This window comes from Campylobacter sp. DY7 (genome assembly GCF_057802535.1).
This window is the reverse complement of record NZ_JBYJAU010000010.1, coordinates 1-57,671: the sequence shown is the minus strand read 5'-3', so window position 1 is coordinate 57,671 and position 57,671 is coordinate 1. Positions and strand designations below refer to the sequence as shown.

The window sequence follows — 57,671 nt, the reverse complement described above, 5'->3', positions numbered from 1 at the left end:
TTAATACATTTCCAAATTCATGCTTTGGGCAAAATAATGCAGTAATCGCACTTAGTGGGGTTGCAAGCCGTTATGTTGGCTATATTGTTTGTATTATGCTTATGATTTGTGGTGTTTTTCCTATTGTTGCGGAGTTTGCTTTAAGAATACCTGAGCCAGTAATTGGTGGTGCGATTTTAGTAATGTTTGGAACAATTGCAGCAACAGGAATTAAGATAATTTCAAGAGAAGAATTAAATAAGCGTTCTGTAATGATACTTTCAATCTCACTTGCTCTAGGTTTAGGAGTTAGCACTCAGCCACTTATTTTAGAGCATTTGCCTGATTTTTTAAAAAATCTTTTTGGCTCAGCCGTTGCAACTGCTGGATTTAGTGCGATTTTGCTTGAAATCTTACTACCAAAAGAAGAAAAATAAACTTTTTATAGGAATTAAAATAATTTTAATTCCTATTTCAAATTCTTTTTTATTTTATAAAAAGCTAAATTTATTTTTTAGTGCAAAAGCCTAATAATTTTGTTTTAGAAGTCTTATCAAGGCATTTGAAAAGTCTTTTATGGATAATTTCATTTCCATCATCTCGTCCGTTCCACATATTTTCTCCTTTTAAAAAATTAGTTTAAAATTTTTTAAATTAAGATTTGTGTAAAATTCATAATAAATTTATTTAATGTGTAACTTGGTAACAAAAAAATAGGAAAAAATTTTATATTGTTATTTTATCAATTAATAATTTTTATTATAATTTAATAAATATTATCAAAGGAATTAAATCATGGGAAAAAATCTCTCTTTAAAATCACAATTATTTATAGGTTTTGCAAGTATTCTTGCATTTATTTTGGTTATATTTTTTAACGGCTTTATAAAAATACAAAGCGTTGAAAATGATTTAAATACCATTAGCGATGTAAATGCTCTAAAACAGCGTTATGCAGTTGATTTTAGGGGTAGTGTGCATGATAGAGCTATTGCTATTAGAGATGTTGTTTTGTTAAATTCTAAAGATGAAATAAACAATACCATTTCTTTAATCAATAAACTTGAAAATAATTATGAAATCGCAGCTAATAATATGGATAAAATCTTTTTAAACCCTAGTTTAGTAGATGAAAAAGATAAAGAAATATTAGCAAAAATTAAAAATGTAGAAACAAAAACTCTTCCTTTAATTAAAGAAATCATTAATCTAAAAGATAAAAAGTCTTTCAATGAAGCTAATGAATTGCTACTTAACAAAGCAAGATTTAGTTTCGTTGAATGGCTAAATGTGATTAATGAATTTATAGATTATCAAGAAGCTAAAAATCAAGTTTTAACGAAACAAGCAAGAGGAACAATCTCAGGCTTTTTAAGTAATAGTATGATTATTACGATTATTGCCTTTGTTGTTGCTATTCTTTTAGCGCTTTATATAAGCAAATTAATCATTAGCTCATTAGGTGGAGAGCCAAAAGATGCAGTAAAAATTGTAAATAGCATAGCTCATGGAAATCTGAATACTAAAATAGATACGGATTATAAAGATAGTATGCTTTATTCTTTAAAAGAAATGCAAAATAGATTAAAAGAAATCGTAAGTGAAGTAATAGAATCTTCAAGAGAGCTTGAAACAAGTGCAAAAGAAGTTACAAACGCATCAAATAACGCAAACAAACTTGCAAACGAACAGCAAGTAAAATCAAAAGCATCGCTTGAAAGCATTAGCGTAGCAAGAGTTGATATGCAAGAAGTTTTAAACATAGCTAATCAAACTAAGGATAATTCTTTAAAATCAGTTGAATTATCAAAAACCGGAATTGCTTCAATGAGAACAACTATTAATGAAATAGAAAAAATCACTCAAACTGTTAATTATTCTTCAGAGCAAATCAGAATGCTTGATAAACATACAACAGAAATTAGCAATAGTGCAGAATTAATCAAAGAAATAACAGAGCAAACAAACTTATTAGCATTAAATGCAGCAATTGAAGCAGCAAGAGCAGGTGAGCATGGGCGTGGATTTGCTGTGGTTGCTGATGAGATTAGAAAACTAGCAGAAAAGACTGATATTGCTACGAATGAAATCTCAAATATGATTTCAATTATTCAAAACGAAACTCATGCAACGGTTGAAGCGATACTTGAAGCAGTTCCACAAGTAGAAAACGGAATGAGATTAGCTAATGAAGCAAACAATGTGTTAGAGCAAATTAATATTCAAGCAAATGATTCATTGCAAAAAGCAAATGAAGTAAGTAATGCTGCAAAAAATCAAGCAGATAAGCTAAATAATTTAAATAATGATATGTTAAGTATTACAAATAGTGCAGAAAATACACATAAATCAATGCAAGATAATACAAAAGCAGCAAGCCATTTAAAAGATATAGCAAATATGCTTACAAATCATATAAATTATTTTAAAATCTAAAAAGATAGTGAAAGAATTAATTTCTTTCACTAAAAGTAAAAATTGTAATTCCTAATTCAAATTCTTTGATAATTTAAATAAAATTATTGATAATTATTATATGTTTGGACTTAACCAAACTTAATTTGCTTAAAACTAAAAAACTCTAATCAATCTAACTAAGCTATTTAAACCACTCCGAGCAAGATTTTAAAATTTAAAAACAATGTTAATGAAGATTTAGTTTGTTTTTATCTGAAAGTAAAAACAAGTTTTTTTGGTTTTATAAGTTTTAAATATTGTTTCAAATTCTTTGAAAGTTAAGCAAAAATTACTTATAGTCATCACACACTCGGAGCTTAATCGCTCAAACCGAAAATCTAAAAAACTCTAGCCAACCCAACTAAACTATTTAAACCACTCCGAGCAAGAGTTTAAAATTGAAAAATAAGAGAATTTGAAATAGGAATTAGCTTTTTAAATTTGTAAAATTTATAAAAGCTAATTCGTAATTATTATTTGCTCTTTTGAGCGTTGTGTTTAGCTTGTTTTAAAAACTCTAAAAAGTCTTTTATTTCTTCGTAATTTTCAAACTTACTTTCTTTATTAACAAGCATTCTTGTTAGGCTTTCGTTTTTTAAATAATCATCGTTCATTTCATCGGCTTTTTGAATTAAAGCATTGATTAATATTTCCTTATTCATTTCAAATCCTAATAAATCGCACTAATTCTATCAACCTCATCCCAGCTAAGGCCTTTATCTTTATAAGTTAGCATTCTATTTACATATCTTGCCAAAATATCGGTTTCTACATTTACTAAATCTCCTACTTTATAGCTAGAAAATAAAGTATCTTTTAAAGTTATATCAATAATTGTAAGTCTTATTGAATCATCTAAAACTTCATTAATTGTAAGGCTTACTCCATCTATTGCAATGCTGCCTTTATTGCAAACTAAAGGCATAAATTTTTTATCAATACTTATATAAAAATCAACTCCACTATTTAGCTTATTAATCTTTATAATTTTTCCAAGAGTATCAATATGTCCTGTTAATAAATGCCCATCAATTCTATCTCCAAGTTGCATAGCTAATTCGGTATGAACTTTAGAGCCAACTACAAATGGCTTAATTACGCTTTGGGTTTCACTGCTTAAGTTTAGGCTAAAACCATCATCGTGGATTTTAATCACACTAAGGCATGCTCCATTAGTTGCAACGCTATCTCCTATATTTGGTTTTAATTTTGAAACTATTCTTAATTCATTATTTGAATATTTTTTTACAACTGCTAATTCTCTTATTAAACCATTAAACATTTTTATCCTTTACAATAAGCTTAGTGTATTATAAAAAAAAGGATTAATGATGTATGATATTATAATTATTGGTGCTGGTCATGCAGGTGTTGAAGCTGCACATGCTAGTGCAAAAATGGGTAAAAAAACCTTACTTCTTACAATTTTAAATGATAGAATCGGAGCAACTTCGTGTAACCCTGCAATAGGCGGACTTGCAAAAGGGCATTTAGTAAAAGAAATAGCAGCACTTGGCGGAATTATGCCAAAAATCACAGATTTAAGTGCGATTAATTATAAGACTTTAAACGAGAGTAAAGGTGCAGCAGTTCGTGGAACTAGAGCTCAGATTGATATGGATGAATACAATAAAAATGCTAAAAATATATTACTTAATATGCCTAATTTAGACATTTCTCAAGAAATGGTTACGGAATTATTAGTAGAAAATAGCGAAGCTTATGGAGTAAAAACAGAATTAGATAAAGAATATAAAGCAAAAAAAATCATTCTTTGCTCAGGAACATTCTTAAATGGTTTAATACATGTTGGTTTAAGCAAAATAAAAAGTGGTCGTGTAGGAGAGTTAAGCTCAACTCATTTAGGAGATAATCTAGCTGCTTTAGGGCTTAATCGTGGAAGGCTAAAAACCGGAACATGTCCAAGAATTTTAGCAAGTAGTATTGATTTTAGTGTTTTAGAAATTCAAGAAAGTGATTTAAATACTAAAGGTTTTAGCCTAGATTACAAGACTCATACATTGCCACAACTACCTTGCTATATAGCTCATACAAATACAACTACTCATGATATTATTCGCTCAAATTTTGACAAAGCTCCTATGTTTACAGGTCAGATTAAAGGAATAGGCCCTAGATATTGTCCTAGCATTGAGGATAAAATCAATCGTTTTGCGGATAAAGAAAGCCATCATTTATTCATCGAGCCACAAACAAAAGAAGCCACAGAATACTATATAAACGGCTTTTCAACTTCGCTTCCTTTTGAAGTTCAGCATGATATGATTCGCTCAGTTAAAGGCTTTGAGAATGCAAAAATCACAAGACATGGCTATGCGATTGAGTATGATTATTTTGACCCACTTGATTTATTTCATACATTAGAAAGTAAAATTATTAAAAACTTCTATCTAGCAGGTCAAGTAAATGGAACAACAGGTTATGAAGAAGCAGCAGCTCAAGGTCTTATGGCTGCAATAAACGCAAGTTTAGCGATTGATAAAAAAGATGGTTTTGTATTAAGAAGAGATGAGGGCTATATCGGAGTTTTAATTGATGATTTAGTTACTAAAGGAACTAAAGAGCCTTATAGAATGTTTACAAGTAGGGCTGAGTTTAGATTATTACTTCGTGAAAGTAATGCGATTACAAGACTTAATAAATACGCTTATGAGTGTGGTTTAAGAGATGAAGAAAGCTTTAAATACTATGAAAGCAAAATAAATGATATGAAAAAAGGCTTGGAGTTTTTATGTGATAGCAAGGTTGTGCCTTCAAATGTATTTAATGAATTATTAGCAAGTATTGATGAAGAGCCGATTTCTCAGCCTACAACTCTTCAAAAAATCATAGCTCGTAGCACAATTACAAAAGAAAAAATGCTGGTTTTAGCTCCTAGTTTATCTCGTTTAGATGATTTTGTTTTAGATGAGATTTTGCTTGATGCTAAATATTATCATTATGTAAGATTGCAAGATGAAAATATTCAAAATCAAGAAAATTTATTAAAAATAAAAATCCCAAGTGATTTTGTTTATCGTGGAATTAGCGGACTTAGTAATGAAGTAGTTGAGAAATTAGAAAAAAATAAGCCAGCAAACTTATTTGATGCAAGTAGAATTAGCGGAATTACTCCAGCAGCTATTGATATTCTTCAGATTTATATCAAATTAAAGGCTAAAAATTGATAAAACATCTAGCTAAGTTTAAAAAGATTTATTCGTTTGCGGTTTTATCTCTTGTAATGATTGTTTTTTCTTTTTATATAACCATTAAAGAATCTACAATTATTACAAGGCTTGATAATTTAACTCATGATATGTTTTTTAGAATTAACGCCTACTTAAACAATAATGTAAAAGGCGATGATAGAGTTAAAATAGTTGATATTGATGAAAAAAGTTTATCTGCACTAGGTCAGTGGCCTTGGGATAGAGATTTATTAGCTTGTTTAGTTTATAAATTAAATGAAGCTAGCGTTGTTGGATTTGATATTTATTTCGCTGAATATGATAAGCGTGGTGAGATTACTAAGAAAATGAGCGATGAGAGCTTTTCATCTTTAAATATTCCAAAATATGATTTTTGTCCTAGAACTCAAGATACCGATAAAGCTTTTGCGACTGCTTTAGCTAATTCTAATAGCGTGTTAGCTTATGCAATTAATTTAGGTGCATACAAAAACGAAAGCAATGTATATAGAAGTATTTATACAAACCATATTACAGGTAAAAAATTAGCTCCATTAAGCAATCAAAGCATAGCAGAATACAATATTGATTATTCATTGCTCGAGCATGGTAAAAATATTACAGCAAGCATAGAAGAATTAAGCGATAATTCTTATGCTAATGGCTTTGTTAATTCATATACACATTTAGATAATGTAATTCGTAGTGCTTTTATGATGATTTATTATGATGATGGAGAATTTAAACAGCTTTTACCAAGTCTTAGTCTTGCAATGTATGCTAAATATGTAGGAGTTGATGATATTAAAGCTGTTGGAGATGGATTTAATATAAGATTAATCCTTGATGAAAAAGATACATTTTTGGTAAATCCACATGCGCTTTTAGGACTTTATTTTAAAGGAAAATCTCCGCATTATGATTATATTAGTGCAATTGATGTTCTTGATGGTACGATTGATCCTAGATATTTTAAAGATAAGATTGTCTTAATTGGAACTAGCGTTGTTGGGCTTAATGATATTAGAAGTAATTCTTTAGATGAAAACTTGCCAGGTGTTGAAATACACGCTAATGCTATTGATAATTTATTAAATGATGAGTATTTAATAACTCCTAGCTATTCGGCTGAAATATTGTTCGCTTCATTAATAATTATAATTTTATTAAGTGTAAGTTTTTCGTATTTTAAAAGCATAATAATGCAAGTGCTATTTCACTTAATCTTATTAGCAGTTATTATTTTAGGACATTATTATTTTATGGTTAGCGAAAAGTATGTTTTAAATACTTTTGAGCTTATTTTGGTGTTGGCTATTATGGGACTTTGTGGAATTCTTATTAACTTCTTCTTAGAAAGTAGGCAAAAAGAATTTATTAAAGCAAAACTTGAGAAAAAAGTTTCAAAAAGCGTTGCAGAGCAGTTAATTAATACAGATAGCAATGTTTTTAGCACTAGCAAAAGAGAAATTTCGGTATTTTTTAGCGATATTAGGGATTTTACAACCATTAGTGAGAATATGGATGCGGCTGATTTAGTTAAGTTTTTAAATACCTATATGACCCCTATGAGTGATATTATATTTAAATATCAAGGAACGGTTGATAAGTATATCGGAGATGCTGTTATGGCTTATTTTAACGCTCCAAACGATTTAGAAAATCACGCTGATTGTGCCTTGCAAGCTGCAATTGAGCAAATAAAAGCTTTAAAAAGCTTAAATGAAGAATGGCAAAAGCAAAATCTTCCTTATATAAACATAGGTATAGGAATAAATACAGGTGAGTGTATTGTAGGCGAAATGGGTAGCCTTGCAAGAAGCGATTATACTTGTATTGGCGATGGCGTAAATACTGCAAGTAGGGTTGAGAGCTCATGTAAAAACTATAAAGCAAATATTTTAATCTCTCATAATACCTTAGCAGCATTAAAAGACCCTAGTATTTATGAGCTTGAGCTTGTAGATGAGCTAAAACTAAAAGGAAAAGATGAAGCAACCAAGCTTTATAAATGTACAGGTTTTAAAGGCGATAATTTAACGCTTTGGAAGAGTTAAAATTAAATAAGAATTTGAAATTACTAAAAAGGAGAAGAAATGAAAGTAATCGTAGAAGCAAAAGCAAAAATAATGGCAGAAAATGAAAATCAAGCAAAAATTAATCAAGATTTTTTTAATAAAAACAATTTATTTTGTATTAATTTTATGAGCTCACCTGGAAGTGGCAAGACTACTTTGCTTGAGTATATCATTAAAAATAATTTATTAAAACTATGCGTTATAGAAGGCGATTTAGAGACTAACAAAGACGCTGATAGAATTATAAATGCAGGTGCAAAGGCTTATCAGATTAGCACAGGTCAAAGCTGTCATTTGGATGCAAAAATGATTGATAATGCTCTTAAAAATCTTGATATTAGTGGAAGTGAATTTTGTGTAATAGAAAACATAGGCAATCTTGTATGCCCAGCTTCATACAAATTAGGAGAGCATTTAAATGTAGTATTATTATCATCTCCTGAAGGAAGCGATAAGGTTGCAAAATATCCTGTAATGTTTAAAAGAGCCGATGTAATCGTGCTAACCAAAATGGATATAGCAAAACATTTTAATTTTAATTTAGAAGAAATTAGTGAAGAAGCAAAAAAGTTAAATCCAAATGTAAAAATATTTTGTGTAAGTGCAGCAACAGGCGAAGGTGTTGCTGAGCTTTGTGAATACTTTAAAAATCAAAGGGCTTAATATGTGTTTATCAATTCCATCAAAAGTAATTAGTATAGATGAAAATAATTTCGCACAGGTTGATACTTTAGGTATTAAGCGTGGGGTTAGTCTTGATTTAATCCCTGAAGAAGTAAAAGTAGGTGATTTTGTATTAATTCATGTTGGATTTGCTATGCAAAAAATAGATGAAGCTGCTGCTAAAGAAAGCTTAGAACTATATAAGCAAATCGCTGATGAGATAGGTAGTGAAGAGATTGAAAGCAGGTTTTTATGAATTACATAAAAGAATATAAAGACATAAACACTATAAAAGCTTTAAAAAAACTAATTGATAATGTAAAACTTGATAGAGTTTATAATGTAATGGAGATTTGCGGTGGGCATACTCATTCGCTTATTAAATATGCCTTACCTTCTTTAGTGCCTAATATTAACTTTATTCATGGACCTGGCTGTCCTGTATGTGTAATGCCAAAAAGTAGGCTTGATGAAGCCGTATTTTTAGCTAGTTTAGATGGAGTTATATTTTGCACGCTTGCTGATATGATAAAAGTTCCTGCAAGCAATACTAGCCTTGAAAAATTAAGAGCAAATGGAGCAGATATAAGAGCGCTTTATAGCCCACTAGAAGTGTTAAAAATTGCAAGTGAAAATAAAGATAAAAAGATTATATTTTTTGCAATAGGATTTGAAACTACAACTCCTATGAGTGCTGTTTTGATTGAAAAAGTGCTTGAAATGGGGCTAAAAAATGTATTTTTTCATATAAATCATGTAAGAGTTCCTGAGCCAATTGAAGCATTACTTCAAGATAAAGATTGTAATATTGATGGCTTTTTAGCACCATCTCATGTAAGCGTTATAATAGGCAAAAATGCTTATTTAGATATGGCAAAAACATATAAAAAACCTTTTGCTATAAGTGGTTTTGAGCCAGTTGATTTAATGCACTCATTATTAAATCTAAGCTTGCAGTTTAAAAACAAAAGCTATGAAGTATATAACGAATATTCAAGATTAGTAAGTAATGAAGGAAATCTTAAGGCTAAGGCACTTATAGATAAATATTTTTGCAAGGCTGATTTTGAATTTCGTGGCTTAGATGTGATAAAAAATGGTGGATTAGAATTAAAAAGCGAATATGATTTTTTAAATGCTAAAAAAGTCTTTAATATTTGCACTAATACTAAGCCTGAAAATAAAGCCTGTTTATGCCCTAAGATTTTAAAAGGTCTTGCAAAGCCAACTGATTGTAAGGTTTTTGCTAATTTATGCACTCCAAATAATCCAATCGGAAGCTGTATGGTAAGTAGCGAAGGCGCTTGCGCTGCGTATTATAAATATAATAAAAAATAAGGAGAAAAAATGGAGCTTTTACATAAAGATTTTAAAAGTAAATTAGATATTTTAAAAGAGCATTTTAGCTCTTGTTTTGATAAAGATGGAAGATTTGATTTAGAGAGATTAAAAGATGAAATAATGGCGAATGGGGGGGGGGATTTTACTAATGAAAGTTATAATTTAAACTTTTTAGGCAAAAAACACGCAAAATATTTAGCAAATCTAAAAATCTCAAGCTATCTTAAACAAAACGGCATTTTTAACGAAGATTTAAAACAAAACCTACTCATAAAAGGCGATAATTTAGAAGTCTTAAAACACCTGCAAAGTAGTTATTCAGAAAACAATATTTTATCTATTAGTAACATAAGGATATAATTTTTTGTTACTAAATTTATTAAATAGCAAGGAGAAGTCATGTGCAGAGATAGAAGTCAAGGATGGTATTATGCTAAAATTTCTGGTCATAGTAATGAAGAATTGGTAGCATACACTATTCTTAATAATGTTCATTTTAGAAATAATTTACTGCAAAGATTGGGCATATATACACATATTGTAAATATAGGAGTTGATTTTGCGGGTTCATCTGAAAAAAATATAGAGAGTATTTTGGGATATAAAACTAAGTCAAAAACTGATTTGAAATTATATCTAAACTCTTCTGTAGGTAATAAAAATATAAATATTTCTATTAAAAAGAGTTATGGAGGGCAGGTTTATTTAATCACCCCTGATAATTTTATTAATGGTATGGAAAATAAAATTGGTATAATTAATGATAACATCAAGTTAGCAATCAGTTTATATTGGGGCGGTTATAGTGGTATTAATAGTATAATAGATGAATATGGTGTAAATAAAAATTATGAGCTTAGGAAATCTAGATTGCAAGGTGATACATTAAAAAAATTTAATATAAAGCTTTATAATGATTTGCTTTCATGGTTTAAAGAAAATATATATGCAATAACAAAATTTGTATTTTCTACTGGTTTAGGTAAAGACGAAAATCAGTGGGCTGAGTATATTTGGTATATAAATTTTGTTGATAAAAATAAATATGTTGATAAAATATTTAACATCGAAGATATATGTAAAAAATCAGAAGAACACAAAGAGCTTATATCTTATAGCATAAGAAAAGGTAGTACAATTAATCTGCCTTTTGGTTTTGTTCAATGGCATCAAAACTCAATTCAGTTTCACCATAGTTATTATAAGATTGAAAAGCTTTTTCAACCTCATAAGCTAGAGCAATAGATAGTAATGGTGGAACTGCATTTCCTATTTGAAGTCGTTTTGTCCCATCTGACCCATAAAATTTATAATCGTCTGGGAAGCTTTGTAACCTTGCACCTTCTCTAATACTTAAAGCTCTTGAATCTCTAGGGTGGATGCATCTTGATGATGATGGACATGCAAAATTTCTAGTAATTGTAGTTGAAGGTTTATTCCACCATAATTTAGCATATGTGTTATTGTACCCACTTTTAGGCTTTAAATGTTCTGGTAATGAATTTTTATCTTCCCCATCCTTAAGCATTTGCATAATTTCTATAAGTTTTTTATTATTTAACGGGCTTTTATGCTCTGTTAAAACATTTGTAGTTCTAACAAAATTTAAAAATTCATTATCTGCTTTTTTAATAAATTTTAATCCAGTTTCGCCACTTTTAATCTGTTCTAAATCTCCAATTGCTTCCGCTAAGGTTACAATTTTTTTCTTATTGTCTTTCCCGTGTGTTTCGGTTGGAAAATTGAAGTTTATGTTATTTTTTACTCCTACCAAGATAACCCTTTCTCTATTTTGTGGAACTCCAAAATTTACTGCATTTAAAATTTTATAAGAAAGCTTATACCCTAATTCTTGAAAAGTTGTTTTAATATTATTAAATACATTGCCCTTGTCCATGCTTAAAACTCCACAAACATTTTCAAACATAAACAGTTTAGGTTTTAATATGTTAATAACTCTTGCATACTCTAAAAATAATTTAGCTCTATCATCATTTTGTCTTTTTCCTAATGTTGAATAGCTTTGACAAGGAGGACCACCTATAATTACATCAACATTGCAATCAAAATAATTTTTAAATACATCTTCGTTTAAATTTTTAATATCCGCTTGTAGTATGTTTATTTTTGGATGATTTAACTTATATGCTTTAACCATATCTAATTCTATATCGCTAGCTAACAGTATTTTAAATTTGTTATTCTTTGCAAAACCATAACTTAACCCACCAATACCAGAAAATAATTCTACTACCGTTATTTGTTGCATTTTTAATCCTATGATAAATAATATTGTGATATTATAAATTATAAAACTAAAAAAATAGTAAATTTATACTATAAATTATAAATTAATTAGTACAGGTGTCCTATTGAGTGCTAGAAATAAATTAAATGAAATAAAAAAAGTATACAACATTAGCAATGATTTGGAATTGTCAAAGTTTTTAAAAACTAAAAAACATAACATTGATAGTTGGATTAAACGTAATAAAATTCCAAATTCGTGGTTAAATTATATAGAACTTCTTTTACAAAAAAGAGAAAATGCAGTTAATATGACAAATTCTATAGAGATTGATGAAATTGTTTTATTATTAAAAACATATGGTACCCCTAAAATATTACAGGAACTCAGAAATAAATTGTTGGCTATTAAAAACATAGATGATAAAACTATTTAATATATAGATTTAGTCTTGATATGGGCAAAATTTCGTTTGTTTTTATGATTTTTTGGATATTTTCGTGCAAGATTTTAACAAATCAAAAGTGCTTTTATCAAACGGGGTTGAGCTTTTTAAAAATGATAAGTTTAATCCTTTTAGCTTTAATGATGATTTGGCTAAACAGATGATAAATTCTTGTTTAGATGAGCATTTTAAATTAGAGTGAGAGTTTTTAGGTAAAAAAATAAAAATAAAACCTTTAAGCTTGTTTTTCATAGATGATATAAGTTCTTATCATGGAGAGAATGCAAGGCTTAAAGAGTATTTTGAAAAGGCACTAAAAAGCAAAATAGAAGATGAGTTAAAAACTAGCGAAGGTTTTTATAAAGAGTATTTGCAAAAATCTTTAGATGATATTAGTCTTACTCATGGCGGGTATTTTTCTAAAGATAATAGCGATAAAGATGAAAAAATAGAGCAGGAAATAAACGAAATTTTACACGATAAAATGAGCCTACTTAGCCTTAGCAATACTAGAAGATTTATATTTTCAAAATGGACGCTTAAAGAAGGTTGGGATAATCCAAATGTCTTTAATATTTGTAAGCTAAGAAGTAGTGGAAGTGAGATAAGTAAGCTTCAAGAAGTTGGTCGTGGGTTAAGGCTTCCTGTTGATGAATATGGCGATAGGATAGATGGTAGTGAGTTTTATTTGAATTATTTTGTAGATGCTAGTGAGAGCGATTTTGTAGCAAGGCTTATAAACGAGATTGAGCAAAGTGAAGAAAGTATTAATATAAAAGAAGGTGATATTTTAGATGAGAAAATATATGAGATTATTTTAGGTGAGTATGATTTAAATGAAGATTTAATTTATGATGAGCTTTTAGAATGTGGGGCGATAAATAAAAGAAGTGTAATTTTAGATACAAACATAATAAAAGCAAAATACCCAAAAGCCTTTAATAAAGTAAGTCTAAAAAAAGGCAAGGTTAAAAATAAAGAAGAAAAAGAGAAAAAAGTAAAAATTAGAAAAGATTTATATAAAAATATCAAGCTTTTATGGGAAGAAATAAACAAAAAGGTATTTTTAAAATACGATGCTCATGAAGATGTATTTTTGGCTAATTTTAAAGAGTTTTTAAAAAGTTTTCAAGAGAATTTAAAGGATAACAAAAGCTATATAAAAACAACAAGCATAAATGTAAAAAATGAAAAAGTGATAGCTAAAACAAGCCTAAAAGATGGAATAGCTATAAAAACTCTAAATTATGGAGAGTTTTTACTAAGCCTTAGCACTAGACTTGGACTAAATGCAAATACTTTACATAAAGCATTTTATGAGCTTTTAAAAGATGGTGCTTTTAATGTGAATGAATATTTAAATGAAATTAGTCTAAATACAATTTGCAAGGATTTTAATTTATATCTTTTAAATAAATCTAATAAAATTTTTCAAGTATCTTACGAAGAGTTTTTAAGCATTATCCATCCAACAAAAATTACAAATATAAGTGGCGAAGTATTAGATGAAATAAATGCTAGCGATATAGGTGTTTTTGGTGAAGATGAGCTATCAAATGATGAGTTTTTATATGAGCAAGTCTTTTATGATAGCGAGATTTAAAAGAGCAATATAAAAGCAAATTTAAAAGAAGTTTGTGTTTATATAAAAATACCAAAAAACTCTCTTAAAATTCCAGTAGCAGGGGGCTTTAGTTACTCTCCTGATTTTGCTTATGTGGTAAAAGATGATAATGATAAAGTGCATTATTTTGTACTTGAGAGCAAGGGTGTTGATAGTAAATTAAGCCTAAGAGAAGAAGAACAAGAAAAAATAAATCATGCTGAAAGTCTTTTTAAAGGGCTTAAGATTAATTTTAAAACCCAACTTAAAAAAGATGAGTTAGAAAAGATTATTAAAGATATAATAAATAAAAATTAGTATTAAAGTATTAAGTATTTTAATACTAAACCTTTTTAAATTCCTATTTCAAATTCTAGTTTTTGAATTATAGTCTTTAACATTAATTTAACGCAATATTAATAAAATTGATGATTAATTTAAATTTAAAGGAGATTTATGAAACTATCTTACAAAATCACACTTTTTGCTTTTATTTCATTATTAATAATTAGTTTAAGTGCTATTTTTGTAGCAAACAATGGTATGAATGAGTTAGATGATATAGCTCAAGAAACTCTTGATAAAATGAGTACAGATGATGCAAAAAAGACAGCCGTAAGTGTTACAAGCCTAATAACTTCAATGTCAAAGAAAATTCATGAAAATAATGCAAAAGATTATGATAAAAATATGCTTGAATTTTTAAGCGAATTAGATTTAAAAAATCGCTCAGTTAATTTATTTGTAATCAACTCTAAGGGTGATTATGTAATGCACTATTTAAAGAGTAGAATAGGTGAGAATGCTTATAATAAAAAAGATTCAAATGGTAAGCTTTATATTCAAGAAATAATCCAAACAGCAACAAATGGTGGTGGTTTTGTAACAACTCACATGAAGGCTGATAAGACTAGACCTGAAAGAGATGTTGTTTATTATGTAGAAAAAGATAAATTTAATGATTATGTTTATATAAGTGTAATTTACCTAATAGAGGCAAAACAAGAAATGGCTGAAGTTAGTAAGAAAGTATTAGAGAAAAAAGATGATGTAATTTTATCTTACGCTATATTTTCAGTAGTTTTATGTGTGGTTATGCTTCTTTTATGGTTATTTTTCATTAGAACTTGGGTTAGTAAGCCATTAGGTGAATTAACAAATAAAGCTATTGATTTAAGCAAAGGTGAGGGTGATTTAACAAAACTTTTAGAAGTAAAAGGTAATGATGAAATAGCGCAAGCTAGCAAAGCAATTAATGATTTTATCAATAAGATTAGAAACCTAATAAATGAAGTTAAACAAATCTCTTATGAAAATAAAACAATAGCAGCAGAGTTAAGCAGTGTTAGTATGCAAACAGGCAAAAGAAGTGAAGAAAGCTTTGTTATTGTAAATAATGTTGTAGAAGAAGGAAATGCTACAAAAGATAGCTTAAGCGAAGGTATAGCAAGTGCTAATTCAAGTAAAGATGAGTTAAGGGATAGTGCAAGTAGTATTAATGGTGTAATTTCATCTATTAGTGCATTGACAAATGAAATTGATAAGAGTGCTAGTGTTGAGAGTGTATTATCGTCTAAAATGGAGCAATTAAGCCGTGATGCTGATAATGTTAAATCTATTTTAGAAATAATTAACGATGTAGCAGATCAAACAAACTTATTAGCATTAAATGCTGCTATTGAAGCAGCTCGTGCAGGAGAGCATGGACGTGGCTTTGCAGTAGTTGCTGATGAAGTAAGAAGCCTTGCTGAAAGAACTCAAAAGAGTTTAAGTGAAATTAATGCAACAATTAGCGTTATAGTTCAAGGCATTAAAGATGCAAGCGAGCAAATGAGCGATAACTCTAAGCAAATTAGCAATTTAACAAATGTTGCAAATAGCAGTGAAGAGCAAATTAAAGTAATGCAATCAAGCTTAGGCGAAGCTATTGTTAGTAGTGATAAGACAGTCGATAATTATATAGGTGCAAGCAAGCAGATTGAAGAAATATTAAACGAAGTTTCACAAATTGCAAAAATCACTAATGAAAATGCAAGAAGTGTTGAAGAGATTGCAAAAGCTGCAGCAACTCTAACTAATATTAGCGAAGACTTAGACAAAAAACTAGGCGAATTTAAATCTTAAATAACTTGCTAAGGAAACTTAGCAAGTTTATACTTTATTTTTTAAAATATTTTATTTAGTATTATAAAAAGATTAAAAAATATTAAAATTGTTTAATTATTTTCTAAATTTTGCATTTATGAAAGTAGTGAAAATGCTATGATTAGCTATATATCAGATAGTAATTTCACATTGCAATTACAATTGAACTGATTTATTATTTATATTTTAATTTTCATGTGATGTATTTATGTAATATCAATTGTTAAAAATAAAACAAAAAAAAAGAATTTGAATTAGGAATTACAAATGATATTCAAGAGATTTTGAAATCTTTTGAATGTTTATACTTGTTTCGTTATCATCGTTTAAAATTACATTTATTACTGATTTATTTATTAAATCAAAGCTTGTTTTATAAAAATATAAAAAATCATTTTGATAAGGTAGATTGAATAAATCCTTAGAAATACTCTCAAAATCCCTACTGATATTATCAACCAAAATTGAGTTTAATTTAGTTTTACTAGCGATAATTAATATATCTTTATTATCTTTAACTCCTAAATAACTTACAATAAAGTCTTTTATATAATAAGACCTTAGCATTATCTCTTCTTTAGAATTATAAAATTCATTTTTGTCTTTTACACAAGCTGATAAAAATATAAAAATTATTAATAATATGGCTTTTTTCATAACTTCTTCTTTGTTTAATTTATAATTTTATAATTTTTAATAAAAAAGGTTAATCAATGAAAAAAGCATTCGCATTCACAGGCCCATCAAATTCGGGCAAAACTACATTAATTTGTAAAATTTCAGAATATTTACAAAATCAAGGCTTAAAAGTAGCAATAATTAAGCATGACCCAAAAGATAAAGCCGTATTTGATACTAATGGTAAAGATAGTTTTAAATTTTATCAAACAGGTGCAGAAGTTGCAGTGCTAAGTCCAAATAAAACTACTATGTTTTATCATCATTCACTTGAAATTGAGCAAATTATTAAGCAATTTAGTGCTGATATTGTTTTGGTTGAAGGTCTTAAGATTTTACCACTACCTAGACTTTGCGTATTTTGTAAAGAAATTGATGAGAGTTATTTAGAATATTCTTTAGCATTAGCAAGTTATTCTAATAAAGACTACGGATTAACTCAATTTAATTTAGATGATATTGCTAGTATTAGCGATTTTGTTCTAAAGAATGCCAAGGAGATTTAATGCAAGAAGTAATTCAAGCTATAAAAGCAAGTGTTTTAAAAATTAAACAAAGTTTTGATAATCCAGAATATGGTTATACAGAGCTTAATAATGCTAGTGGAGATTTACAGCTTAAACAAGATGTTTTAAGTGATATGATAATTACAAATGAGCTTAGTAAAGTTGGCTCTATAAAAGCAATTATTAGTGAAGAAAAAGAAAATCCACATTTTTTATATGATGATGCAAGATATATTGTTGCATACGATCCACTTGATGGTTCTTCACTTTTTGATGTTAATTTTGCTGTTGGAAGTATTTTTGCAATTTATGAAAATACCGCTGAACCTGCTAATTTAAAAGCAGCTGTTTATTCAATTTATGGACCTAGAACTCAGCTTGTAATTTGTATAAATGAACCAAAATTATATGAATATGATGGAAAAGAGTTTAAATATCTAAAAGATTTAAAACTAGAAGAAAAAGGCAAATTAAACGCAACAGGTGGCACTCAAAAAGACTGGAGCAAAGAGCATAAAACTATGATTGATAAGATATTTGCTGATGGATATCGCTTAAGATATAGTGGTGCTATGGTTAGTGATTTACACCAAATTTTAATTAAAGGTGGTGGCTTATTTTCATATCCAAACACAAGCGAAGCAACCCTAAATGATGGTAAATTAGGAAAACTTAGAGCTTTATTTGAAGTATTTCCTTTCGCTTATATTTATGAAAAAGCTGGTGGATTTTCAAGCGATGGTATAAAAGGCTCAAAAGGATATGAAAGTTTATTAAATCTAAAATTTAGCACAATTCATGCAAGTACACCTTGTTATTTAGGCTCAATGTATGAAAAGGGTTATTTGAATGAATATTTATGAGAGTAATTTGCATGCTGCAAAAATTGCCTTGCAAGATTGCCAACAAAAAACACAAAATAAATTATCTTGTATAGATTGTGAAAAACTTTGCGAATGCGAAATAAGAGATACTTTTGTAAAAGCAACTTATGAAAATATGTCGCAAGGTGCTTCACAAGACTTTAACTTTTAAGGATTTAGATGAAAACATATATTACAACTCCTATTTATTATGTAAATGATAAAGCTCATATAGGACACGCATATACTACTATAATTGCAGATACGCTTGCAAGATTTGCAAGACTTCGTGGAGATGAAACATTTTTTTTAACAGGCACAGATGAACACGGACAAAAAATAGAAGAAAGTGCTATTAAAAATAACGAAAGTCCTAAGGCTTATGCTGATAAAGTTAGTAAAAGCTTTAAAGATTTATGGGCTGAACTTGAAATTAGCAATGATTATTTTATAAGAACAACAGATGAAAAGCACAAAGCAATTGTCCGCAAAATATTTTTAAAAATGTATAAAAAAGGCGATATTTATAAAGATGAATATGAAGGGCATTATTGTGTATCTTGCGAGACTTTTCATACTAAAACTCAGCTTTTAGATGAAGATAAATGCCCTGATTGTAAAAAGCCTACAAGGATATTAAAAGAAGAGAGCTATTTTTTTAGATTAAGTAAATATCAAGATAGATTATTAAAATGGTATGAAGAAAATCCAACTTGTATTATGCCAGCAAGTAAAAAAAATGAAGTAATAGCCTTTGTTAAACAAGGTTTAAGAGATTTATCAGTTACTAGAACTAGCTTTTCATGGGGGATAAAAATACCTGATGAATTAAATGACGATAAGCATATAATTTATGTATGGCTTGATGCACTTAGTAATTATTTAAGTGCTTTAGGATACTTAGATGATGATGCGAAAATGTCTTTTTGGCCTGCAAATGTTCAATTAGTTGGAAAAGATATTTTAAAATTCCATGCTATTTATTGGCCTTGCTTTTTGATGAGCCTTGATTTGCCACTGCCTAAGATGATAGGAGCACATGGTTGGTGGACTGTTGAAGGCGAGAAAATGAGTAAGAGTATAGGTAATGTTATAAATCCACAAGATATTAAAAATGAATTTGGAAATGAGCCTTTAAGATACTTTTTACTATCTCAAATGCCTTTTGGAAATGATGGAGATTTTAGCAAAGCTGCAATGGTTAATAAAATAAATGGCGAATTAGTAAATGAATTAGGCAATTTATTAAGTAGAAGCGTCTCAATGGCTAAAAAATACTTTGATTTAAGCGTGGAATTTAAATCAGGATTTAGCGAAGAATTAAATGAAGCAAACGAGCATTTTAAAGCAAGTATAAATGCAATTAATGAGCTTAGAATGAATGAATATATAAATGAAGTTTTAAAAGCTTTAAGTGTTGCAAATGCTATGGTTTCAAAATATGAGCCTTGGAATATGATGAAAAATAACGAAAGCGAAAAAACTCAAAGCTTATTGGTATTAATTTTTAATATTTTAAAAAATGCTAGTATTTTATTAAGCCCTGTTATGCCAAAAGCAAGTTTAAAAATTGCAAATGCTTTAGGAATTAGCATTGATACTAAGGCATATAATGATATGTTTGTTTTACAGAATAGCTTTAAAGTAAGCGAGTGCGAACATTTATTTTCTAGAGTTGAATTAAAGGTTGAAAATATGCAAGAGATTAAAGAAGTTAAAGAAGAAATAAAAGAGCCAAAAATAAAAATTGATGATTTTGCAAAAATTAAAATGCAAGTAGCAACTGTTTTAGAATGTGAAAATGTTGAAGGTAGTGAAAAATTATTAAAATTTCAGCTTGATTTAGGCACTGAAAAACGCCAAGTTTTAAGTGGAATTGCTAAATATTATAAACCTGAGCAATTAGTTGGAAAACAAATTATTTTACTTGCTAATTTAGAAAGTAGAAAAATCTTTAAACATTTAAGCGAAGGAATGATTTTAAGCGCTAAAAATTCAGATGAGAGCTTAGTATTGCTTAGTCCATTAAGTCCTTGCGAAAATGGTGCAATCATAGGATAAGCCTTGCAAATAAGCAATTTTTCGGAATTAATTAATGCAAAAATTATAAATAAGTCTAATAATTTAAGGCTTAGTAGTTTTTGCACGAACTTAAGTAGTGTTACTATGGCTAGTGCTTTTTTTACAAATAGTGAAGAAGAAGCAAAAGAAGCTATAAATAAAGGTGCTTATGCAATAATTAGCACAGATAAGCTTAAGGTTGTTGATGAAGAAGTTGCTTATTTATTAGTTGATGATTTTTATCATTCTATGCTTAGAATAATTGCTTTTTCTTCTATGAATAAAAGAGCTATTTTATTTGATGAATTAGGCATAGAATGTTTAAAAAGGCTTAATGTTTCGGTATTAAGCAATGATTTATTTAAAGATTTTGAATTAATACTAAAACAAGATTTGCTTTTTAGCAGTGATTTGGATTATTTAAAAGAGCTGAGTTTGAGTGTAAGTAAGCAAGAATATTCTTATAATATTATCAAGCGATCAAGCTTTTTTTATCAAGATTTAATCTTGAATGATGAATATTATTATAATGTTTTTATACCTGTTATTTTTACAGAGCAATTAGCAAAAATTCATTCAATTAAAGAGCTAGAAATTAATTATTCAAATCTTAAGTTATTAGATTTTATTTTTTTAAATGAAAATAATGAAATAGTTAAGATGAGTGAGGGCTCTAAGGTTGTATTTTTTGAGCAAAATATAGAAGTTATAAAAGAGATTAAAAAACATATTAATTTAGTAGAAGTAAGCAAGGTTACAAACAATACTTATATGCTTAGTAAGATTAGCAAAACTGATTTTTTAAAAGAGCTTAATACAAGTGATGAAGGGTTATTTTGATGATTTATATTGTTTCAGCGATTTTTTCGTTTTTAATGCTTTATTATTTGGCTTTGGTTTTACAGCTAAATAGTTATAAATTTAAAAGAGTTATTTTTAATTTTGCCAAAAAGCGTTGGCATTTTTATTATCTAATAGCTCCTTTTTTACTCTATGTAATCACTTGTGATATTAATCATTATTTAGCATTAGCTTTGATGTTTGTTTATTTAATAGCACTTGTTTTACTAGCTAAAAATATTGATAAGCCTTTGGTATTTACTGCTAGAATTAAAAGGCTTTTTGCATTTAATTTATTAGGTGTTTTGATTTTTAGCCCACTTCATTTTTATTATAAGCTTGACCCACATACGCTTGATATTTTAGTTTTTGCGTTTATTTGTTCTTATATATGCGAATATTTTGTAAATAAGGGCTTTTATAACAAAGCTTATGAAAAGATTACAAAATTAAATAATTGCAAAGTTGTCTTAATAACTGCAAGTTATGGAAAAACCAGCATAAAGCATTTTTTAGCTCAAATTACACAAAATCATTTTAAAATCCACTATGCAAAAGGCAGTATTAACACTACTTTAGGGCTTATAAAAGATATTAATGAAAATCTTGAGCCTGATACAGAGTTATTAATCATTGAAGCAGGTGCAAGAAAACAAGGCGACATATTAGAAATTACTAAATTAGTTCGCCCTCATTATGTAATAATAGGGCAAATCGGCACAGCACATTTAGAATATTTTAAAAATATAGAAAACACAAGAGCTACAAAAAAAGAAGCCTTGCAAAGCGAAAGGCTTGAGCTAGCAATTACTCATAGTAGTGTAAATGAAGCTACTTCTTATGATGATGGATTAAGCGATATTAATGCAAGTCTTAATGGGCTTAGTTTTAAATATAAAGATGAAGATTATTTTGCTAATTTATTAGGTAGTTTTAATGCTAGCAATTTAGCAGCTTGTATTAGTTTAGCTAAAGCTTTAGGTTTAAGCTATGAGCAGATTAAAGAAGAAGTAAAAAATATAAAGCCAACAGCTCATAGGCTAGAAATTATCTCAAAAGAGCCAAAGTTTATAATTGACGATGGCTTTAATGGAAACTATGATGGAATGAGCGATAGTTATAAAATAATAAAAGATTATAAAGCTGGAAAAAGAGTTTTGGTAAGTCCAGGAATTATTGAAGCTAGCGATGAGCTTAATATAAAGCTTTGCGAAGTAATTAATGAATGTTTTGATTTAGCGATAATTACAAGTGAAAGCAATGCTTTAATTTATGATGAAAATCTAAAGATTGATAAAATAATCTTAAAAGATAAAGCAGAATTAATAAATACTTTAGCAAACAATACCAAAGAAAAAGATTTAATAATTTTTTCAAACGATGCACCAAATTATATTTGATAAATTGCTTTAAATATTTAAAGCAATTTCCTAATTCAAATTCCTTTGAAAAATAAAGGAATTTGAATTAGGAATTAAAAAATTTATTAAATTTTAAAAATTTTAAGAATTATTTAAGCAAAAAAAGATACTATTACGCTTTTAATCACGGAGGATTTATAGCTCAGTTGGTTAGAGCAACCGGCTCATAACCGGTTGGTCCTAGGTTCGAGTCCTAGTAAATCCACCACCTCCTTTAAATTTAATAGAATTAAATCTTTCTATGGCTTAGGTTTTTCTTTAGGAGAAAATCATGTTAGAAAATAAATCAAAAGTATTATTACCTATATGTTATATAGAAGCCTTAGAAAGATTTGCCTTTTTAGGCTTTTTAGGAATCTTCGTATTTTACTTAATGGATGTTTTTTCTTTTAGCAAAGGTGAGGCTAGTGCTATTAGTGCTAGTTTGGGTGCTGCTATTTATGCTTTTGGAATGTTTGGAGCGTATTTAAGCGATTTTTGTTTAGGTGCTAAAAGATGTGTTTTATATGGAATTGTTTTCATTGCTTTAGGTTATTTGGTTTTAAGTTTTGATTTTTTAATTTTAGCTTTGATTTTTATTCTTCTTGGCAGTGTTTTAATTAAATCAAATATAACAAGTTTATTATCGAAAACATATCCTAATGATAGCGAATATGTATTTAGTATTTTTTATATCTTTGTAAATATCGGCTGTTTTTTAGGTCAAATGAGCGCAGGTTTGCTTATAATTCACTCTTATAAATTGGCTTTTTTAACAGCATTTTTAAGTGTGTTTTGTGCTATTTTAGTCTTTATCTTCAACGCAAAAAATATATCAAATGAGCCTATAAAATATGACTTTTTTAAAAATAATATAAAAATGATTTTATTTTTTATAGCTTTTGTGGTGTTTTTAAGCTTTTTTGATCTTTTAGCAATTAGTAAAATAATAAGCATTGTTTCGGTTTTGCTCTTGATATTTTTTTATTTTTTTATTTATAAAAAAGTTGAAAATAAAGGTGAGTTTAAAAAATTTGCATTCTACTTATTAGCAGCTGTGTTTTTTTATATGCTTATTTTTCAAGGTTTTAATACTTTAAATATATTGATTAAAAATAAAGTTCAGTTTTATGTGAATGATTATTTAGTTCCTGCTAGTTGGTATTTAGCTTTTATGTTTTTAGTAAGTATTGTAACAAGCACGATTTTAAGTAAAATTAGCAAAAATAATAATATTAACGAAGCTTTAATTATCGCAATATCTTTATTTGTAGCTGCAAGTTCATTTATTTTTCTTGGTCAATTAAGTAAGAACGATAGCATAAATCCAGCCTTTATTTTATTTGCTTATTTAATGTTAGGCGTTTCTCAAACTTGTGTTGGGATTTTTGGTCTTAGTGTTGTTTCAAAGGTATCTTCGGTTGAGTTTAAAACTAGCACTATGGGGATTTGGTTTTTATGTTCTGCTGCTGCTCAAGGAATTGAAGGTATAATTGTAAAATATATTGATTTTATTAGCTATGAAGTTTATCTTAGCATACAAGGTTTTTTTGTATTATTTTTATCATTAATTATTTTTGTTTTACATAAATATTTAAAAATCTAGTTTTTAGTGTTTGGAATTTGAATTAGGAATTTGAAAATTTAAAAAAATGCTTTTTGCTTTAAAAATATTTGCTATTATTCTTTTGAGTATAAAGGAGAAATGATGGTATTTTTAATCCCACTTATTATTTTTATTGGTGTTCTTTTTGGAATTGATTATATCTATTTTCAAGATGATGATAATAATGTAAAACAAGAAAAAACTATTAAAAAACAAGTAGATGTAGACGAATATATCAAAAAGTACACAAAATGATAAAACAAGCTTTAATCGATACTTTTGCAGTTGCAGTTGCATACATTGTAATAGGTGTTGCTTTTGGCATACTTGCGTATTCAAATTCTTTTACATTTTTTGAAGTATTTGTTGCTGCTGTTTTTGTTTTTTCTGGTTCATTACAATTTTTATTATTATCATTACTTAGTGCGAGTGCTAGTTTATTAGAGATTTTAATAGCTGCAAGTTTGCTAAATCTTAGACATTTTTTCTATATTTTAGGAGCTTTAAAATATTTTAGAGATTTAGGATTTATAAAATATTATGCAATGTTTGCTCTAACTGATGAAAGCTTTGCATTGCTTAGTGCAAAAGATTATGATAAAAAAACTGCGGTTTTAATTCTAACTTTTAATCATTTATATTGGATTTTTGGCTGTATTTTAGGATATTTTATAGCTAGCTATTCTAAAGCTGATTATAGTGCTTTAGGCTTTTCTTTAAACGCTTTATTTATTGTATTAGCTTATGAACTTTATATAAAACATAAAGAAAATAAAGTATTTTTTATAGCATTATTTTTAGGGCTTGTTGGTTTATTTTTTATAGATAAGCAATATATGATGCTAAGCTGTATTTTTTCAGGAATATTTATATTGATTTTAGGAAAGAAATTATGTCTTATACGATGATTGCTTTGCTAATTGCTGGTTTTAGTGCTGTTGTTTTAAAGGCTTTAGCTTATATATTTTTTGGGACAAAAAAACCAAATGAGCTTTTAATGTATCTTGAAAAACATATGCCACTTTTAATTATGGTTATTTTAGTTTGCTTTTTATATAAAGGCTTAGATTATAAAAACCCACCTTACGCAAGTGATTATATAATCGCTGGTCTTGTAGCTTTGATTACTCACATAATTTTTAAAAAAGGTTTTATTAGCATAATCGCTGCTACTGGTGTGTTTTACATTTTACATGAAATTATTTTTAAGGTTTGATTTTGAGATTTAGTATTTTATTAGCTAGTTTATTATTTTTAAGTGCATGTGGTGGAGGCGGTGCAAACTCACCTACACCTGTTGTAAAGACTTATTCAAGTTATCAAAACACTGCGGAATTTGATTTAGGAAAAAGCTTATATGATAGTAAGTATTTAAACTTCGTTGCAGGCAAAAACGCTTCTATTTATACTACAAGCGTTGGATTTAGTTCTAATTGGAATCAAGGATTTTTAGGCACAGGAATAATTTTAGCGATTTTAGATTCAGGAACAGAAGATTTAAGTAAATTAGCTTTTAACTATCATTATGATTACAATAATCACGCAACACTATATTGGAACGATTTAGAATATAGATCTAATAATGCTAATTTTACTCAAAAAACTTATAAAAGCTCTATTTTAATCAATGAAAAAACAAAAGAAAAAGCAAACCATGGAACTTTAGTAATGAATACAGCAAATCATTTAGCTAAAGATATAAAGTTTGCTAATGTGCCTTTACCTTTAATTGATGCAGATGGAAATAATTTAAGCTCAGGAGATAATGTAAATCTTGCTGCAACTATTGATTATTTATCAAATAGTGGAGTAAAGTTTTTTAATCGCTCATTTGCTAGAACAGGATTAATTGATACTAGTGAAGATAATGTAGGAGATTTTTATACAGCGATTATGCAAAATAACGCTCTAGTAGTTAGTGCAGCTGGAAATGCTCCAACTACTGGAGATTTTTCAAACCATGCACTTCCTTTAAATAGCCCACTTAGAAAAGGCTGGATAATAGCACTTGGTTATTATGATAAAAAACCATCAGGATATAAAGATACTTATTATATTATGGATAATGGTGTAAAAAAGTATGTATATGCTGCAGGAAATACTTGTAAAAAATATGGCTGGGATGATTGTATAGCAGCACCTTTTTCAATAAATGGCAATGCGGGAACTAGCTTTAGCACCCCAGCTATTTTAACCCTTGGAGCTTTAATTTATGAAAAATATCCTTGGATGAGCAATGATAATATTAAAGAAAGTATATTTACTACAGCTTATAAGGTTTATGGAACAAATGAAGATGATGTAAAAGCTCATTTTGGAGAAGGCATTATAAATCCTGCAAAAGCAATGAATGGAGTTGCAAGTTTAAGGCATGATTTTTATGCTAATGTAGATAGAGATAATTTATATGTATTTTCAAATAATATTAGTGGCTCAGCAAATTTTATTAAAGATGGAATTGGAGCTCTTGCTTTAAGTGGAGCAAATACATTTACAGGTGATATAAATATCAAAAAAGGCACTTTATGGCTTAGTAATACAAATAAAGCAAATGTTATAAATAATGCAATTTTAAGAATGAGTAATGCAAGTGCTGCAAATCTTACGAATTATGGAACCTTAGTTAATGAAGGGCTTAATGTAAATAATTTAACTCTTTTTAATACAAGTAAGGTTTATACAAATATAGGTGAAAGATTTAATGTAGTTAATAAAGCTAAGCTTGATGGGGATTTAAACATAGTTGGCGTTAAATATAATTACACTTTAAATAAGGAAAGAGAAGATTTATTAACAGCAGGAAGTATTGAAGGGCAATTTAAAAATATAGTTTCAAACTCAGTATTTTTAAAAATCAAAGAGCCAAAATATGAAAGCACTAAGCTTAGTATAAAGGTTGATAAAATTGAAGATTTAAGCAAACTACCAGAACTAAACGCTTATGCAAAGAAAAATTATACAAGTTTATTTACTAATTTTGATAGATTACTTTATGAAACAAAAAAGCCTGATTTAGCATTAGATTTAGCAAACTATAAAGAGCCTAATTTAAATGGTAATTTAAGCGAAAATGAGTTTTTAAAATATAATTTAGTAGCAAGTGCGATAATTAATACAACAAAAGATGAATTAATACCTACTACGAAATTATTATTTGCAGAAGATATTTATACAAATTCATTATTAAATATTGCAAGGATTAAAAACGCAAGCAAAAATTTAAATGATACTTCAAGCATAAGCTATAATTACAATAAAATCAGTGATTTAAAAGAAAGTTCGTATGATTTTAAAATAGCTCATAATATTGATAATTTAGGTCTTGCTTTTATATATAATGATGCAAATATTTATAATGATAATTTTAAAAATAATGCTAAAACTTTAGGATTTTTAGCTAGTTATAACCTAAATTTAAATGATTATTATTTAAAGAATTTGATTTCGTATTTTGATATTAAAAATAATGTAAATAGATTTAATTTAAGTTCAAGTTTTAAAAATAAAGCTCTTGTTCTTTCAAGTGAATTAGGATTAAATAATCAAATTAGCCCTTATTTAAGACTTAATTACTTAAAGTATTATCAAAAAGCCTTTAGTGAAAATAGCGATTTATTAGCCTTAAAATTTGAAAAATTCAAAAAAGATTTTTATTATGCTAATTTGGGATTAAATGTGAATTTTGATTTTCAAAATATTAAAATAAAGCCTTTCATTGATTTAGAATATAATTTTAATAAAGATTTTTATTTTTTAGCAAAATATGATTTTTCTAATAATTTAGAAATCTCAAATGGCTTTTATAAAAGATTTTTGCTTAATTCAGGAATTAGTTTTGATTATCGTTTAAATAATAAAATAAATTTTAATTTTCATTATTATAATACTTTCGCAAAAAAGCATTATACAAATAAATTTTATTTAGGATTTTTATATGAATTTTAAGAGCAAGTTATCATTAGCCACTATTTTGGTTTTATTTAGCGCCTGTGGTGGCGGTGGTGCAGTTGTAGTTCCGATTTCAAATTCCACTCCAAAAACAACACCTATAAGTAGCCCAAATCAAGTTACTCCAAAGCCTATTAATCCAGTTCCAATTAATCCTGATTTAAATAATCCAAATAAGCCAGAACCTAGTGTTCCGAGTCCAGTTGAGCCAATTTCAAATAAGCTAGAGCCTAGTATTCCAAATCTAGTTGAGCCAAATCTTCCTAATACAAACGAGCCAAATCTAGTGCTAAATCTTGTTAATACAAATATAAGCAAGGCAGAAATTAAAGAAATATATACAAATTTACCTAGCATTAAAATAGAAAATAAAGTTGAATTAAGCACAAAACTAACAAGCGAAAATAAAGAAGCCGTAGAAGTATTTAGCAAGCTTTATGATAGTTCTTTAAAGACTTTTAGTGTAGCGAATAATGTTTCTAATTATGAAAGCTCAAATGATAAAGCAAATATAAATGATGTTAATTCAAGAGCAGAAGTAAAGCAATCAAGCTATGGATTTAGTCCTAATTGGAATCAAGGTTTTTTAGGTAATGGAATAATTATAGGTATAAATGATTCAGGGACAAATGATTTAACAAATGTATTATTTAATGAGTATTATGATTATATAAACAGCACAAACGATAAATGGAATAGCTTAGAAAATAGATTAAATAATGATAATTTTAAAAGCAAAGCATATTCAAGTTCATTTTTAAAAGATAGTAATAATAATCCTATTTTACATGGCAAAAATGTAATGGATACTGCAAGTCTTATTGCAAATAAAATAAAATTTGCAAATATAGTAAGTCCTATTAGTGAAGATGAAAGGGGCGATAAGATAAATCTAGCTGCTACGATTGATGCTTTATCAAATAGTGGAGTTAGATTTTTTAATCAATCTTATGAATATCACGAATTAAATAATTCAAGTCCTAATACAGGTGTGTTTTATACAGCAATTATGAAGAATAATGCCTTAGTATTTAATGCAGCAGGAAATGTTATTGATAATATTGATAAGCCTTTTACAACCCACGCATTACCTATTGATAGCCCTTTAAGAAAAGGTTGGGTGATTGTATTAGGTTATAAAACAGAAAAAGCAAGAGTAGATGAATATGGAAAGCATTTTTATATAACAGATAATGATGGGCTTGTTAAAGAAGTTTATCATTACGGAAATACTTGCAAAAAATATGGTTGGGATGATTGTATTTCAGCTCCTTTTGTAATAAACGGACATCAAGGCACAAGTTATAGCGCTCCAGCAACTGCTAGTGTGGCTGCTTTAATTTATGAAAAATATCCTTGGATGAGTAATGATAATATTAAAGAAAGTTTATTTACAACTGCATTTAAGGTTACTAGTTCAACTAGCACAGAAGATGAAATAAAGGCTCGTTTTGGTGTTGGTGTTTTAAATCCTGCTCGTGCTATGAATGGAGTAGCTGAGTTTAGAAAAGACTTTTATGCTAATGTTGATTTAGATAATTTATATGTATTTTCAAATAATATTAAAGGTAGTTATGGTCTTATTAAAGATGGCATAGGAACTTTAGTTTTAAGTGGAGATAATACCTTTACAGGCGCAAGTGAGATTAAAAACGGAACTTTATGGCTAGCAGGTAAGAAAAATCAAGCACATTTTACAAATACAAACGGTATATTAAGATTAAGCAATACAATAGTAAGTGGCATTACTAATAATAGTGTTTTAGTAAATGAAGGTGTTACTTTAGGAAGTCTTACATTAGGTGCAAATAGTAAGATTTATTCAAATTTAGGTGAGAGTTTTAGGGTTTTAGGAAATGCTAAGTTAGATGGAGAATTTAATTTAGTAGGAGTAAAATCAGGTGTTAATATTGCTCAAGGTCAAAATGTTGATATATTAACAGCAAAAAGCATTGAAAATAAGTTTAAATCAGTTCAATCATTAGTAACTTTTCTAGAAATTAACGAGCCAATTTATGCTGATGATAAAGTAAGCGTAATGGTTAAAAGAATTGATTTAGATAAGGCAAATGATTTAAACGATTTTGCTAAGAAAAATTATCAATTATTATTCACTCAACTTGATAATTATTTAGATTACGAGAGCAAAAAACAAGATAAAACAAGCAATGATTTAGCGTATAATAAAATTAATCTTGATGGAGCTTTAAGTGAAGCTGAGTATAACTTAAAAAGAGCTGATTTGTTTTATGCTAATGTTTTAAATACTACAAAAGATAAATTAGAAGAAAATACTAATAAGCTTTTTGCAACTGATTTTTATAAAAACAGCCTTATGAATATTGCAAGAGTTAAAAATATTCATGCAAGTGCTTTAAAAAATAATTTTAATATTGAGCAAAGTTTCGGACATAATAGTATTGATGATTTAAAAGCAAATTCAAGCAAAACTTTAATAAGCAATGCCTTAATTAAAGATGATTTAAAACTTGCTTTTGGATTTGTTTATGATAGTGTTAATATGTATAATGATAATTTTAAAAATGACGCTAAAACAATAGGTTTAAAGGCTAATTTAACTTATGATTTTAATAATCTAGTAATATCAAATAATTTAAGTTATTTAAATACTTTAAATAAAACCCAAAGATTTGATAATTTTGCAAGGTTTTATGATAATTCTTTAGCATATTCATTAAAATTATCTTATAAATTACATAGCGATGGCTTTGTTTCAAATCTGTTTGAGCCTTATATTGCTATAAATGGGATTTATAGTAGGCAAAATAGCTTTAATGAGCGTGGAAATGAATTTAGCGTAGGGCTTGATAGTTTTAATAAATTTTATTCTTATGCTAATCTTGGTTTTAATTTAAATACTTATTTTGATAATTTATCATTATCAGTAGGAACTGATATAGAATATAATTTTTATAAAGATTATTCACTAAAGGGAAGAAATTTAAATTATTTAAATAAAATTGAAATAAGTGATGGTTTTTATAAAAATCTCGTAAGTAATGCTAATATAGGCATAGAATATTTATTTAATAATCAATTAAAAATGATTATGAACTATAAGTTAAGTTATATGTATAATAATAATTCAACAAATAAAGGAAAACATTTTGATTTTTCAACAGATTTTGACAAAGCTAAAAATTTGAAGAATTATACAAATGAATTTATGTTTGGAATTAATTATATTTTTTAAAGGAGATACATGAAAGTTTTTAAATTTGGCGATAATATAGATACAGATTTAATCATTGCTGCAAGATATTTAAATACTAGTGATGAAAAAGTTTTAGCAAGTTATGTTATGGAAGATGCTAGACCAGGATTTTTTAAAGAAATTGGCGAGAATGATTGTATAGTTGCGGGAGAAAACTTTGGCTGTGGTTCTAGTCGTGAGCATGCTCCAATAGCTATAAAAGCTGCAAATATTAAATGCGTAATTGCAAAAACTTATGCAAGAATTTTTTATAGAAACGCATATAATACAGGGCTTTTAATACTTGAATGCAATGATACTGATAAAATTGCAGAAAATGATGAATTAGACATAGATATAACAAATGGTGTTATTAAAAATATTACAAAAAACGAAAGCTATAAAATAAATCCAATTCCGGAATTTATGCAAGAATTACTTGCAGCTGGTGGGCTTATTGAGTACGCTAGTAAGGTGGCAAAATGAGTAAAATTTGTGTGATTAAAGGTGATGGAATAGGGCCTGAGATAATTGATGAAGCGATAAAAGTACTTAAAGTTGTTCGCCCTGATTTAGAATATAAAGAATGCTTAATGGGTGGAGCAGCAATTGATAGCGTTGGAGTTCCACTGCCGCAAGAGACAATCGATACAGCATTAAATTCTGATGCCGTATTATTTGGAGCAATTGGTGGGGCTAAGTGGGATAATTTAGAACGCCATTTAAGACCTGAGAGTGGATTGCTTGCACTTAGAAAAGCTTTAGGAGTTTTTGCAAATCTTCGCCCAGCTTTTGTTTATGAAGGACTTGAAGAGCTTAGCACAATTAGAGCTGAGGTTGTAAAAGGCGTTGATTTACTTGTAGTAAGAGAGCTAACGGGTGGAATTTATTTTGGACAACCAAGAGAAAAGTCATATGATAAAGCTTATAATACTATGGTTTATAGCCGTGATGAGATTATTAGAATTGCAAAAATAGGTTTTGAAAGTGCAATGAAACGCCGCAAAAAACTATGTATGGTAGATAAAGCAAATGTTCTTGAGACTTCAGCTTTATGGAGAGAAGTTTGCGATGAGTTAGCCCCAGTTTATCCAGAAGTTGAGCTTAGTTATATGTATGTAGATAATGCTGCAATGCAACTTGTAAAAAATCCAAAGCAATTTGATGTAATTTTAACTGAAAATTTATTCGGAGATATTTTAAGTGATGAAGCTAGTATGGTTGTTGGCTCAATCGGACTACTTGCAAGTGCAAGTATAGGTGGTAAGGTTGGCTTATATGAGCCAATTCACGGAAGCGCTCCTGATATTGCTGGTCAAGGTATTGCAAATCCAATTGCTACAATTTTAAGTGCTGCTATGATGTTAAGATTTGCGTTAAATGATGAAGAAAATGCTACAAAAATAGAAGATGCAGTTAAAAAAGCTATAAGTGAAGGCTATGGTTGTGCTGATTTAGCTAATGCAAATATTAAATTAAATACCCAAGAAATGGGTAATTTAATAGCAAAGTATTGTGAATGCAAACAATAACAGCTGCAAAAATATATGAAGAACAAGGGCTAAGAGCTGAAGCCCTTGAGATTTATAAAAATATTTTAAAAAAAGATAAAAATAATCAAGCAGCTAAGGAAGGTATTTTTAGATTAAGTGGAGCAAAGGTTCATAAATTAGAGCTTAATTTATTAATGTATGATTTTTTTATGAATGCAAAAAGTGAACAAGAATATAATGAGTTTAAAAGGTGGTTATTAAATATATGAATAATGAAGAATTATCACAAATGATTGATAGATTATCTCAAGTTGCAGCCGAAGAAGTAAAAAAAGAATATGAAAATAAAAAAGAAGAAAAACTTGAAGATATTAAGATAATAAATCAAGAAAGTGTAGAAGAAGAATTAATATCAAAAATTGAAGATATACAAAAGAACAAAGAACAAACTCCTATGCTAACAAACTATGAAAAGCAATATTTATTAAAGATTAAAGAAAGAATTTTGGTTCTTTTTGAAGCTTTAAATACAAAACAAAATGAAGAAGATTTGCAAAAAAGATTAGAAATTACAATTTCTTTTATTGAATTTTTATTGGCAAATATTGAAGAGCGTTTAAAAAATTAATGCTTCCTTGGAACGAAAAGACCTTTTTAGAAATTAAATCAACTTTATCAAAATATACAAAAAGAGCTTATTTTGTAGGTGGTTGTGTTAGAGATATATATTTTGGTAAAAAATCTAATGATTTTGACATAGAAATATACGATGTAAGCCCAGACCAAATGGAAGAAATAGCTAAAGAACTAAAAGCTTTAGGTGTAGGGAAAAGTTTTTTTGTTTATAAAAAATACAATTATGACTTAGCGCTTGCAAGAACAGAAAAAAAAGTAGGAAATTTACATACAGATTTTCAAGTAACAGTAGAAAATGATGAATATAAAGGCTCTCTTAGGCGTGATTTTTGTATGAATGCAATAATGATAAATATTTTTAATCAAAAAATATTAGATTTACATGGTGGAATAGATGATTGTAAAAATAAAAAAATAAGAATTGTTAATTATGAAACTTTTTGCGAAGATTCACTAAGGGTTTTAAGGTTTATTCAATTCATAGCTAGATTTAAATTAAAAACTAATAAAAATGATTTAAATTATTTAAAAAATATTGATATAACAAATTTATCAAACGATAGAATAAGTGCTGAATTAATAAAATTATTTAATGCAAAATACCCAGAAATAGGGCTTTATTATTTGTATAAATTAGAATTATTTGAAACTTGTTTTGGCTTTAAAGTAGATAAAAAAACCTTTTTAAGTGTTTTAATAAAAATTAAAAATAATAAAAATTTGATATGTAAAGAAAAAAGATTTGCATTATTTTTTTATTATTTTATTAATTATTTTAATAATTTTTATAATAAATTACAATTTAAAAAAAAGTTAGCATTTTTAAAGACAGAACCAAAATTAAAAAAAATAAGCGATTATGAATTATGTAAAGTTGCTACTAAAATGCCCTTGAAAGAATGGTTAGGGCTTAATAAAGAAATAATCATTCGTGCCAAAACTCTAGGGCTTTATGATAAAAAGTTAAAAATTATTTATGAAAATATTAAATCAAAAAATGATGCAAATATGTGTGAAGATTTGCACATAAAGGAGTATTTAAAAAATGTTTAATATAGTTTTAGTTGAGCCAAGAATTGCAGGAAATGTAGGCACAATAGGTAGAATGTGTTATAACTTAGGCTTTAAATTGCATTTGGTTGGACCGCATTTTTTGGACTTTTCAAGTAAAAAGATTATGCACGCAGGACTTGATTATTGGGATAAATTAGAGCCTATTTTTTGGGATAATGCTAAGCATTTTTTAGAAAATAATGATATTTCAAAAATGAAATTTGCTAGCACAAAATCAAACAATGCCTATTTTAATGCTAGTTTTAGTATAGGTGATTTTATTGTTTTTGGGAGTGAGAGTTTTGGTCTTCCACAACCTGAAATTAAAGTTATTTTAGATGATAAAAATACTTTTTTAATTCCTATGAAAAGCTATGGAAGGTCGCTAAATTTAGCTCAAAGTGTAGCTTTTTTAAGTGGTGAAGCTTTAAGACAAAATTATTCAAATTTTGCTTTAGAATAAGCAAATTAAAATCTTAGAATTTGAATTAAAACTTTACATAAAAGATTATTTTACTTAAATTAATACAAGCAAAATCCTAATTCAAATTCCTGAAATTACGAATAGAATTAGGCTTAGGATTTTCATCCTAAGACTTTTTAATACTCTAAATCAGGCTTAATGGTTTTGTTTGTTGAAGCAGGTAGAGTAGGGTAGCTAATCTCTGGCATTTTACCTGTTAGTGATTTTAAAAACGAAATGATTAATTTAGTATCACTATCATTTATATCAATTCCTAGTTGGATTTTACCCATAGATTTTACAGCCTCTTCAAGTTCCCAAATCGCACCATTATGATAATATGGAGCTGTTAGTGCTATATTTCTTAGAGTTGGAGCTTTTATAAGTCCGTCGCTATCTCCTTTAAAATCACCTATATTAGCGTATTGATATTTATTAGCTACTTCAAATGCTTGAAGAGTTCCACCAAGGTTAATTCCTGTATGACAAGCGGTGCAGCCTTTATCTATAAATAATTTTAGACCTTTTTTCTCATCATCACTTAAAGCTTTTTCATTACCATTTAAAAAATCATCAAATCTTGAAGGAGTGATTAAAGTTCTTTCAAATATTCCTATACTTGTAGCAATTAAATCAAAATCAATTTTTACATTTTTTCCATAAGCTTGTTTAAATTCTTGAACATACTCAGGAATAGAAGTTATCTTGCTAACTACTTCGCTAGGAACTGCTGCCATTTCAACTGATGATTGAATAGGACCTTTTGCTTGATCTTGTAAATGACCTGATCTTCCGTCCCAAAACTGAGATGAATTAAATACTGAGTTATAAACTGTTGGAGAGTTTAGATGGTGTGGGTTTGGCGACCATTTATGACCTGTGCTAGCAGGTATGCCATCTGTTCCACCAAGCCCTAGATTATGACAGGTGTTACATGAGATTATGCCACTTTTTGAAATTCTAGGGTCAAAATAAAGCTTCTTACCTAGCTCAACTCTTTCTTTTGTGGTTGGATATTCTACATAATCAGGTGCGTTTTGCTTGATTAATTCTTCAAGCTTTGCTTTATCGCTAGGAATTGCAACTAATCCTGCGTCTTTTGCAGCTTCTATTAAACTACTAGCATTTAAACTTGCTAATAAACTTAAAGATAACATAATTTTTTTCATTACTTTCTCCTTTTAAATAAAGTAGAAAAATTATAAAGTTTTTTAGATAATAAAAAATATTATTTATATAATTTTTTAAAAATTTATATTTTACTAACTAATAAAAAATCTTAATTACTGCCATAAAAGTATTAAAATTTAAAAGAATTTGAAATAGGAATTAGAAATTATTCTTTCTCCTTTTTTAAATTTGTTTCACAATGTAAAGATTCTAATTCAGTAAATGTATAAGGGTATGCTCTTGTGTAAAGATAATATGCGTTAGATACAATATTTGCAATACTATGTATATAAATTTCATATGTTGGATATGCATTATAATAGTAAATCTTATAAACCAAAAAATAATCTCTTTCTTTGTAATTTATCGTAAAAATTCTTTGTGTAAGCTCATGAAAATCTGTTGATATTTTTATTCTATTAGATTTTTTTATGACATCTAACAGATTTTTATTCTTAATAGGATGATTGCAAAAATCTTTTTCTATAAACAAAATATTTCCAATTTTACCTAATAAAGCTAAGTAATTTTTATCATTTAAAATTACATCACTTATAGTTATACTTTTATGTTTTTTTATGTATTTTTTACCCTTAATTTTACTTGCAAAATAGAGCTCTCCATTTTTATCAACTTCATAAAAAGAATAACTCACATCGTTATCAACACCATAGATATTATCACGCCCTATATCTTTATAAACTTTTCTATCAAGCCCTAAATCCCAGCAGTATTTAAGAGTGTCTTTTACTTCTTGGCTTGCGTAAGGCTTAGCATCTACAATTTTTGGCTTTATTTTTATATCTTTGTATCTAAAAAAATCTTGCCAAAAATTATTTATTGATATCTCTTCGCAATCTACTGTGCATTTACGCTTATAACACTCAGTTGAGTTTTCTTGAATTATTTTTATATGTTCTATTAATTCTTTAGGATAGGTTTTTGAGTTTTTAAAACTTGTGCTAAGCTCTTTTACCCTAGCTTTATAAGAATTTATAATGCAATTATTATCATCTTTACAATCACCAATGCTTTTTAAAAATTCATCTTGGTCTTGTCTTATTTCTTTGGTAATATAAGGAAAGCTTTTATAAATACTATCTAGCTCTATTTTTAACTTATTTATTTGATATGAATAAATATTTGTAATTAGTAAAATAGCTAATATTTTAAGCATAACTCTCCTTTAATATTAATTATTAGATTGTTTCGTAATTCCTAATTCAAATTCCAAAAACAAATCACCTAATTATTAAGTTTTTAGGCAAGGTTACGATATTTTTTAGCAATACAAAGGGACTTGTTAAAATATCTTTAGCTAGAGTAGTTTTATACTCAAGATTATCAAGACTTCCGCTGATTTTTAGCTGAGTTGCGATTTTATTATCCTTGCCACCTATGAAAATCTCTTTTACTATAGGAATATTGCTGATTATTTTATTTGTATTTTTTAAGGTAAAAATATTTAGAACAATATCTGCTGTTTTTGAATTAAGATTAATAATTCCTTTACCACTGCAATCAATGCTATAACCTAAGATATTTACATTTTCAATATTAATTAGGTTATTTTTGTGCTTAAACTCAATTGAACCAAACTTTATTCCTAAACCTTTTTTTGTAAAACCAGGTTTGTTTAAAGTCATAATACTAGGAACGCTCTCAATAAATGCTATTAGATTTATATAGTTTTTTGTATTTGCTAGATATGCCCCCCTAACATTTAATAAGCCCTCAAAATCATCAAGATTTTTACCATTTGCATCTAGGTCAATTTCTCCACTTATAAAGATTTCTTTATTTGTGATTTCATTTAATGTTTTGTGGCTTAGCTCTCTAATATAAGCTAAAAAACTATCCTTACTAATTTTAGCCGATAATTCTCCGCCGTTTTTAAAAGTAGCTTTTATCATAGTTTGATAATTGCTTTTATTAAGGTTTAGTTTTTCAAAATTAAGATTAAAATCTTTATAAAAAATCTTAGAATTAGTTAAATTAAGTTCTATGCTAGAATTATCGCTTTTATCGTTATCTAATTTATTTGCGTCAATTATTGCATTGTTTAAATTTATAGTTGTTTTATTATTTTTTGAGCTAAGTTCAACTAATTTGCTTTTAGTTGTTATTTTTGTTTCATCTTTTTTAATGCTTATATAAAAATCATCTTTAATATATTTATAATTATTATCTAAATTATTAGGATTATTTTTATAGATATTAAAATCAAACATCGCATTAGTAATATTTACAAAAAATACATCATTTTTACTGCTTAATTCAATCTCTCCATTGCTAAATTTTAAACTTTGAAGTTTTTTAGAATACGGCAATAAATCAATAATCTTGCTTTTAATCAGCAAATCATTGCCTAAATAAATCGTGGAATTTAGTTTAGGAAATTCAAGTGTTTTGGTGTTTAGATTAAGGTTTAGTTTAGCACTATCACTAAAATTAAAATATTCTTTATAATCAATATTTAGATTTTTAGCTTCTATGCTTGCTAGTTTAGTTCCTGCATCTAGTTTAAAAACACCATTAGTTATTTTAATCTCGTTTGTATTTGCATCTCCTGTAACATTTACTAATTTATTATTTACGCTAACATTTACATTAGCATTAAATTTAAGATTATTAAAAGTATATGCTCCATTTGATTTAACATTTACTAAAACATCGTGTTTTTTATCATTTCTTAGGCTTATTTTTACATTTGCTTTTGAAGTTCCACTAGTTTGTTTTAAACCTAAAAATACATTATAAGCATTGATGATTTTTTCTATTCCTTCGTTATACAATACATTATTTGCTTGTATATTTATTAAAATATTAGGGCGTAATAAATTATCAAAATTAAGGCTAAAACTATCTACTTTAACATTATTTAAAGAGCTTAAATTAGAGCTTGTAATGTCTAATTGCATATTATTTAATGCTAGTTTTACTTCTTTTGCATAGGCTATCGGAGCTTTATCGTTATATCTTACATTTACATTAGAAAATATCCCATCTCCTAATGATTTTTCTAATTTATTATTTTTTATATAAAAGGCAAAGCTACCTTTAAAATTTTCAAATTTTACCCTATCTATAAGCCATTCTTTCATAATAGGCTTTAAATATTTATCAAAATGAGCCAAAGCTTTTTCTTGATTTTTAATTTCTAATTTTTCTATATCCAAAGAAAAATCATTTTTGCTATTAATTACATTTAATTTAGCATTTAAATCATTGTTTTTAGAATGCAAATAGCCTTTTATTTCTATGCTTTTTGCAATTCTTAAATCTCCATAAAAATACAAATCTTTATATCTTAAACTACTTATATTTATCAATAATTCATTTAAATATGGATTTATTATTAGATTTGTTTCAATGTCATTGCTAGAAATATTTAAATGTTTTTGATCATAATAAACTTGTATTTTATCGCTATCATTTACTTTAACTTCTTTAATGTTTATGTTTTGAAAAAATGCTAAAATTTGTTTAAATTCTTTTAAGTCTAGGATTTTTTTTCTAAGTGCATTGATGTTTATATCTTCATTGCTGTTTGCTTTTTTGATATAAACTTTATTTGCATTTAATATTAATTTTTTATCAAGTTTTATATAAAGCTCTGTTATTTCAATATTTGGTAATTCTAAATTCCTAATTGAAATTCCGTTAGCTAATACAATTACAAAGGCAATTATTAAAAATATGAATATAAAAAGACTTTTTACTATTTTATTTATGTGTTTAGATGTTTTTTTCATCTTTATCCTAGCTATTTTGTTTTATTTATTGCAACCTGTGAAGTCAAACTCAGTAGTATATGTTCCGCAAGGCTCAAACGCAAAGATTATAACAAGTTTAAATAATACAAAATTGCAATTTAGCAAATTAGACCAATATTTATTATTATTTTTCGGACAACCTCAAAGTGGATGGATAGCAATATCAAAACCACAGCTTTTAAGATGGGAGTTTTTAAACGAGCTTACAAAAAATAAAGCAGCCTTAGTAAATATTACATTAATTCCAGGTGAAACAAGTGAATATTTTTTAAGAGAAGTTGCAGCTAAAAAGCTTAACTTAAATCCTGATAAATTATTAGATGAATTATATTCTCAATCAAGTAGAAAAGAAGGAATGCTTACACCTGATACTTATTCAATTCCATTAGGTATTAGCGAAAGATTATTTATAAAATATTTACTAGATTTTACGAAAAAACGCAATGAAACAATAAGCAAAAAGGTTTTTGGAGATTATACAGAGTATAAATTTTATCGTTTTGTTATAGTTGCAAGTATTATTCAAAAAGAAGCAGCAAACGAAAGCGAGATGCCTATTGTAGCAAGTGTTATTTATAATAGACTAAATAAGGGCATGAAGTTGCAAATGGATGGAATGCTAAATTACGGAATGAATTCTCATGTAAAAGTAACACCACAAATGATTAGAGAAGATAATTCAGAGTTTAATTCATATAAAAACTCAGGTCTTCCAAGTGTTTCAATTTGTAACGTTTCAACCCCTGCAATACTAGCAGCAATTTCTCCTGCTAAGACAAATTATTTATATTTTATGAGAGATAAAAAAACGGGAACTCACAAGTTTAACACAACTTTACAAGCTCACGAGCAAGAAGTAGCTAGACAAAGATAGTCTAGTTAGCTTTTTTATTCACTTACTTGCCATTTACCGAGTAGTAATACATTCCTTTAAATTCAAATTTAAAGGAGTTAAAATGAGTATTGTTTATACTTTCACAGACGAATCACCGGCACTGGCTACTCTTAGCTTTTTACCGATAGCAAAGGCTTTTTTAAAGCATGCTAATTTAGAAGTTGAAGTTGCAGATATTTCACTTGCTGCTAGAGTTATGTCTAGTTTTCCTGAGTGCTTAAATGGACAAAAGTGCGAAGATGCTTTAGCTCATTTAGGAGAGCTTGTTAAAAAAGATGGTGCTAATGTTATTAAAACACCAAATATTTCAGCATCAATTCCACAACTAAAAGCTTGCATAAAAGAATTGCAAAGCAAAGGAATAAATGTTCCAAATTATCCAGATGAGCCAAAAAATGATGAAGAAAAGGCTATTAAAGAAAAATATGCAAAAGTTTTAGGCTCAGCAGTAAATCCTGTTTTAAGACAAGGAAACTCAGATAGAAGAAGCACAAAAGCTGTTAAAGACTATGCAAAAGCAAATCCTTATAAGACTAAAAACTTTAGTAAAGATAGTAAAAGCCTTGTAAGTTGTATGAATAGTGATGACTTTTTCTCAAATGAAAAAGCTGTTTTAGTTAAAGAAAATGGCACTGCAAGATTATTTAAAGTTGTTAATGGTGCAAAAACTGAACTAAAATCATTTGAAGTTGTAAGTGGCGAAGTAATGGATGCAACTTTTATGAATGTTGCAAAATTAGATGAGTTTTATGAAAAACAAATAGAGCTTTGCAAAAAAGAAGATATTTTATTCTCACTTCATTTAAAAGCTACAATGATGAAGGTAAGCGATCCTGTGTTATTCGCTCATGCACTTAAGGTATATTTTAAAGACTTATTTGCTGAGTTTGGCGATGAGTTTGCAAATTTAGGAATAAATCCAAACAACGGCTTAAGCGAACTTTTAAGCAAGGTTGAAAACTCAAGCGAAAAAGAGCAAATCCTAAAAAGATATGAAGAGATTTTAAATACAAGAGCTCCAATTTCAATGGTAAATTCTGACAAGGGCATAACAAATCTTCACGTTCCAAGCGATGTAATAGTTGATGCTTCAATGCCTGCAATGCTTAAAAATGGTGCTAAGTTATGGGATAAAAATGGTAATGAAATGGATACAAATGCAGTTATTCCTGATCAAACTTATGCAACTATTTACAAGGCTGTTTTAGACGATATGAGAGCAAATGGTGCAATTAATCCAAGCGTGGTTGGTTCGGTTAGCAACGTTGGTTTAATGGCTAAAAAAGCTCAAGAATACGGCTCACATGATAAAACTTTCATAGCTGACTTAGACGCTACTTATCAAATAGAACTAAATGGCGAAGTTTTAATTTCACATGATGTTAAAAAAGGCGATATTTATAGAATAAATCTAGCTAAACCTGATGCAATAGCTAACTGGATAAAACTTGCAAAACAAAGATGTGAATTAAGTGGCGAGCAAGGAATATTCTGGCTTGATAGTAAAAGAGCAAGCGATAGAATAATCATTGATTTAGTTAAAAAAGAATTAGGAGAAACTTTCTTAATCTTAAGTCCTTATGAAGCTTGCAAAAAAAGTTTAGAAATAATTAGAAGTGGTAAAAACTGTATATCAATTACAGGAAACGTTTTAAGAGATTATTTAACAGACCTTTTCCCAATTTTAGAATTAGGAACAAGTGCAAAAATGCTTTCAATTGTTCCTATGCTAAATGGTGGAGCAATGTTTGAAACAGGTGCTGGTGGTTCAGCTCCAAAACAAGTAGAACAAGTAATTACAGAAAATCACTTAAGATGGGATAGTTTAGGTGAGTTTTTAGCACTTCAAAGCTCATTAGAATTTGAAGGAAATAAAGGAAATGCTAAGGCTATGGTTTTAGCTGAAGCTTTTGATGAGGCAATTGCTTCTTATTTAAATGAAAATAAAGCACCTAGTAGAAATGCAAAAGAAAATGATAATAGAACAAGTCATGTTTATTTTGCAATTTATTTAGCAAATGCACTTGCTAAGCAAAATAAAGATGAAAATATGAAAAATCACTTCAAAAACATTGCTGAAAATCTGAATTCAAATTCTTCTAAAATTATTGAAGAATATATGAACGAAGAAGGAAAAGCTGTGGATTTAGATGGTTATTATGTTTTAGGCGAAGTAGCTGAAAAAATCATGAGACCAAGTGTTACATTTAATAATATTATAAAATCAATTTAAGGAGTAAAAATGAATATACACGAGTATCAAGCAAAAGAAATTTTTGCTAAGTTTGGTGTGCCTACATTAAAAGGTAAGGTTGCATTTAGTGTTGAAGAAGCTGTAGCTAATGCTAAAGAATTAGGCGGAAGTGTTTGGGCTGTAAAAGCTCAAATACACGCAGGTGGTCGTGGTCTTGGTGGCGGTGTAAAAATCGCTAAGAGTTTAGATGAAGTTAAAATGTATGCTGAAAAAATCTTAGGAATGAACCTTGTAACCCATCAAACAGGACCTGAAGGAAAACTTGTTAGAAAGCTTTATATTGAAAGCGGTGCAAATATAGAAAAAGAATATTATTTGGCACTACTATTTAATAGAATGGAAGAAAAAATTACAATTATAGCATCAAGCGAAGGTGGTATGGATATAGAAAAAGTTGCAGCAGAGCAACCAGAAAAAATAGCAAAAGTTACAATTGACCCAGCAATCGGCTTTAAAATGTTTCATGGACTTGAAGTTGTAAAAGTTCTAGGACTAAATAAAGATGAAGGTAAAAAACTAATCACTTTCATTGATAAATTATATAAATTATATCTAGCAAAAGATGCTAATTTAGTTGAGATAAATCCACTTATAAAAACTGCTGAAGGTGAATTTTTCGCGCTTGATGCAAAAATGAGTTTTGATGATAGCGGTCTTTATAGAAATCCTGATATTGCAGAATTAAAAGATGAAACAGAAGAAAATCCAGCTGAACTTGAAGCTAGTAAATATGGCTTAAGTTATGTAAAACTTGATGGCGATGTAGCTTGTATGGTAAATGGTGCAGGCTTAGCAATGGCTACAATGGATATTATTAATTATAGTGGCTGCAAACCAGCAAACTTCTTAGATGTTGGTGGTGGAGCAAGTGCTGAAACGGTTGCAAAAGCATTTGAGATTATCATGAGAGATAAGAATGTAAAAGTAATCTTTATCAATATCTTTGGTGGTATCGTAAGATGCGATAGAATTGCAAATGGTGTATTAGAAGCTACTAAAACAACGCAAATTGATATTCCTGTGGTTGTTCGCCTAGATGGAACAAACGCTAAAGAAGCAAAAGAGATTTTAGATAATTCAGGTCTTAAAAATATTCACGCAGCAACAGACTTTGCAAATGGTGCTGAAATCGTAAAAAGCTTAGTAAAGTAAGGAGAAAATAATGAGTATATTAGTAAATAAAAATACAAAAGTAATAGTTCAAGGCTTTACAGGTAAAGAAGCTACATTTCACGCAGAGCAATGCATTGCTTATGGCACAAATATTGTTGGTGGTGTAACTCCGTTTAAAGGTGGAGAAACTCATCTTGGAAAACCTGTATTTGATACAGTTAAAGAAGCAGTTGCTAAAACTGGTGCTGATACAAGCTTAATTTTCGTTCCTCCATTTGCTGTTGGAGATAGTATTATTGAAGCAGCTGATGCAGGTATTAAACTAGCAGTTGTAATTACAGAGCACACTCCTGTAAAAGATATGATGTTTGCAAAAGCTTATGCAAATAAAAAAGGTATGAAAATTATAGGACCAAATTGCCCAGGAATTATTACAGCAGATGAATGTAAGTTAGGAATTATGCCAGGCTTTATATTTAAAAAGGGAAATATCGGCGTAATTTCAAAAAGTGGAACATTAACTTACGAAGCAGCAAATCAAGTTGTTTTAGGTGGATACGGAATTACAACTGCAGTTGGAATCGGTGGAGATCCAATCATAGGACTTGCTTATAAAGAATTATTAGCTGAGTTTGAAAAAGATGAGCAAACGAAAGCTATTGTTATGATAGGTGAAATCGGTGGAAGTTTAGAAGTTGAAGCTGCTAAATTTATAAAAGAAAATATCACTAAGCCTGTTGTAGCATTTATTGCTGGTGCAACAGCTCCAAAAGGTAAAAGAATGGGTCACGCTGGTGCAATAGTTGGAAGTGCTGATGAGAGTGCTGCTGCTAAAAAAGAAGCTTTAAAGAGCTATGGCGTTCATGTAGTTGATTCTCCTGCAGATATCGGTAAAAAAATCAAAGAAATTTTAAAGTAATTTAAATCCTAGCCTTTTGGCTAGGTAAAAGAAAGGAAAACAAATGGAAACTAACGCTCCTGTATGGGTTGATGAGAAAAGATGTAAAGCCTGTAATATATGCGTAAGCTATTGTCCTATGGGTGTTATTGCTATGAGAGATGAGCCAAGTGCAGTGCTTGGTCAAATGATTGAAGTGGTTAATCCAGAATCATGTATCGGATGTAGAGATTGTGAAAATCACTGCCCTGATTTTGCGATTAATGTTGCTGATGCTAAGAGCTTTAAGTTTGCAAAACCTTCTCAAGAAGGCAAAGACAGAGCTGCAGCAATTAAAGCTAATAATTTTAAAAAGTTAAAGGCGTAACAATGAGAGAAGTAATATCAACAGGAAATAACCTAATAGCTCAAGCTGCAATTGATTGTGGTTGCACATTTTTTGGTGGCTATCCTATCACTCCAAGTAGTGAAATAGCTCATGAATTAAGCCATCTTTTACCAAAAAATAATGGAACATTTATACAAATGGAAGATGAAATAAGTGGAATTAGTGTTGCCTTAGGTGCTGCTATGAGTGGTGCAAAAGCAATGACAGCAAGTAGTGGTCCAGGAATTAGCCTTAAATCAGAGCAAATCGGACTTGCTTATATAGCTGAAATTCCAATCGTTATAGTAAACGTTATGCGTGGAGGACCTTCAACTGGCTTACCAACTCGTGTTGCTCAAGGTGATTTATTCCAAGCTAAATCTCCAAGCCATGGCGATATGGCAAGTATTGCTATTGCACCTGCAAGCTTAGAAGAAAGTTATAATCTAACAATTACTGCATTTAATTATGCGAATAAATATTCAACTCCAGTGTTTTTATTAATGGATGAAACGGTTGGACATATGAATGGTAAGGCAATTTTACCTGAAATAAAAGATTTAAAAATAGAACCACGCCGTGAATTTACAGGTGATCCTAAAGAATATAAGCCATATAAAGCAGAAATGAACGAACCAGCTACTTTAAATCCATTCTTTAAAGGCTATCGCTATCATGTAACAGGACTTCATCATGGAGACATAGGCTTTCCAACAGAAGATGGAAAAATAGTTGATTACAATATGAAAAGACTTATAGGTAAGGTAAAAAATAAAGTTGATGAAATTGCATTATTTGAAGAATTTATGCTAGATGATGCAGATATTTGCATTATTGCTTATGGTAGCGTATCTCGTGCAGCAAAAGAAGCAATTACTAGACTTAGAGCACAAGGTTATAAGGTTGGTTTATTTAGACCTATTACTTTATATCCAGTGCATGAGAAAAAATTAGCTGAAGTTTGTTCAAGATTTAAAAAGATTTTAGTAACAGAGCTAAATATGGGACAATATTTAGAAGAAATTCAAAGAGCAAGTAAAAGAGATGATTTTGCTAGCTTACATAGAGCTAATGGTCGTCCTATTACTCCAAGTGAAATTGAAGCAAAAGTAAAGGAGAGTTTCTAATGTCATTTAATTATGATGAATATCTAAGAGTAGATAAAATGCCTACTCAGTGGTGCTGGGGCTGTGGTGATGGTGTTGTTTTAAAATGTATTATTAAAGCTATTGCTAAAATGGGCTGGGATATGAACGATGTTTGTATGGTTAGTGGAATTGGCTGTAGCGGTAGAATGAGCTCTTATGTAAATTGTAATACAGTTCATACTACTCATGGTCGTGCATTAGCTTATGCAACTGGTATAAAACTAGCAAATCCTACAAAACATGTAATCGTTGTAACAGGAGATGGCGATACAACTGCAATCGGTGGTAATCATTTAATCCATGCAGCAAGAAGAAATATAGATTTAACTCATATTATGATTAATAACTTTATTTATGGACTTACAAACTCTCAAACAAGCCCAATGACTCCACAAGGATTTTACACAGTTACTGCTCAATTTGGTAATATTGACCCAAGTTTTGATGCTTGTGAGCTTGTAAAAGCTGCAGGTGCTAGTTTTATTGCTCGTGGTAATGTAATTGAAGCAAATAAGCTTGAGAATATGATTTATAAAGCAATGAGCCATGAGGGTTATAGTTTTATTGATTGCTTTAGTAACTGCCATATTAACCTAGGTCGTAAAAACAAAATGGGTGAAGCTGTTCAAATGCTTGATTGGATTAGCAATCGCTCAGTAGAAAAATCAAAATTTGATAAATTAAGCGAAGAAGAAAGGGCGAATAAATTCCCAACAGGAATTTTATATGAGAATAAAACTAAGCCTGAGTATTGCAAAGCTTATGAAGAAGTTCGCCGTGCAGCACAAGCAAATAGAATGGTAGATTTAAATGCTTTAGGAGGTGCTAAATGAAATTCCAACTAAGATTTGGTGGAGAAGGCGGACAAGGTGTAATTACCGCAGGAGAAATTTTAGCAGCTGCTTGGATGGAAAAGGGCGGAAGCAATAAAAATGGTGGTTATGCTATAAAAGCAAGCACCTATACTTCTCAAGTTCGTGGTGGTCCAACTAAGGTTGATATTATTTTAGATGACAATGAAATATTATTTCCTTACGCAGTAGAAGGAGAAATTTCTTTTATGCTTTCAACTGCTCAAAAAGGCTATGCAGGGTTTAAAGATGGCGTTTGTGAAGGCGGTATTATAGTAGTTGAACCAAACCTTGTAAAACCTAGCGAAGAAGATAGGAAGAAATTTAAAATAATTGAAATTCCTATTATTACAATAGCAAAAGATGAAGTTGGAAATGTTGCAACTCAATCAGTTGTAGCGCTTGCAATTGCTGTTTATATGAGTAAATGTATGGATATTGAAGCTGTAAAAGAAGTAATGTTAAGCCATGTTCCAGCAAAAACTCGTGATGCAAATGCTAAAGCTTATGATTTAGGTATTAAATACGCTAAAGAAGCTTTAGGAGAATAATTTAATTTCGCCCCTTAAATGGGGCTTTTTAAGGAAAACTTATGTCAAAGGACAAAATTCCATTAGCTATTTTATGTATATTAATAGCTCTTTCTTTTGTTTTTATTCCGGTTCCTGAAAGTTTAGTTTCTATAAAACAAGCAGCTTTATTAAAAGCTAATCCTGATTTTTCAAGTGAAAAAATATTTAGTTTAAGTTTAAGTGATGCTAGACTTGCATGGATTTATTTAGGTTGCTTTATAGCTACGATTTTATGTATTATCTTAAAGGTTATGCCGCTTGGTGCAGTAAGCTTAATAGCTATTGCATTTGTTGCAATCAGCACAATTAGTGTGGGTGCTGATATTAGTGGTGCAGCAAGAAGCAAAGCTGCTATTAAAGATGCTTTAAGTGCGTTTTCAAATAGCTTAATTTGGCTTATAGTTATATCAATTATGCTTGCTCGTGGTATTATTAAAACTGGTCTTGGAAGAAGATTAGCGTTTTATTTTTTAAGCATATTTGGTAAAAAAACTTTAGGTATAGGATATTCAATTGCTTTAAGCGAAGTATTCTTAGCTCCTATTACTCCATCAAATACAGCAAGGGGTGGTGGTATTATTAACCCTATTGTTCAATCAATTGCTAAAGCTTTAGGTTCAGAGCCAAATAGCCCTACACAAAATAAAGTAGGAACATATCTTAGTCTTGTAAATTATCAATCAAACCCAATTACATCTGCTATGTTTATTACTGCAACTGCACCAAATCCACTTGTAGTAAAATTAATCTCAGATGCAACAAATGCAAATATTAGCATTACATGGGGGCAATGGGCTTTAGGAATGTTTGTTCCTGGTATGTGTGCAATATTGCTAATGCCTTTAGTAATATATTTTTTAAGTCCGCCTGAGCTAAAACAAACGCCTGATGCAAGAGAACTTGCTAAAAAAGAATTAGCAGCTATGGGTAAGTTTAGTTTAGATGAAAAAATCATGCTTAGTATTTTTGGATTATGCTTATTTTTATGGGCTGGAATGCCTAGTAATTTTGCTAATTGGTTTGGCTTTAGTGAGTATTCAAAGGCTTTAAGTTTTGATCCTGCTAGTGTTGCTGCCCTAGGACTTGCGATTGCACTTTTAACTGGGGTTTTAAAATATGATGAATTATTAGCAGAAAAAACTGCATGGGATACTTTAGTATGGTTTGCTGCTTTAATTATGCTTGCAACTATGCTTGATAAATTAGGCTTAGCTTCGTTTTTGGGTCAAGAATTAAAATTAGCAGCTTCATCTTTAGGACTTAGCACTACTTTTATTATGGTATTTTTTACTTTAGCATTTTTGTATTCTCACTACTTTTTTGCAAGCACAACGGCTCACATTTCAGCGATGTTTTTAGTATTTTATAAAACGGGGCTTGATTTAGGAGCACCGCCTATGCTGTATGCTTTTATGCTAGCAGCAGCAGGAAATATTATGATGGCACTAACTCATTATGCTACAGGAACTGCACCAGTGGTTTTTGGAAGTGGTTATGTAAGTCTTAATAGATGGTGGATAGTAGGATTTATAGTAAGCGTTGTTGATATTATAGTAATGATTTGTGTTGGCTTAGTATGGTGGAAAATACTAGGATTTTATTAATTTTTTTAAAGAATTTGAAATAGGAAATTCCTATTTCAAATTCCAAGACTAATTTAACACAAAGATTATCTTCTTTAGGCTAGAATAAAAACACAATTTAATTACAAGGAGAAATGATGAAAAAAGTTGGTATTTTTTACGCTACAAAAGGCGGCACAACAAAAGCTTTCGCAGAGCAAATCGCAGCAAAAATCGGTGCTGATGTTATAAATATTAAAGATGTTGAAATAAACGCATTAGCAGAATATAAAACTTTAGTTTTAATGAGCTCAAGCTATTTCTTTGGAGCACTTGCAGAAGATTGGGGAAGCAAGGTAAAATTATTAAATACTATTGATTTTAGTGATAAAAATGTGGCTATTGTTGGTGTTGGCGGACAAGAAAGACATCCTGATAGTTTTTGCTCAGGTGTAGCTGATTTTTATGATAAATTAGCGTTTAGTGGAGCAAGATTTATAGGTGAAGTTTGTTCAAGTGATTATAAATACACTTTCTCAAGACTTCAACACGGAAATGCTTTAAGAGGACTTTGCCTTGATAAAGCTGATGGTGATAAAAACGAAGCAAGAATTAATGCTTGGGTTGAAAGTATCAAAAAATATTTATAATTTTAAGGAAGCTTAGCTTCCTTTTGAGTAATGAAAGCATTTTTTAAACACTTATATTTGATATTTATTTTTAGACTTTGTTATGATAAAAAAGGTAATTTTTTATTATTTTTATTTCAATTAATCTCAGCATTTTTTGTTTTTATAACTTTTTTTATAACGATTTTTTATAGCTCAGAATATATAAGCGATCATACAAAAAAACTTGATGAGCTTAAAAAGGCTGAAGGCGTATTGTATGATGTAGAGAAGATAGTTCATGAAAAAATATTTAGAATCTTTAGAAAAAGAACTTACATTATATAGCATTATAAAATGATTGATGATAATAAAAACCATAAGACCTTCATAGTAAGAGAAGATAAAAGCTATGCAAAAAATCTAATAGGGCAAAAAGTAATTATTCATTATGTTCCTAGCGTATTTTACCCAGAAATTAGGCAATTAGAATCAAATGGCTTTATTTATGAGCGTTACAGCGTAAGAGATGATTATGAGAATTTAAAGTATGTTTTCGCATTTTTTATATTTTTTACAAGTATTTTTTATATGCTAAATATCAAAGGAAAATACCCTAATAATTATGAATTACCACAGATAAGACATAGTATAAGGCTAAAGACTTTTAATAAATATTTTTTGATTTTATTAATGTGGTTTGTTTTTATAATTGCAGCTTTTAAATACAGCGATGAAATTATAATAATGTATTTTTTAACTATCTTAAATCTTATAATTACGCTAATTTTTGAGCTAAAATTTAATATTATTAGGCTTAATTTTTATGATGATTTTTTAGAATTTGAATGCGGATTTTGGCTTTTTAAAATCAAATCTATAAAATCATTTGATTTAAAAAATCTAATAATTACTACAAAATATTTAAAATTTAAAATCAACAAAGATGATTTAAGCGATGAAGATTTAAAGGTTTTTCAAGACTTTTGCCAAAACTTAATTTCTAAAATTTCTAAATAAAACAATCAAGCAAATTTCTATTTTGTAATTCTTTTCGTTTTGTATTAAATATAAGCTTGATTTTAACTCTAATTTATTGATTAGAGTAGGTTGTTTTGTGTGTTTATTGTAATAAATTTATAAAGAATTTGAATTAGGAATTTTAAAACAATATTTAAACCTTACAAAAACAATAAAAGCAAATTCCTAATTCAAATTCTTTAAACAAAAGCTAATAAATCAAAAGCTTACATTTAACGCAATAAACTAATTCTTAATTAAATATAAAGAAAAAATATTAATTGAATAAAGTTACAAAAATATTACAAAATTTAAGAAAATCTTTAGATTTTTGTAATATATTAATTTAAACTTAATTTTAGGAGTTAATATGAAAGGTAAAGTTTCTTTAGCAAAACTTATAGCCCCTATCTTTACTGGGTTGTTTGTTTATGCTTGTTCATACATTTTTGCTGATTATTCGGTGCTTAGTATGAATGCTTGGATTTTTGTTAGCATTTTTGCTGCTTTAGTAGTTGGGCTTATTTTAGAGCCTATGCCACCTGCGTTTTTAGGAATTATCGCTATTGCTTTAGCTGTATTATTTAAGGTTGGACCAGTAAAATCAGGTGAAGTAGGTGCAAAGATTAGTGCAGAAGCTGCGATTAACTGGGGTTTAACAGGATTTTCAAATTCGGTTGTATGGCTTATATTTGCTTCGTTTATGATAGGAATAGGCTATCAAAATAGTGGTCTTGGAAAAAGAATTGCCTTAATTTTGGTTAATAAATTAGGTAAATCTACTTTAGGTTTAGGCTATGCAATTGCTATTGCTGATTTAATTTTAGCCCCATTTATTCCAAGCAATGCAGCAAGAAGTGGAGGGACAATCTATCCAATTGCTATGAGTATTCCTACTATGTATGATAGCTCACCAGAAAAAGAACCTAGAAAAGTAGGTGCTTATATTGCATGGGTAAGCCTTGCTACTACTTGTATTTCAAGCTCAATTTTTCTAACAGGTCAAGCGCCAAACCCACTTGCTTTAGAAATTTTATCAAAATCAGGAATAGCAGTAGTTGATTGGATGGGCTGGTTTTTATGCTTTTTACCTGTTGGAATAATTTTATTTTTAATCACACCATTATTAACATATTATATTTATCCACCTGAAGTAAAAGGCTCTAGTAAAATTAGTGCGTGGGCTAAAGAAGAATTAACTAAACTTGGCTCAATTAAACCAAAAGAATTATTAATGTTAAGCATTTCAGTTCTTGCTCTAATTTTATGGATAGGCTCAAAAAAATTTGGCGTAAGTGCTACAACAACAGCCTTAATTGTAATTGTTTTAATGATAGTTACAAATATTATTACTTGGAATGATTTTTTAGCTAATAAACCAGCTTGGAATGTTCTTACTTGGTTTGCAACTTTAGTAACTATGGCAGGGGGTTTAAAAAATGTTGGCTTCTTAGACTTTTTATCAAAATATACAGATAGTTTATTAAGTGGATTTTCACCTACTACTGCTGTGTTTGTTTTATTATTAGTATTTTGTTTATTGAGATATTTTTTCGCTTCAGGCACTGCTTATGTTACTGCAGTTGTTGGAGTGTTTGCGATTATTGCAGGAAAAATTGAAGGCTTTGATGCGTCATTTATAATGATGTTTTTACTAGCTCCTATGGGTATGATTAGCGTATTAACACCTTATGGAACAGGACATAGTCCGATTTGGTTTGCAAGTGGATATATAAAAGGTAGTGAGTTTTGGAAATTAGGTGCTATTTTTGGAGCGATTTATTTACTAATTTACACACTTATTGCTTATCCGTGGTTTAAATTTATTATTCCACATATTTTTTCGTAAGTCGTTTATAAATCATTAGTAGAATGAAAAAAAATTAAGAAAAGGAGTAAAAGTGTCTAGTAAAATTGAGAATTTTTTAGGCAAAAGAGTTGATGGCACAAAATCACGCTTACCTGCTAAGCTTGACTTCTATCAAAGTGCTACTGGTTTAATTCTAGGGCTTTTTATGTGGGGACATATGATATTTGTTTCTACCGTTTTAATTAGCCCTGATTTTTTTAATGCTACGGCTAAGTTTTTTGAAGGTTCAGCTATTTTTGATACCCCAAAACCTGCCATAGTATCTTGCATGGTGTTTGTAATTTTTGTTATTTTCTTCGTTCATGCTGCGCTTGGAATGAGAAAATTACCTATTACTTATCGCCAATGGCAAATCACAAGAGAGCATTCAAAACTAATCAAGCATGAAGATACAACTTTATGGGTTATTCAAGCCTGTACCGGATTTTTAATGTTCTTCTTTGCATCTATGCACCTTGCTATGATGTTTTTTAATCCTGAGACAATTAGATTCTTAGGTGCTGTTGAAAGAATTGTAAATCACAATATGTGGGCGTTTTATTTGATTTTATTATTTGCTGTTGAACTTCATGGCGGAATAGGTCTTTATAGACTATGCGTTAAATGGGGTTGGTTTGATGGTGAAGATGTAAAAACTGCAAGAGCTAGAAGAAAAACTCTTAAAAAATTAAAATGGATTATTAGTATTTTCTTTATAGTTTTAGGACTTGCTAATTTAGCAGTATTCATAAAAGCTGGAATGAGCTTATAACAAATAGAAAGGCTTAGAATGAAAGTAGAATTTAGTGATGCTTTGATAGTTGGTGGAGGACTTGCAGGTCTTAGGTCTGCAGTTGAAGTTGCTAAGAGTGGTCAATCGGTTACGCTTTTGAGTATTTGTCCTGTTAAGCGTTCTCACTCAGCAGCAGTTCAAGGTGGTATGCAAGCAAGCCTTGCTAATGGAAATAAAGGTGAAGGCGATAATGAAGACTTACACTTCGCTGATACTGTAAAAGGAAGCGACTGGGGTTGCGATCAAGAAGTAGCTCGTATGTTTGCTCAAACAGCACCTAAGGCTGTTCGTGAATTAGCTAGTTGGGGTGTGCCTTGGACTAGAATTACTAAAGGTCCTAGAAGTGTTGTAATCAACGCTCAAAAAGTAACAATAGAAGAAAAAGCAGAAGCACACGGACTAATAAACGCAAGAGATTTTGGTGGAACTAAAAAATGGAGAACCTGTTATATAGCTGATGCTACTGGGCATTGTATGATTTTTGGTGTTGCAAATGAAGCTATAAAGCATAATGTAAAAATCATAGATAGAATGGAAGCTTTAAGAATTATTCATAAAGATGGCGTTTGTTTAGGAGTAGTTGCAAGAAGTTTGATTGATGGAAGCCTAACAGCATTTGTTTCAAAAGGCACAATGATTGCAACGGGTGGTTATGGTAGAGTTTATAAGCAAACCACAAACGCAGTTATTTGTGAAGGAACAGGTGCAGCTATGGCACTTGAGACTGGAATTTGCTCTTTATCAAATATGGAAGCAGTTCAATTTCACCCAACACCGATTGTTCCAAGTGGAATACTTTTAACAGAAGGTTGCCGTGGTGATGGTGGGGTTTTAAGAGATGTTGATGGATATCGCTTTATGCCTGATTATGAACCAGAGAAAAAAGAACTTGCTAGCCGTGATGTTGTAAGTCGTCGTATGATGGAGCATATTAGAAAAGGAAAAGGCGTAAAGAGTCCTTATGGGGAGCATTTATGGCTTGATATTTCAATTTTAGGTCGTGCTCATGTAGAAAAAAACTTAAGAGATGTTCAAGATATTTGTAAGACATTTAACGGAATTGACCCTGCTGATGAAGGTCCAAAAGGTTGGGCGCCAGTTCTTCCTATGCAACATTATTCAATGGGTGGAATTAGAACTAAGCCAAACGGAGAAACTCCTCGTATGAAAGGACTTTTTGCAGCTGGTGAAGCAGCTTGCTGGGATATGCATGGATTTAATAGACTTGGTGGAAATAGTTGTGCTGAAACCGTTGTAGCAGGTATGATTGTAGGAGATTATTTTGCTGAGTATTGCAAAAACAATGCAATTGTAGCTGATATGAATGTGGTGCAAGAGTTTTTAAATAAAGAAGCAAATTATTTAAAAGAAATAGCAAATCGTGAAGGTAAATATAATATTTTTGAAATCAAAAATGAAATGAAAGATATTATGTGGGAGCATGTTGCTATATTTAGAACAGGCGAAGGCTTAGAGTATGCAGTAAAACGCCTTGAAGAATTATTAGTAGAAAGCTCAAAAGTAGCTATTAAAGATAAAGAATTAAATAGTTCAAATCCAGAGCTTGAAGAAGCTTATAGAGTTCCAAGAATGCTAAAAGTTGCACTTTGTGTAGCTCGTGGTGCATTACTTAGAACAGAAAGCCGTGGAGCACATTATAGAGAAGATTATCCAAAAAGAGATGACTTAAACTGGATGAAAAGAACTATGACTTATTGGGATGAAGGTTCTACTTTACCTAGAGTTGAATATGAAGACTTAGATATCATGAAAATGGAAATGCCACCAGCATTCCGTGGATATGGTGCAAAAGGGAATATCATAGAAAACCCATTAAGCGAAGTTCGCCAAAAGCAAGTAGATGAAATAACAGAAAAAATGCAAGCAGAAGGCAAAAACAGATATGAAATTCAAGATGCGTTAATGCCTTATGAATTACAAGCTAAATTTAAAGCACCAAACCAAAGAATAGGGGTTGATTATGAGTAGAAAATTAACGATAAAAGCATTTAAATATAATCCATATAGCAAAATAAGCAAACCGCATTTTGCTACTTATGAGCTAGAAGAAACTGATGGTATGACTATTTTTATAGTTTTAAATATGATTAGAGAAAGATTTGATGCTAGTTTAAGCTTTGACTTTGTTTGTCGTGCTGGAATTTGTGGTTCGTGTGCGATGATGATTAATGGTAAGCCAAAATTAGCTTGCAGAACTTTAACTAGAGATTATCCTGATGGAGTAATTGAGCTTATGCCATTACCTGCATTTAAGCATATTAAAGATTTAAGTGTTAATACAGGTGAATGGATGGAAGGTATGTGTAAAAGAGTTGAAAGCTGGATACATACTGATAAAGTTACTGATATTTCTAAGATTGAAGAAAAGGTTGAGCCTGCTATTGCTGAAGAAACATTTGAGCTTGATCGCTGTATTGAATGCGGTATTTGTATAGCTTCATGTGCAACTAAAGTTATGAGACCAAATTTTATTGGAGCAGCAGGTCTTATGAGAGCTGCAAGATACGAGCAAGACCCACATGATAACAGAACTTTAGATGATTTTTATGAGTTAATTGGTGATGATGATGGTATTTTTGCTTGTATGAGCTTACTTGCTTGTGAAGATAATTGTCCAAAACAATTACCATTGCAAACAAAAATCGCTTACCTAAGACGCAAATTAGCTACAAATAAGAATTAAGTTTTCTTTAAAATCCTATTTCAAATTTCAAAAAGAATTTGAAATAGGAATTAAACCTTAAAATTAGATTTTAAATTCTTATTAATTAAATTTTTTATTTTATATAAGTTATAAATTAGTTTTTAATGATACAATTACGCCTTTTTAAACAAATTACACTTATTTAGAAAGGTTATGAATGAAACTTACAAATAAAGTTCCATTGTTAGTGGGAATTCCACTTATTTTATGCTTTATTATTTTAGGCGTTGTAAATTACGAAAGCTCTAAAAACGATTCTTATAGTGCTTTAAATCAAAGCAAGAAAAACACATTAGATTCTACTGTGATGTATATAAATGCTTATTTTGCAGGAAAAAAGACTTTTATAGCAGAACTTGTAGAAAAATTTGATGAAGTTGATAGTAAAAATGATAAAGGCATATTAAATGTTTTAGATTTATACTATGATGTTTCAGGCTTTAAGGCTGGTATTTTTTATGTAAGAGCTAGCGATGGCAAAATTTTTCAAAAAGTAAATAAAGAAGAAAAAGCTAATGTTTTAGAAAATACAGAATATAGAAACGATAGTTGGTATAAAGAAGCTGTAAGCGAAGGTAGAGTTATTATAGGAAATGAAGTTTTTTATAATGACGCATTAGGCAAAAATGCAGCAACAATAGCAGCACCTGTGTTTGAGAATGGTAAGATTGTAGGTGTTATAGCAGGAGATGTTTTATTAGAAGAAATGAGAGAAAATATCTTATCTCTTAAGCCATCAAGAACAAGTTCAACCTTTGCTTTTGATAGTAGAAAATTATTTACAATCTATGCAGATAGTAAGCAAGAACTAAAACCTGCAACAATAGCAGATGAAGTTACTAAAAAATTACAAGAAATAAGCGCTTCTAAAAATAAATCAAATGGCACAATAACTCCTATTGAATATAATCTTAATAATATTGATCAAGTAGCAGTTTGTGCTTACCATAATGATTTAAACTGGACTATTTGTGCTACGAGTGAAGCTAGTGAATTTGATGAGAGCTTAGGTAGTTTAATTAAACAAAACCTAACAATCTTTACAATCTCATTAATAATCATACTAGCATTACTATACTTCTTAATCAAACACTCTCTACGCCCACTAGACATAATCCAACAAGGTCTTAAAGAAGTATTTAGTTTAGTAAATCACGAA

55 protein-coding genes, 1 tRNA gene and 2 pseudogenes (1 of these 58 running past the window's edge) are annotated in these 57,671 nt (G+C 29.0%); 51 read left to right on the top strand and 7 right to left on the bottom strand.

Annotated features, from left to right (window positions below):
* Positions 1-416, top strand: the end of a protein-coding gene (locus AC1B00_RS07290; RefSeq protein WP_336611692.1) for a uracil-xanthine permease family protein. The gene continues 949 nt to the left of window position 1, outside the view; the window shows 416 of its 1,365 coding nt (coding positions 950-1,365); its start codon lies beyond the left edge, outside the window; the stop codon is at positions 414-416.
* 358 nt (positions 417-774) lie between these two features.
* Positions 775-2,415, top strand: coding sequence for a methyl-accepting chemotaxis protein (locus AC1B00_RS07285; protein ID WP_488849014.1), 1,641 nt, complete (start codon positions 775-777; stop codon positions 2,413-2,415).
* 494 nt (positions 2,416-2,909) lie between these two features.
* Here the strand turns inward: AC1B00_RS07285 and AC1B00_RS07280 are convergent, their stop codons facing one another.
* Positions 2,910-3,098 (bottom strand): hypothetical protein, encoded by a 189-nt coding sequence (locus AC1B00_RS07280; RefSeq protein ID WP_336612043.1) that lies wholly within the window; start codon positions 3,096-3,098, stop codon positions 2,910-2,912.
* Positions 3,099-3,106: 8 nt separating this feature from the next.
* Positions 3,107-3,718, bottom strand: coding sequence for a riboflavin synthase (locus tag AC1B00_RS07275; protein ID WP_488849012.1), 612 nt, complete (start codon positions 3,716-3,718; stop codon positions 3,107-3,109).
* A gap of 49 nt (positions 3,719-3,767) precedes the next feature.
* Between AC1B00_RS07275 and mnmG the strand changes: the two genes are divergently transcribed.
* The 7 genes from mnmG to AC1B00_RS07240 are packed head-to-tail and all read left to right on the top strand — an operon-like array spanning position 3,768 to position 10,954.
* Positions 3,768-5,624 carry a tRNA uridine-5-carboxymethylaminomethyl(34) synthesis enzyme MnmG gene (gene mnmG / locus AC1B00_RS07270; RefSeq protein ID WP_488849011.1) on the top strand — a complete coding sequence of 619 codons (1,857 nt, stop codon included), beginning with the start codon at positions 3,768-3,770 and terminating at the stop codon, positions 5,622-5,624.
* Positions 5,621-7,684 (top strand): CHASE2 domain-containing protein, encoded by a 2,064-nt coding sequence (locus AC1B00_RS07265; RefSeq protein WP_239818411.1) that lies wholly within the window; start codon positions 5,621-5,623, stop codon positions 7,682-7,684. Before mnmG ends, AC1B00_RS07265 begins: the two co-directional genes overlap by 4 nt.
* Before the next feature lie 39 nt (positions 7,685-7,723).
* Positions 7,724-8,368 (top strand): hydrogenase nickel incorporation protein HypB, encoded by a 645-nt coding sequence (gene hypB / locus AC1B00_RS07260; protein WP_488849010.1) that lies wholly within the window; start codon positions 7,724-7,726, stop codon positions 8,366-8,368.
* Between the two features lies 1 nt (position 8,369).
* A complete protein-coding gene (locus AC1B00_RS07255) occupies positions 8,370-8,624 on the top strand; it encodes a HypC/HybG/HupF family hydrogenase formation chaperone (protein ID WP_239818413.1) in 255 nt (84 codons plus the stop codon).
* Positions 8,621-9,706 carry a hydrogenase formation protein HypD gene (gene hypD, locus AC1B00_RS07250; RefSeq protein WP_488849009.1) on the top strand — a complete coding sequence of 362 codons (1,086 nt, stop codon included), beginning with the start codon at positions 8,621-8,623 and terminating at the stop codon, positions 9,704-9,706. Before AC1B00_RS07255 ends, hypD begins: the two co-directional genes overlap by 4 nt.
* A 9-nt stretch (positions 9,707-9,715) precedes the next feature.
* Positions 9,716-10,069: a hypothetical protein gene (locus AC1B00_RS07245; protein ID WP_488849008.1), complete on the top strand. Its 354-nt coding sequence runs from the start codon at positions 9,716-9,718 to the stop codon at positions 10,067-10,069.
* Between the two features lie 39 nt (positions 10,070-10,108).
* Positions 10,109-10,954, top strand: a complete 846-nt coding sequence (locus AC1B00_RS07240) for a hypothetical protein (protein ID WP_488849007.1) — start codon at positions 10,109-10,111, stop codon at positions 10,952-10,954.
* Here the strand turns inward: AC1B00_RS07240 and AC1B00_RS07235 are convergent.
* Positions 10,848-11,978: a DNA cytosine methyltransferase gene (locus AC1B00_RS07235; RefSeq protein WP_488849006.1), complete on the bottom strand. Its 1,131-nt coding sequence runs from the start codon at positions 11,976-11,978 to the stop codon at positions 10,848-10,850. The two genes, AC1B00_RS07240 and AC1B00_RS07235, sit on opposite strands and share 107 nt — an antisense overlap.
* Positions 11,979-12,081: 103 nt before the next feature.
* Between AC1B00_RS07235 and AC1B00_RS07230 the strand changes: the two genes are divergently transcribed.
* The 6 genes and pseudogenes from AC1B00_RS07230 to AC1B00_RS07205 form a co-directional block, all read left to right on the top strand.
* On the top strand, positions 12,082-12,393 hold the full coding sequence (locus AC1B00_RS07230) for a hypothetical protein (protein WP_488849005.1): 312 nt from the start codon (positions 12,082-12,084) through the stop codon (positions 12,391-12,393).
* A 64-nt stretch (positions 12,394-12,457) separates the two neighbouring features.
* The gene (locus tag AC1B00_RS07225) at positions 12,458-12,604 is read left to right on the top strand and encodes a hypothetical protein (protein WP_488849003.1); all 147 of its coding nucleotides are present in this window, start codon (positions 12,458-12,460) and stop codon (positions 12,602-12,604) included.
* 39 nt (positions 12,605-12,643) lie between these two features.
* On the top strand, positions 12,644-14,005 hold the full coding sequence (locus AC1B00_RS07220; protein WP_488849002.1) for a hypothetical protein: 1,362 nt from the start codon (positions 12,644-12,646) through the stop codon (positions 14,003-14,005).
* A 9-nt stretch (positions 14,006-14,014) separates the two neighbouring features.
* The gene (locus AC1B00_RS07215) at positions 14,015-14,323 is read left to right on the top strand and encodes a restriction endonuclease (protein WP_488849026.1); all 309 of its coding nucleotides are present in this window, start codon (positions 14,015-14,017) and stop codon (positions 14,321-14,323) included.
* Positions 14,324-14,461: 138 nt separating this feature from the next.
* A pseudogene (locus AC1B00_RS07210) lies at positions 14,462-15,271 on the top strand (cache domain-containing protein); the annotation flags it as partial.
* Positions 15,272-15,634: 363 nt separating this feature from the next.
* Positions 15,635-16,129 (top strand): annotated as a pseudogene (locus AC1B00_RS07205) (methyl-accepting chemotaxis protein); the annotation flags it as partial.
* A 282-nt stretch (positions 16,130-16,411) separates the two neighbouring features.
* Here the strand turns inward: AC1B00_RS07205 and AC1B00_RS07200 are convergent.
* Positions 16,412-16,807 carry a hypothetical protein gene (locus AC1B00_RS07200; protein ID WP_488849000.1) on the bottom strand — a complete coding sequence of 132 codons (396 nt, stop codon included), beginning with the start codon at positions 16,805-16,807 and terminating at the stop codon, positions 16,412-16,414.
* Positions 16,808-16,863: 56 nt separating this feature from the next.
* Here AC1B00_RS07200 and mobB point away from each other — a divergent pair, with 56 nt between their 5' ends.
* From mobB to AC1B00_RS07105, 19 genes are all read left to right on the top strand, one after another.
* A complete protein-coding gene (mobB, locus tag AC1B00_RS07195; RefSeq protein ID WP_336611711.1) occupies positions 16,864-17,334 on the top strand; it encodes a molybdopterin-guanine dinucleotide biosynthesis protein B in 471 nt (156 codons plus the stop codon).
* Complete coding sequence (locus tag AC1B00_RS07190; RefSeq protein ID WP_488848998.1) at positions 17,334-18,197, top strand: class 1 fructose-bisphosphatase; 864 nt, start codon at positions 17,334-17,336, stop codon at positions 18,195-18,197. The genes mobB and AC1B00_RS07190 overlap by 1 nt, the downstream gene beginning before the upstream one ends.
* Complete coding sequence (locus AC1B00_RS07185) at positions 18,184-18,369, top strand: hypothetical protein (protein ID WP_239816940.1); 186 nt, start codon at positions 18,184-18,186, stop codon at positions 18,367-18,369. Before AC1B00_RS07190 ends, AC1B00_RS07185 begins: the two co-directional genes overlap by 14 nt.
* A gap of 8 nt (positions 18,370-18,377) precedes the next feature.
* Positions 18,378-20,258 carry a methionine--tRNA ligase gene (metG, locus tag AC1B00_RS07180; RefSeq protein ID WP_488848997.1) on the top strand — a complete coding sequence of 627 codons (1,881 nt, stop codon included), beginning with the start codon at positions 18,378-18,380 and terminating at the stop codon, positions 20,256-20,258.
* 3 nt (positions 20,259-20,261) lie between these two features.
* A complete protein-coding gene (locus AC1B00_RS07175; protein WP_488848996.1) occupies positions 20,262-21,098 on the top strand; it encodes a hypothetical protein in 837 nt (278 codons plus the stop codon).
* Positions 21,098-22,498: a Mur ligase family protein gene (locus AC1B00_RS07170; protein WP_488848995.1), complete on the top strand. Its 1,401-nt coding sequence runs from the start codon at positions 21,098-21,100 to the stop codon at positions 22,496-22,498. The genes AC1B00_RS07175 and AC1B00_RS07170 overlap by 1 nt, the downstream gene beginning before the upstream one ends.
* Positions 22,499-22,650: 152 nt before the next feature.
* Positions 22,651-22,727: transfer RNA gene (locus tag AC1B00_RS07165), tRNA-Ile, on the top strand.
* A gap of 63 nt (positions 22,728-22,790) precedes the next feature.
* Positions 22,791-24,104: an oligopeptide:H+ symporter gene (locus AC1B00_RS07160; RefSeq protein WP_488848993.1), complete on the top strand. Its 1,314-nt coding sequence runs from the start codon at positions 22,791-22,793 to the stop codon at positions 24,102-24,104.
* Positions 24,105-24,206: 102 nt separating this feature from the next.
* Positions 24,207-24,359 carry a hypothetical protein gene (locus tag AC1B00_RS07155; RefSeq protein WP_239816935.1) on the top strand — a complete coding sequence of 51 codons (153 nt, stop codon included), beginning with the start codon at positions 24,207-24,209 and terminating at the stop codon, positions 24,357-24,359.
* The gene (locus tag AC1B00_RS07150) at positions 24,356-25,012 is read left to right on the top strand and encodes an AzlC family ABC transporter permease (protein ID WP_488848992.1); all 657 of its coding nucleotides are present in this window, start codon (positions 24,356-24,358) and stop codon (positions 25,010-25,012) included. The genes AC1B00_RS07155 and AC1B00_RS07150 overlap by 4 nt, the downstream gene beginning before the upstream one ends.
* On the top strand, positions 24,997-25,320 hold the full coding sequence (locus tag AC1B00_RS07145) for an AzlD domain-containing protein (protein WP_488848991.1): 324 nt from the start codon (positions 24,997-24,999) through the stop codon (positions 25,318-25,320). The genes AC1B00_RS07150 and AC1B00_RS07145 overlap by 16 nt, the downstream gene beginning before the upstream one ends.
* A gap of 2 nt (positions 25,321-25,322) precedes the next feature.
* Positions 25,323-28,049: a S8 family serine peptidase gene (locus AC1B00_RS07140; RefSeq protein ID WP_488848990.1), complete on the top strand. Its 2,727-nt coding sequence runs from the start codon at positions 25,323-25,325 to the stop codon at positions 28,047-28,049.
* Positions 28,039-31,266, top strand: coding sequence for a S8 family serine peptidase (locus tag AC1B00_RS07135; protein ID WP_488848988.1), 3,228 nt, complete (start codon positions 28,039-28,041; stop codon positions 31,264-31,266). The genes AC1B00_RS07140 and AC1B00_RS07135 overlap by 11 nt, the downstream gene beginning before the upstream one ends.
* Before the next feature lie 9 nt (positions 31,267-31,275).
* Complete coding sequence (locus AC1B00_RS07130) at positions 31,276-31,752, top strand: 3-isopropylmalate dehydratase small subunit (protein WP_239816930.1); 477 nt, start codon at positions 31,276-31,278, stop codon at positions 31,750-31,752.
* Entirely contained in the window at positions 31,749-32,798 is a 1,050-nt protein-coding gene (gene leuB, locus AC1B00_RS07125) for a 3-isopropylmalate dehydrogenase (protein ID WP_488848987.1), read from the top strand. The genes AC1B00_RS07130 and leuB overlap by 4 nt, the downstream gene beginning before the upstream one ends.
* A complete protein-coding gene (locus tag AC1B00_RS07120) occupies positions 32,786-33,028 on the top strand; it encodes a hypothetical protein (RefSeq protein ID WP_239816928.1) in 243 nt (80 codons plus the stop codon). The genes leuB and AC1B00_RS07120 overlap by 13 nt, the downstream gene beginning before the upstream one ends.
* Entirely contained in the window at positions 33,025-33,387 is a 363-nt protein-coding gene (locus AC1B00_RS07115; RefSeq protein ID WP_239816927.1) for a CiaD-like domain-containing protein, read from the top strand. The genes AC1B00_RS07120 and AC1B00_RS07115 overlap by 4 nt, the downstream gene beginning before the upstream one ends.
* Complete coding sequence (locus AC1B00_RS07110; RefSeq protein ID WP_488848986.1) at positions 33,387-34,448, top strand: tRNA nucleotidyltransferase/poly(A) polymerase-related protein; 1,062 nt, start codon at positions 33,387-33,389, stop codon at positions 34,446-34,448. The genes AC1B00_RS07115 and AC1B00_RS07110 overlap by 1 nt, the downstream gene beginning before the upstream one ends.
* Positions 34,441-34,911, top strand: a complete 471-nt coding sequence (locus tag AC1B00_RS07105) for a tRNA (cytidine(34)-2'-O)-methyltransferase (protein WP_488848985.1) — start codon at positions 34,441-34,443, stop codon at positions 34,909-34,911. The genes AC1B00_RS07110 and AC1B00_RS07105 overlap by 8 nt, the downstream gene beginning before the upstream one ends.
* A 137-nt stretch (positions 34,912-35,048) precedes the next feature.
* Here AC1B00_RS07105 and AC1B00_RS07100 read toward each other — a convergent pair whose 3' ends face one another.
* The 3 genes from AC1B00_RS07100 to AC1B00_RS07090 form a co-directional block, all read right to left on the bottom strand.
* Positions 35,049-36,080 (bottom strand): cytochrome-c peroxidase, encoded by a 1,032-nt coding sequence (locus AC1B00_RS07100; RefSeq protein ID WP_488848983.1) that lies wholly within the window; start codon positions 36,078-36,080, stop codon positions 35,049-35,051.
* A gap of 167 nt (positions 36,081-36,247) precedes the next feature.
* The gene (locus AC1B00_RS07095) at positions 36,248-37,258 is read right to left on the bottom strand and encodes a hypothetical protein (protein WP_488848982.1); all 1,011 of its coding nucleotides are present in this window, start codon (positions 37,256-37,258) and stop codon (positions 36,248-36,250) included.
* A gap of 64 nt (positions 37,259-37,322) precedes the next feature.
* Positions 37,323-39,836 carry a YhdP family protein gene (locus AC1B00_RS07090; protein WP_488848980.1) on the bottom strand — a complete coding sequence of 838 codons (2,514 nt, stop codon included), beginning with the start codon at positions 39,834-39,836 and terminating at the stop codon, positions 37,323-37,325.
* Here AC1B00_RS07090 and mltG point away from each other — a divergent pair.
* From mltG to AC1B00_RS07005, 17 genes are all read left to right on the top strand, one after another.
* Positions 39,733-40,731 carry an endolytic transglycosylase MltG gene (gene mltG, locus AC1B00_RS07085; protein WP_442862404.1) on the top strand — a complete coding sequence of 333 codons (999 nt, stop codon included), beginning with the start codon at positions 39,733-39,735 and terminating at the stop codon, positions 40,729-40,731. The genes AC1B00_RS07090 and mltG overlap by 104 nt on opposite strands.
* An 82-nt stretch (positions 40,732-40,813) precedes the next feature.
* Positions 40,814-42,985 carry an NADP-dependent isocitrate dehydrogenase gene (locus AC1B00_RS07080; RefSeq protein ID WP_488848979.1) on the top strand — a complete coding sequence of 724 codons (2,172 nt, stop codon included), beginning with the start codon at positions 40,814-40,816 and terminating at the stop codon, positions 42,983-42,985.
* A gap of 9 nt (positions 42,986-42,994) precedes the next feature.
* Positions 42,995-44,158 carry an ADP-forming succinate--CoA ligase subunit beta gene (sucC, locus tag AC1B00_RS07075; protein ID WP_239816919.1) on the top strand — a complete coding sequence of 388 codons (1,164 nt, stop codon included), beginning with the start codon at positions 42,995-42,997 and terminating at the stop codon, positions 44,156-44,158.
* A 10-nt stretch (positions 44,159-44,168) separates the two neighbouring features.
* On the top strand, positions 44,169-45,038 hold the full coding sequence (gene sucD, locus AC1B00_RS07070) for a succinate--CoA ligase subunit alpha (RefSeq protein WP_488848978.1): 870 nt from the start codon (positions 44,169-44,171) through the stop codon (positions 45,036-45,038).
* Between the two features lie 43 nt (positions 45,039-45,081).
* Positions 45,082-45,384 (top strand): 4Fe-4S dicluster domain-containing protein, encoded by a 303-nt coding sequence (locus AC1B00_RS07065; protein ID WP_336611727.1) that lies wholly within the window; start codon positions 45,082-45,084, stop codon positions 45,382-45,384.
* Positions 45,385-45,386: 2 nt separating this feature from the next.
* Complete coding sequence (locus AC1B00_RS07060; RefSeq protein ID WP_239816916.1) at positions 45,387-46,511, top strand: 2-oxoglutarate synthase subunit alpha; 1,125 nt, start codon at positions 45,387-45,389, stop codon at positions 46,509-46,511.
* Complete coding sequence (locus AC1B00_RS07055) at positions 46,511-47,365, top strand: 2-oxoglutarate ferredoxin oxidoreductase subunit beta (RefSeq protein ID WP_336611728.1); 855 nt, start codon at positions 46,511-46,513, stop codon at positions 47,363-47,365. The genes AC1B00_RS07060 and AC1B00_RS07055 overlap by 1 nt, the downstream gene beginning before the upstream one ends.
* The gene (locus AC1B00_RS07050; RefSeq protein WP_239816914.1) at positions 47,362-47,934 is read left to right on the top strand and encodes a 2-oxoacid:acceptor oxidoreductase family protein; all 573 of its coding nucleotides are present in this window, start codon (positions 47,362-47,364) and stop codon (positions 47,932-47,934) included. The genes AC1B00_RS07055 and AC1B00_RS07050 overlap by 4 nt, the downstream gene beginning before the upstream one ends.
* A gap of 41 nt (positions 47,935-47,975) precedes the next feature.
* On the top strand, positions 47,976-49,559 hold the full coding sequence (locus AC1B00_RS07045; RefSeq protein WP_488848977.1) for a DASS family sodium-coupled anion symporter: 1,584 nt from the start codon (positions 47,976-47,978) through the stop codon (positions 49,557-49,559).
* Between the two features lie 116 nt (positions 49,560-49,675).
* Complete coding sequence (locus AC1B00_RS07040) at positions 49,676-50,167, top strand: flavodoxin domain-containing protein (protein WP_488848976.1); 492 nt, start codon at positions 49,676-49,678, stop codon at positions 50,165-50,167.
* Positions 50,168-50,197: 30 nt separating this feature from the next.
* Positions 50,198-50,473: a hypothetical protein gene (locus AC1B00_RS07035; RefSeq protein ID WP_488848974.1), complete on the top strand. Its 276-nt coding sequence runs from the start codon at positions 50,198-50,200 to the stop codon at positions 50,471-50,473.
* Between the two features lie 9 nt (positions 50,474-50,482).
* Positions 50,483-51,145, top strand: a complete 663-nt coding sequence (locus tag AC1B00_RS07030) for a hypothetical protein (RefSeq protein WP_488848972.1) — start codon at positions 50,483-50,485, stop codon at positions 51,143-51,145.
* A 370-nt stretch (positions 51,146-51,515) separates the two neighbouring features.
* Positions 51,516-52,994 (top strand): DASS family sodium-coupled anion symporter, encoded by a 1,479-nt coding sequence (locus AC1B00_RS07025; RefSeq protein ID WP_336611733.1) that lies wholly within the window; start codon positions 51,516-51,518, stop codon positions 52,992-52,994.
* A 52-nt stretch (positions 52,995-53,046) separates the two neighbouring features.
* Positions 53,047-53,766, top strand: coding sequence for a fumarate reductase cytochrome b subunit (locus tag AC1B00_RS07020; protein WP_239818421.1), 720 nt, complete (start codon positions 53,047-53,049; stop codon positions 53,764-53,766).
* 18 nt (positions 53,767-53,784) lie between these two features.
* Positions 53,785-55,776, top strand: coding sequence for a fumarate reductase flavoprotein subunit (locus AC1B00_RS07015; protein WP_239818422.1), 1,992 nt, complete (start codon positions 53,785-53,787; stop codon positions 55,774-55,776).
* Positions 55,769-56,491 (top strand): fumarate reductase iron-sulfur subunit, encoded by a 723-nt coding sequence (locus tag AC1B00_RS07010; RefSeq protein ID WP_239818423.1) that lies wholly within the window; start codon positions 55,769-55,771, stop codon positions 56,489-56,491. Before AC1B00_RS07015 ends, AC1B00_RS07010 begins: the two co-directional genes overlap by 8 nt.
* Positions 56,492-56,669: 178 nt before the next feature.
* On the top strand, positions 56,670-57,671 hold a 1,002-nt coding region (locus tag AC1B00_RS07005; protein ID WP_488848971.1), incomplete at its 3' end, for a cache domain-containing protein.

What these genes read in the sequence shown, in the direction of transcription:
- AC1B00_RS07285 (WP_488849014.1), top strand. Translation starts at nt 775, where the DNA reads ATGGGAAAAAATCTCTCTTTAAAATCACAATTATTTATAGGTTTTGCA.
- AC1B00_RS07280 (WP_336612043.1), bottom strand. Translation starts at nt 3,098, where the DNA reads ATGAATAAGGAAATATTAATCAATGCTTTAATTCAAAAAGCCGATGAA.
- AC1B00_RS07275 (WP_488849012.1), bottom strand. Translation starts at nt 3,718, where the DNA reads ATGTTTAATGGTTTAATAAGAGAATTAGCAGTTGTAAAAAAATATTCA.
- mnmG (WP_488849011.1), top strand. Translation starts at nt 3,768, where the DNA reads ATGTATGATATTATAATTATTGGTGCTGGTCATGCAGGTGTTGAAGCT.
- hypB (WP_488849010.1), top strand. Translation starts at nt 7,724, where the DNA reads ATGAAAGTAATCGTAGAAGCAAAAGCAAAAATAATGGCAGAAAATGAA.
- AC1B00_RS07255 (WP_239818413.1), top strand. Translation starts at nt 8,370, where the DNA reads ATGTGTTTATCAATTCCATCAAAAGTAATTAGTATAGATGAAAATAAT.
- hypD (WP_488849009.1), top strand. Translation starts at nt 8,621, where the DNA reads ATGAATTACATAAAAGAATATAAAGACATAAACACTATAAAAGCTTTA.
- AC1B00_RS07245 (WP_488849008.1), top strand. Translation starts at nt 9,716, where the DNA reads ATGGAGCTTTTACATAAAGATTTTAAAAGTAAATTAGATATTTTAAAA.
- AC1B00_RS07240 (WP_488849007.1), top strand. Translation starts at nt 10,109, where the DNA reads ATGTGCAGAGATAGAAGTCAAGGATGGTATTATGCTAAAATTTCTGGT.
- AC1B00_RS07235 (WP_488849006.1), bottom strand. Translation starts at nt 11,978, where the DNA reads ATGCAACAAATAACGGTAGTAGAATTATTTTCTGGTATTGGTGGGTTA.
- AC1B00_RS07200 (WP_488849000.1), bottom strand. Translation starts at nt 16,807, where the DNA reads ATGAAAAAAGCCATATTATTAATAATTTTTATATTTTTATCAGCTTGT.
- mobB (WP_336611711.1), top strand. Translation starts at nt 16,864, where the DNA reads ATGAAAAAAGCATTCGCATTCACAGGCCCATCAAATTCGGGCAAAACT.
- AC1B00_RS07190 (WP_488848998.1), top strand. Translation starts at nt 17,334, where the DNA reads ATGCAAGAAGTAATTCAAGCTATAAAAGCAAGTGTTTTAAAAATTAAA.
- AC1B00_RS07185 (WP_239816940.1), top strand. Translation starts at nt 18,184, where the DNA reads ATGAATATTTATGAGAGTAATTTGCATGCTGCAAAAATTGCCTTGCAA.
- metG (WP_488848997.1), top strand. Translation starts at nt 18,378, where the DNA reads ATGAAAACATATATTACAACTCCTATTTATTATGTAAATGATAAAGCT.
- AC1B00_RS07170 (WP_488848995.1), top strand. Translation starts at nt 21,098, where the DNA reads ATGATTTATATTGTTTCAGCGATTTTTTCGTTTTTAATGCTTTATTAT.
- AC1B00_RS07160 (WP_488848993.1), top strand. Translation starts at nt 22,791, where the DNA reads ATGTTAGAAAATAAATCAAAAGTATTATTACCTATATGTTATATAGAA.
- AC1B00_RS07155 (WP_239816935.1), top strand. Translation starts at nt 24,207, where the DNA reads ATGGTATTTTTAATCCCACTTATTATTTTTATTGGTGTTCTTTTTGGA.
- AC1B00_RS07150 (WP_488848992.1), top strand. Translation starts at nt 24,356, where the DNA reads ATGATAAAACAAGCTTTAATCGATACTTTTGCAGTTGCAGTTGCATAC.
- AC1B00_RS07145 (WP_488848991.1), top strand. Translation starts at nt 24,997, where the DNA reads ATGTCTTATACGATGATTGCTTTGCTAATTGCTGGTTTTAGTGCTGTT.
- AC1B00_RS07135 (WP_488848988.1), top strand. Translation starts at nt 28,039, where the DNA reads ATGAATTTTAAGAGCAAGTTATCATTAGCCACTATTTTGGTTTTATTT.
- AC1B00_RS07130 (WP_239816930.1), top strand. Translation starts at nt 31,276, where the DNA reads ATGAAAGTTTTTAAATTTGGCGATAATATAGATACAGATTTAATCATT.
- leuB (WP_488848987.1), top strand. Translation starts at nt 31,749, where the DNA reads ATGAGTAAAATTTGTGTGATTAAAGGTGATGGAATAGGGCCTGAGATA.
- AC1B00_RS07120 (WP_239816928.1), top strand. Translation starts at nt 32,786, where the DNA reads ATGCAAACAATAACAGCTGCAAAAATATATGAAGAACAAGGGCTAAGA.
- AC1B00_RS07115 (WP_239816927.1), top strand. Translation starts at nt 33,025, where the DNA reads ATGAATAATGAAGAATTATCACAAATGATTGATAGATTATCTCAAGTT.
- AC1B00_RS07110 (WP_488848986.1), top strand. Translation starts at nt 33,387, where the DNA reads ATGCTTCCTTGGAACGAAAAGACCTTTTTAGAAATTAAATCAACTTTA.
- AC1B00_RS07105 (WP_488848985.1), top strand. Translation starts at nt 34,441, where the DNA reads ATGTTTAATATAGTTTTAGTTGAGCCAAGAATTGCAGGAAATGTAGGC.
- AC1B00_RS07100 (WP_488848983.1), bottom strand. Translation starts at nt 36,080, where the DNA reads ATGAAAAAAATTATGTTATCTTTAAGTTTATTAGCAAGTTTAAATGCT.
- AC1B00_RS07095 (WP_488848982.1), bottom strand. Translation starts at nt 37,258, where the DNA reads ATGCTTAAAATATTAGCTATTTTACTAATTACAAATATTTATTCATAT.
- AC1B00_RS07090 (WP_488848980.1), bottom strand. Translation starts at nt 39,836, where the DNA reads ATGAAAAAAACATCTAAACACATAAATAAAATAGTAAAAAGTCTTTTT.
- AC1B00_RS07080 (WP_488848979.1), top strand. Translation starts at nt 40,814, where the DNA reads ATGAGTATTGTTTATACTTTCACAGACGAATCACCGGCACTGGCTACT.
- sucC (WP_239816919.1), top strand. Translation starts at nt 42,995, where the DNA reads ATGAATATACACGAGTATCAAGCAAAAGAAATTTTTGCTAAGTTTGGT.
- sucD (WP_488848978.1), top strand. Translation starts at nt 44,169, where the DNA reads ATGAGTATATTAGTAAATAAAAATACAAAAGTAATAGTTCAAGGCTTT.
- AC1B00_RS07065 (WP_336611727.1), top strand. Translation starts at nt 45,082, where the DNA reads ATGGAAACTAACGCTCCTGTATGGGTTGATGAGAAAAGATGTAAAGCC.
- AC1B00_RS07060 (WP_239816916.1), top strand. Translation starts at nt 45,387, where the DNA reads ATGAGAGAAGTAATATCAACAGGAAATAACCTAATAGCTCAAGCTGCA.
- AC1B00_RS07055 (WP_336611728.1), top strand. Translation starts at nt 46,511, where the DNA reads ATGTCATTTAATTATGATGAATATCTAAGAGTAGATAAAATGCCTACT.
- AC1B00_RS07050 (WP_239816914.1), top strand. Translation starts at nt 47,362, where the DNA reads ATGAAATTCCAACTAAGATTTGGTGGAGAAGGCGGACAAGGTGTAATT.
- AC1B00_RS07045 (WP_488848977.1), top strand. Translation starts at nt 47,976, where the DNA reads ATGTCAAAGGACAAAATTCCATTAGCTATTTTATGTATATTAATAGCT.
- AC1B00_RS07040 (WP_488848976.1), top strand. Translation starts at nt 49,676, where the DNA reads ATGAAAAAAGTTGGTATTTTTTACGCTACAAAAGGCGGCACAACAAAA.
- AC1B00_RS07035 (WP_488848974.1), top strand. Translation starts at nt 50,198, where the DNA reads ATGAAAGCATTTTTTAAACACTTATATTTGATATTTATTTTTAGACTT.
- AC1B00_RS07030 (WP_488848972.1), top strand. Translation starts at nt 50,483, where the DNA reads ATGATTGATGATAATAAAAACCATAAGACCTTCATAGTAAGAGAAGAT.
- AC1B00_RS07025 (WP_336611733.1), top strand. Translation starts at nt 51,516, where the DNA reads ATGAAAGGTAAAGTTTCTTTAGCAAAACTTATAGCCCCTATCTTTACT.
- AC1B00_RS07015 (WP_239818422.1), top strand. Translation starts at nt 53,785, where the DNA reads ATGAAAGTAGAATTTAGTGATGCTTTGATAGTTGGTGGAGGACTTGCA.
- AC1B00_RS07010 (WP_239818423.1), top strand. Translation starts at nt 55,769, where the DNA reads ATGAGTAGAAAATTAACGATAAAAGCATTTAAATATAATCCATATAGC.